Source organism: Cypionkella sp., from assembly GCF_028290025.1.
Lineage (GTDB): Bacteria > Pseudomonadota > Alphaproteobacteria > Rhodobacterales > Rhodobacteraceae > Cypionkella.
Map to the genome: position 1 here is coordinate 1 of NZ_JAQGKQ010000080.1, position 57671 is coordinate 57671.

Genomic DNA, 57671 nt, shown 5'->3' on the forward strand with positions numbered 1-57671 from the left:
TTCAGGTATTGCTCGAAGCGTATCGTCGGAGTGCCGATGTAGCCCAGCGCGGCGATGCAGTGCCGCCTGCCGCCGAATGGTTGCTCGACAACTTTCACCTTGTTGAGCTGCAACTGCACGAAATAACCGAAGATTTGCCACCGGGTTTTTATCGGCAACTGCCGAAGCTCGCAGAAGGCCACCTGGCTGGCTATCCAAGGGTGATCTCGCTGGCTTGGGCTTATATTGCCCATACCGACAGTTTGATTTCTGAACAGGTATTGCGCCGCTTTGTCCGAGCGTACCAGAAGGTTACGCCGCTTAAAATCGGCGAACTGTGGGCCGTTGCGATCAGCTTGCGCATTGTGCTGGTCGAGAACATGCGGCGGCTTGCGGTGCAAATTCTCGAAGCCCAGAACTTACGGTCTGAGGCAGATGCACTGGTCGACAGTGTCATTGACAACGACGCAGGCGCGGTGCCGCTCCATTTGGCGGTGGCCAAGTATGATGCGGCCCAGCTGCAAGAAATATTCGCGGCTCAGGTGGCGCGGCGGTTGCGTGGTTACGATCCGGTGGAGACGGCGCTGCATGGTTGGCTTGAAGATCGTTTGCGCAGACAGCATTCATCGGTTGGGGAAGTGGTGGCGCGGGCGCTTAGTCGGCAAGGCGCATCGAATGTCACCATGCGCAATATCGTCACCTCGATGCGGGTTATATCAGAGCTGGACTGGGCCGACTTCTTTGAGGATGTCAGTCTGGTAGATGCTCGTTTGCGGGCATCGTCGGATTTTGGCGCGATGGATTTTGCCACGCGCAATGCTTACCGCAATGCAATTGAGGATCTTTCGCGGCATAGCCCGCATGACGAGCTTTCCGTGACGGATGCTGTGCTGCTGTTTGCGTCATCTGGCGAAACAGACCGGGAACGCGACCCTGGTTACGGTTTGGTTGGGCCGGGTCAGGCGGCGCTTAAGGCGGCGGTTGGCTATCGGCCGGGTTTAAAGCTTCGGATGTTTGAAATGGTCGCGCGCTGGGGATTGCGCAGCTATCTGACCGCTATCACTGTGGTGATGCTTTTGGTGGTTTGGCTTGCGCTTGCCGGAACCGGGGTTGCGGGTTGGCTGGTACTGCCGCTTGGTTTGCTGGCATTGTTGCCCGCCAGCGATACGGCGACCGCTTTGGTCAATCATATCATCTCGCGCATTGTTCCGCCGAGGGTTTTACCGGGGATGCGGCTCGCCGATGGAGTGCCGGACGATTTGCGCACTCTGGTCGCGGTGCCAGTGCTGCTGGCGAATGAATGTGCTATGCTAGAGCAGATTGAACAGTTGGAGGTTCACCATCTGGCGAGTGTTGGCGGCGCGGTACATTACGCGCTGCTGTCGGATGCCCAAGACGCCGACACCGAAACCCTGCCGTTGGATGCCGGCCTGATCGCCTTGGCCGAAGACGCCATCGCCCGGCTTAACCGGCGATACCCAATGCAGGACGGTCAGCGGTTTCTGTTGCTGCACCGGAGGCGGATGTGGAATGCGTCCGAAGGCAAGTGGATGGGTTGGGAGCGTAAACGCGGCAAGCTGCACGAGTTGAACCAATTGCTACGTGGTGCAACCGACACCAGTTTCGTCACCGGGCTTGATGCGGTGCCGCAGGGCGTGCGCTATGTCATCACATTGGACGGCGACACGCGCCTACCGCGCGACACGTTGCGGGCGCTGCTTGGTAAGATGGCGCATCCGATGAACCGGCCTCGGTTCGATGCTAAAGTGGGCCGGGTGGTCGAAGGTCACGGCATTTTGCAGCCGCGTGTGACGCCTGCCTTGCCGATTGGCAGCGAGGGTTCGATTTATCAGCGGATATACTCGAGCGCGGGTGGGATTGAGCCTTATGCGGCGGCGATTTCCGAGGTGTATCAAGACCTGTTCGATGAGGGATCGTTTACCGGCAAGGGCATTTACGACGTTGATGCCTTTATGGCAGCGATGGAAGGCCGTGTGCCGGAAAATACCATGCTGAGCCACGATCTGTTTGAGGGGATTTTCGCGCGGGCGGCATTGGCCTCGGATATCGAAGTGATCGAGGATTTTCCGGCGCGGATGGATGTCGCGTCGAAGCGTCAGCATCGTTGGGTGCGCGGTGATTGGCAGTTGCTGCCGTGGCTGCGCGGCTCAAGCGTTCCCGCAGTCGGACGCTGGAAGATGTTGGATAATTTGCGCCGGTCTTTGGTGGCTCCGTTCGCTTTGGCGGCGTTGCTGGTTGGCTGGATGATGCCATTGCCGATGGCTTTCGGGTGGACGTTGTTCGTGGTGGCGATGATGGCGCTGCCGCGGTTGTTGGGGCTGCCTCATGCGATTTTGCCGAAACGGGCGGGGCTAAGCCCGGCGGCGCATTACGCGGCTTTGGGTCGTGACGCGGTGGTGGCGTTGCAGCAGATCGGGCTGAACGTGTTGTTTCTGGCGGATCAGGCTTGGTTGATGGGCGATGCGATCGTGCGCACCGGCTATCGGTTGGGGGTGAGCCGCAAACATTTGCTAGAGTGGGTGACGGCGGCGCAATCGGCGGCCGGTGGCAGGCCAGGCGTGTTGGGGCAATACCGGGAGATGTGGGGCGGCGTGGCGATTGGGCTGGGCGCGGTGGTGCTGGCGTGGTGGGCGAACCCGAGCGCTTGGCCGTTGCTGGTGGCGTTTGGGCTAATCTGGGCATGCGCGCCGCTGGTCGCTTGGCAGATCAGCCGTCCCTATATCGCCCAGCGCGCAGGCGTCTTGTCTGTCGCTGATGTGCAGTCTTTCCGGCTGATTGCGCGGCGGACGTGGCGGTTCTTTGAAACCTTCGTGACCGAGACGCAAAACTATCTGCCGCCGGATAATTTTCAGGAAATCCCGAAGCCTGTGGTGGCGCATCGCACCTCGCCGACCAATATCGGGCTGTATTTGCTGTCTACGGTCGCTGCCCGCGATATGGGGTGGATCGCCGAGAACGATGCGCTGCTGCGGCTTGAGCAGACCTTGGCGACGATGGGCCGGATGCAGCGGTTTCGCGGCCATTTCTACAACTGGTATGACACGCTCGATCTGCGCGTGCTGGACCCGCCTTATGTATCTTCGGTCGATAGTGGCAACCTCGCCGGGCATCTGCTGTGCGTGGCGCAGTCTTGCCGAGAATGGGCTCAACACGTGCCGTCGGACCCGGGCCTGGTTGATGGCTTGCGCGATGCAGCGGAATTGGCCGTGCTGGCGCAAACAGGAACTCAGAAGTCGCGACCAGCGCTGGAGGCTTTGCTCGCTGCATTGTCTGTTGATCCGCTGGGCAATCTGAGCGCGGTCGCCGCCGCAGCGCATAGCGAAAGCATTGAAGCGGAAGGCCCCGGTTCGGAAGCTGCGTTTTGGACGGCTGCGATTGTGCAGCGTCTGGAGCAGGTGCCCGCTAACCCAGAGGGGCGGACGGACCGGCTGATTGCCATTGCCTTGGCGGCAGATCGGTTCGCAGATGAGATGAATTTCGCCTTCCTGCTGAACCCAGAAAAGAAGCTGCTTTCCATTGGATTCTCTGTGACAACCAATACTTTGGACAGCAATTGCTACGATCTTTTGGCATCTGAGGCGCGTCTGGCCAGCTTGTTTGCTATCGCCAAGAAAGATGTTGAGACGAAACACTGGTTCCGGCTGGGGCGGGCGGCCACTCCGATTGGCAGCGGTGCGGCTTTGATCTCGTGGTCGGGGTCGATGTTTGAGTATCTTATGCCTTCGTTGGTGATGCGGGCGCCGGAAGGGTCGGTCTTGGCGCAAACCAATGCGCTGATCGTCGAGCGGCAACAGGCTTATGGCCGCGCGATGGGGATTCCGTGGGGTATATCGGAGTCCGCCTACAACGCGCGCGATCTTGAGATGACTTATCAATACTCAAACTTCGGTGTGCCGGGGCTGGGCCTCAAGCGCGGCCTGAGTGAGAACAAGGTGATTGCGCCCTATGCCACCGGTTTGGCGTCAATGGTCGATCCTGCCGGAGCCCTGGCGAACTATCGCAAACTGACCGCAATGGGAGCCGAGGGGCGCTACGGGTATTACGAGGCGGTGGATTTCACGCCGCAGCGGGTGCCGGAAGATGAGGAAATGGTGATTGTGCGCAGCTTTATGGCGCATCATCAGGGTATGACCATCACGGCCATTGCCAATGTCGTGCAGAACGGCAGCCTGCGCGCGCGTTTCCACGCGGTGCCAATGGTGCAGGCGGTTGATCTGCTGTTGCAAGAGCGTATCCCGCGCGAAGTTGCTGCGGCCGCACCCCATGCCGAGGAGGTCAAGGTCAGCGCGGCAGTTCCGCTAGACGCGCCGAAAGTTCGCCGATTTGACAATCCGGCGGCCGCCCCTGCAACCGCGCATTTGCTGTCGAATGGTCAATATGGCGTTGTGTTGACGCCAACCGGCGCGGGTTATAGCCGTTGGCGCGACATTGCGGTGACCCGCTGGCGCGGTGATCCGACAGTAGATGGTTTCGGCTCGTTTCTGTATTTGCGCGACGTGCAAAGTAAGGAAAGCTGGTCGTCGGGCGTGCAGCCAAGTGGGACGGCCGCCGATCAATATAGTGCGGTGTTCAGCGAGCATCAGGCAACGTTAAGCTGCCGCGCCCGCACGCTGACCACCACCACCGAAATTGTGGTGTCTGCCGAAGATGATGCCGAAGCTCGGCGCGTGACGTTGACCAACACCGGGCGGCGTGCGCGTGAGATTGACCTGACCTCGTATAACGAACTGGTGCTGGCGCAGCCTTCCGCCGATCTGGCGCACCCGGCGTTCTCGAAAATGTTTGTGGTGACGGACTATCTGCCGGAACTTGGCGTGGTGATTGCGACCCGCCGCCGCCGATCACCCGATGAACCAGAGGTTTGGGCCGCGCATATTGCGGTCGTCGAAGGCGATGAAACCGCGCCGATGCAGTACGAGACTGACCGGGCGCGGTTTATTGGGCGCGGCGGATCACTTAGCAAACCAGCGATGTCCGATGCGCCGCTGTCGGGCACGACGGGGACAGTGTTGGACCCGATATTCTCGATCCGCCGCAGGGTTACAGTTCCGCCGGGTGGTATGGTGCGGGTAACGTTTTGGACGATGATCGCCGAAAACCCGACCGCTTTGCTGGAGTTGGTGGACCGCCACCGCGATGCCTCGGCCTTTGAACGAGCCAGCACCTTGGCCTGGACCCAAACGCAAGTGCATCTGCGCCATCTGGGTATTTCGAACAATGAGGCCACTGATTTCCAAGAGCTTGCGGGCTTTATCCTGCGCGCTGATCCGCGTTTGCGAATTACCTCTGGCCGAATGATCGCTGGCGCTGGGCCGCAATCAGGTCTGTGGCAATTCGGGATTTCGGGCGATTTGCCGATCGTGTTGATGATTATTGACGATACCGAAGATTTGGAACAGGTGCGCCAAATCCTAGCTGCGCATGAATACTGGCGGGCGCGGCAGTTGGCGGTTGATCTGGTGGTGCTGAACGAACGCTCGGCGTCGTATGTTCAGGATTTGAAGATAGGTATTGAGGCTGCGGTGCGGACTGTGCAAAGCCGTCCCCGCGCGGCGGGCACTGCTCAGGGCAGCATCTACGCGTTGCGCTCGGATCTGGTCAGCGCTGAGGCCCGCGCCTTGCTGCTGTCAGTCGCCCGGGTGGTTCTGATCGCAAGCCGCGGCAATATCGGTCAACAGCTTGACACGTTGCAGACGCCTGTCGTCGTTACAGTGCCGAACTTGCCGACGGTTACAGACACCACGCCTGCCGCAATGACCCCCTCGCTGGAGTTTTTCAATGGCTTCGGCGGGTTTGATGCAGCGGGCCGGGAATACGTCACAGTGCTGCGCGATGGTGCGACCACGCCCGCGCCATGGGTGAACGTGGTGGCTAATCCGTCATTTGGATTTATCACTTCTGCCGAAGGGGCTGGCCCGGTGTGGGCCGAGAACAGCCGCGAGAACCAATTGACGCCGTGGTCGAACGATCCGGTCACCGATCAGGCGGGCGAGGCGATTTATCTGCGCGACCTGGACAGCGGCGCGTTGTGGACCCCAACAGCTTTGCCAATGCGCGGGAATGGCACCTATATTGCGCGGCACGGCTTTGGTTACAGCCGTTTTGAACATGCGGCCTATGGCATTGAAGCGGAGATGGTGCAGACGGTGCCGCTCGACGACCCGGTTCGCATCACCCGTCTGACGTTGCGCAACACCTCTGACCGGGTGCGTCGGATATCCGTCACCTCTTATGCGGAATGGGTGATGGGGCCGTCTCGCACCGCGACGGCGGCGGTTTTGACCACCGAGCTTGACCCTGAAACAGGCGCGTTGATGGCGCGCAATCCGTTTGGCATGGCATTTCCGGGACGGGTCGCGTTTGCGGATATTGGGCCGGATGTGTCCGGATTTACCAGCAACCGCGCCGAGGTTTTGGGGGCTGGCGGTGATTTGGCCGACCCGCGCGGTCTGCGTGGGCAAGTTTTGTCTGGCTGGGTCGGTGCGGGCGTGGACCCCTGCGCCGCACAACAGCGGATCGTGACGCTTGCGGCTGGGCAGAGCGTGGAGCTGCGCTTGCTGTTGGGGCAGGCCAAGCGGATTGAGGACGCCCGCGACTTGATCAAGCGGTATCGCGAGATTGATCTCGATGAGATGCAGTCAGGTATTGGCGCGCATTGGGATTCGATACTGGGTGCGGTGCAGGTCAAGACGCCGGATCGCTCGTTGGATATTCTGCTGAACGGCTGGCTGCTGTATCAGACGCTTGCCTGTCGGATTTGGGCGCGGGCCGGGTTTTATCAAGCCAGCGGCGCGTATGGTTTTCGCGATCAGTTGCAAGACGGCATGGCGCTGACCTTCACCAAGCCCGAGATGACACGTGAGCATCTCCTGCGGGCAGCGGGACGACAGTTTCCCGAAGGCGATGTGCAGCACTGGTGGTTGCCGCATTCGGGTCAGGGCGTGCGGACGCGGATTTCGGATGATCGGGTGTGGCTGGGGTTTGGCGTGGCGCGCTACGTCGCGATCACCGGCGACACCGCTGTGCTGGACGAACAAGTCCCGTTTCTGGAAGGCCCGCCGGTGCCGCATGGCGCGCATGACAATTTCTTCTTGCCGACCATATCGCAGCAAACCGCCAGTCTGTTTGAACATTGCGCGCGCGGCATGGACATGGCGATTGCGATGACCGGTGAGAACGGCTTGCCGCTGATCGGCACCGGCGACTGGAATGACGGGATGAACCGGGTGGGCGAGGATGGTCGTGGCACCAGCGTCTGGCTCGGGTGGTTGCTGATTGCGACGGTTGATATGCTGGCGCCTTTGGCCGACAGCCGCGATCCGGTGAGGGCGGCACATTGGCGCAACCATGCCAAAGCGGTGCGCGCCGCGATTGAGAGCATCGCTTGGGATGGCGCGTGGTATCGGCGCGGTACGTTTGACGATGGGACTTGGCTGGGATCGTCCGAGTCAGACGAGTGCAAGATCGACAGCATTGCGCAATCGTGGTCGGTTTTGTCCGGCGCGGGCGAGGCTGGGCGCGCAGCCAAGGCCATGGAATCGGTCGAGCAACATTTGGTCCGGCACAATCCCGATGTGGCTTTGCTGTTCACGCCGCCGTTTGACCATACCCCACACGATCCGGGTTATATCAAAGGCTATCCGCCGGGTTTGCGTGAAAACGGCGGGCAATACAGCCACGCCGCGATGTGGGCGGTGTTGGCTTATGCGCGACTGGGTCAGGGCGACAAGGCGGCGGCATTGTTCGCCTTGTTGAACCCGATCAACCATGCGCTGACCACTGAGTCTGCAGAGCGATACAAGGGTGAGCCCTATGTGATCGCAGCGGATGTCTATTCCACCGCGCCACATGAAGGCCGGGCGGGGTGGTCATGGTATACTGGCTCTGCAGGCTGGATGTATCGGGCTGGAGTGGAAGGCATATTGGGGTTGTCGCGTGAGAAAGATGAACTGGTTCTGGACCCCAGCATTCCGGCAGACTGGCCCGGCGTCTCAATAACGGTGAAACTTGGCGGGGCTGAGGTGCAGATTGAGGTCGTCAACCTTTGGAGGGCGGGCCGAGGCATCAGCCAAACCGAGATGGACGGGGTTGTTACTTTGCATGAGGGCGGTGCGTTCCGTCTTCGTCTGCGCGATGGTCAGATGAAACTCCGCGTGATCCTTGGCTCCGCGCAATAAGCGGTGGTTTGGCCAAAGGTATGGCGGCGGTGGTGGGGCGCGTCGAGTTCGCTCGCTTTCGCTCGATGGTCGCGTATGCGCGCTTTGAAGCGGCCCGAAGCGGCGAACCTGTGCGATCAGTCGCGTAAAAAAGTTGACGTGGTGGAACCAAAGCGGTCGTGGTGCATTTGCCTTACAGCAGAGCAAGCTACCCTGTCTTTATCTGCTTGATGTGTGCGCATCCCCCCGCACAAACATCACGCCGGGATGGCCCAAAGCCGTCCCGGCTTTTTCATCGCCATCGTGAAAGGTGTATCACATGAACAGCCAGCCCTTTGCCGCGTATGATCCCAACGACCTGCCCGGCAATCCCCCTCTCCCCGATCCGGGCCCAGACAACACTCCCGGTCCCGAAATCCCGCCAGACAATCCTGTGGAAGTTCCAGATTTGGACCCGCCAGAGATTAATGTGCCACCGATGGCTGGCTGAAGGCTGGACCATCCGGAGTTTCGACCGGGCCTGCGATTGCGCAGGCCCGTTGCTTGCAAAACCCACTGTCAATCGTGCTTTGAACTTTCAGAAGAATTTTAGCCGTGCCGGCCGTTGTCAGAACGCCGCCACAACCTGCCGAATCGCGGCATTTTGGCTGCGGGCGTTGACCCTTTGCCAACACAGGGCTAATTCGAGATATCCCCTGTAAGGAATACGCACTTGGCCATTCATCTATACCAACACGACCTGCCCGCTGGATTGAAACTCGGCCGGGTTGTGGCCATTGATACCGAGACGATGGGGCTGAACCCGATGCGGGATCGGTTGTGTCTGGTGCAACTTTCGTCGGGCGATGGCAACGCGCATCTGGTGCAGATCGGCAAGGGGCAAAAATCGGCGCCAAACTTGGAGGCCCTGTTAACCGACCCAGACGTGATCAAGCTGTTTCATTTTGGTCGTTTCGATGTGGCGGCAATGAAGCAGGCGTTTGGCGTGACGACTGCTCCGGTGTGGTGCACGAAGATTGCGGCGAAATTGATCCGCACTTTTACCGACCGTCATGGGCTGAAATATCTGCTGAATGAGCTGGTCGGGGTTGATGTGTCGAAGCAACAGCAAACCTCCGACTGGGGTTCGGTGACGCTGACGGATGCGCAGAAGGAATATGCGGCGTCGGACGTGTTGTATCTGCACAAGCTGAAGGCGGCGTTAGAGGCACTTCTGATCCGTGAAGATCGTTTGGATCTGGCGCAGCGTTGCTTTGATTTCCTGCCCACACGCGCCGAGCTGGACCTTTTGGGATGGGACGAGCCGAATGACCTTTTCCACCATTGAGAAGGTCACCGCTGATCAGCAAGTCGCTCAGTTGGGTGCCAGTGATCTGCTAGCGGCAGGGCGACGGGTGATCCGGCGTGAGGCCGAAGCTTTGTTGATCTTGGCTGATCATCTGGGGCCAAGTTTCGCGCAGGCGGCTGATCTGATTATGGCGGCTCAGGGCCGTGTGATCGTCTCGGGGATGGGGAAATCGGGACATGTCGCGCGCAAGATCGCAGCGACTTTGGCCAGCACCGGGACGCCTGCGCATTTCGTGCATCCCGGTGAGGCCAGCCACGGCGATCTGGGAATGTTGACCAAGGGTGATGTGGCGCTGGCGCTGTCGAACTCGGGTGAGACGGTGGAACTGGCTGATATCATTGCGCATACCCGGCGATTTGGTATCCCGCTGATCGCGGTGGCGTCGCGCGCGGATAGCACGTTGGTGCGGCAAGCCGATGTTGCCATCCTGCTGCCGGATGCGCCGGAGGCTTGCGAGACGGGGATTGTGCCTACGACATCCACCACGATGATGCTGGCGTTGGGCGATGCGTTGGCGATTGCGCTGATGGAGCATCGCGCCTTCACACCCGAACATTTCCGCCTGTTCCATCCCGGTGGCAAGCTGGGTGCAAAGCTGCTGAAAGTGCGCGATCTGATGCACAGCGATCTGCCGCTGATTGATGCGGCCAGCCCGATGACCGAGGCGTTGCTGGTGATCAGCCAGAAGGGTTTCGGCGTGGTTGGGGTGACTGAGGCTGGGGCTTTGGTCGGCATCATCACCGATGGCGATTTGCGACGGCATATGGATGGGCTGCTGTTGCTGGATGCGGGGGCCGTGATGACCAAAGCGCCGCGCACCGTAGCACCGGATGCTTTGGCCGAGGTTGCACTTGCGGCGATGAATGATCGAAAGATCACCTGTCTGTTCGCGGTGGACCCTGCGAAGCCGCTCCAGCCGGTTGGCATCGTGCATATCCATGATTGCCTGCGTGCAGGGGTGATCTGATGGCGATTCCGCGACGCGATCTGTGGCATACTCGGCTGGTTTCGGTGCTGAAGGTGCTCTTGCCGCTGATCGCCTTGGTGCTGCTTTCGACATTGTTTTTGTTCTCACGCAAGATCAACCCCGAGGATGCGATCCCTTATGCGACGGTCGATGTGGCAGATAGGCTGCGTGATCCGAAGATGACAGATGCGGGGTTTGCCGGGATGACGTCGGATGGGGCATCGCTGACAGTGACGGCGAATGAGGCTAAACCGACGGCGGCGGGTGGTACGATGAAGCGCGTTCTGGGCACGCTGCAAACCCCAGATGGCGCGAAAACCGAACTGGTCTCGAACGATCTGGCGCTGGATACGGCCACGAAGGTGATCGAACTGAGCAATGGGGCGGAGTTACAGTCGCCGACGGGCTATCTGATACAGGCGCAGGGCTTTGGTGTGGCTACCGCCAATACTCGTGTGGAAAGCCGTGGTCCAATCAATGCCACGGGGCCGGGTGGGCAGTTGACGGCCGATCATATGCTGCTTTCGAAACAAGGTGGGGCCGGGCCATATCTTCTGGTTTTCAACGGTAAGGTCAGGCTGCTATACCAGCCAAACAGATGACAGGATTTTCCAATGCTGATGCGTAGTATCGCTTGCTCGATTGTGCTGGTGTTTGGCCTTGCGCAAACCGCTTTGGCTCAAGCTTCGGTAGCGTTTGGCGGGCTGAAGGCCGACCCCACCGCGCAGGTTGAGATGAACGCGGATACGCTGACGGTGAACCAAGCCGATGGCACCGCGGTATTTTCTGGCAATGTCGTGGTAAGTCAGGGCGCAATGAAGCTGTCGGCCAATGAAGTGCGCGTGGCTTACGGCGCTGATAAAACCAGCATCGAAACGCTGTATGCTACGGGCAACGTCTTGCTGGTCAACGCCAGTGATGCAGCAAAGGGCGATACCGCGGTTTATACCATTGCCTCGGGAGAAGTGGTGATGACGGGCAATGTGCTGGTGACCCAAGGTCAAGCGGCGATGTCGGCGGAGAAAATGGTGATCGATCTGAAAACCGGCATGGGAAGAATGGAGGGTCGGGTAAAGACCACCTTCGTGCCGGGGAAGAAGTAATGGCTGATCAGCCTCAGCCTTTATTGACCGTTTCTGCGAGTGAGACCGGCCTCTCAATTCAGCACATCCGCAAAAGCTATAAACGCCGCCCGGTGATCCGTGATGTGTCGTTGCATCTGAACCGGGGTGAGGTTGTGGCTTTGCTCGGCCCGAATGGCAGCGGCAAGACCACAACATTCTACGCTATCGCTGGCTTGGTTACGCCCGAAAGCGGGCAGGTGATGATTGATGGACGGGACGTCACCTCGTTGCCAATGTATCGCCGCGCGCAACTTGGCATCGGCTATTTGCCGCAGGAAGTTTCGATCTTCCGGGGTCTGTCGGTTGAGAATAACATTCTCGCCGTGTTGGAAATCCGTGAGCCTGACCGGCACAAGCGGCGTGAACGGTTGGAGGAACTGCTGTCGGAGTTCTCTATCACGCACCTGCGGGCTGCGCCTGCGCTGGCCCTGTCGGGGGGCGAGCGCCGCCGAGTTGAAATCGCGCGTTGCCTAGCGGCTGACCCGAAATATCTGCTGCTCGATGAACCTTTTGCCGGGGTTGATCCGATTGCCGTCAGCGAAATTCGCCATCTGGTGCATGATCTGAAATCGCGTGGTATCGGCGTGCTGATCACTGACCATAATGTGCGCGAAACTTTGGAGATCGTCGACCGTGCTTACATCCTGCACGATGGCGTGGTGCTGAAAACCGGCACGACCGAAGAAATCGTCAAAGACGAAATGGTGCGCAGGGTCTATCTCGGCGAAAACTTCCGCATCATCTAGCGCATGTTTAACAATGGCGTGACAGCGGTGTTGACAAGTGCCCCTACGCATCCCCAAATGTTAAGGATGCGAGCCCATTGCGCCTTGCCGAAGCAGACTGAAGCGGCCTTCGAAAGGCCCCGCCACTGTTGGCGACTGGTCTCGTTAACCACCTGTAAACTAAAGCTAGTCAACCCTTCCGTGTGTTGCGGAAGCCTGTGACTTTATGCGTAAAAGGAGGCATTATGCGCTATCAGATCAGCGGAAAACAAATCGACATCGGTGAGGCTTTGCAGACGCACGTAAAGTCTGAATTGGGCGAGGTTATTGAGAAATATGCTCAGCGTCCGACCGAAGCCGTCATCGTATTTTCCAAATCGGCGCATGAGTTCGTCTGCGAATCGGTTATCCACCTTTCGACCGGCCTGAACGCCCAAGCCAAGGGTCACGCGACCGAGATTTACGCGGCATTCGAGTCGTGCCGTGAGAAAATGGACAAGCAGTTGCGGCGTTATAAGCGGCGTATCCGCAACCATCACCACAGCCGTCCGGTGCCTGTTGAATTCGGCGAAGGCTCGTCTTATATCCTCGCTCCATCTGAAGAGCCGGAAGACGACGACAACGGAGTTGCGCAGCCGATCATTATTGCCGAGATGGAAGCCAAAATTCCGTCGATCACCGTGGGTGAGGCCGTGATGCAGCTAGAGCTAACCAGTCAGAAGTTTTTGGTGTTTCGGAATGAAGGACATGCGGGCGTAAACGTCGTATACCGTCGCGATGATGGCAATATCGGCTGGATCGACCCGCGCAACACCAAATAACGTAGCCTCTCGGGGCGCGGAAGGACGAGACGTCGGATGGACCTTTCTAAACTGCTGATACCGGGAGCGGTCCGGGTTCTTGGCCAACTGACCAGCAAAAAGCGCCTTTTCCAAGAATTGGGAGAGGTGACTTTTCAAGCGTACGGGCTTGCCTCGGCGATTGTCGTTGACGGTTTGCAGGAACGCGAAAGCCTTGGGCCGACTGGTGTGGGCAACGGCATTGCGTTGCCACATGCGCGACTGGAAGAAATTGAGAAGATTTTCGGCGTTTTTATCCGGCTGGAAAAGCCGCTGGATTACGAAAGCGTCGATCGCCAACCAGTCGATCTGGTATTTGGGTTGTTTGCGCCGAAGGACTCTGGGGTTGAGCATTTGAAGGCGCTTGCATTGGTTTCCCGCACAATGCGGGATCCGTCGATTTGCGCAAAGCTGCGCGCCAACACCGACCCTGATAAGCTCTATGCGATCCTAACGGCGGCAAGGACACCGCAGGCAGCGGCCTAGGCCCAATCGCGAAAGCCGAAACCTTCGTAATCACGCCAATATGCCTCACGCGCGGCGGCCTCGATATCGGGGCCGTATAGTTGCGCCAAGGGATGCGGGTGTTTGTCAGCGACAAGCGGCAAAGGCTTGGCTTCTATGCCGAGATCGCCGCAAAGCTGCGCCAAACCTTGCGTCAGGCGATCTTCCCGTAGCAGCAGATCTGGGCTTTGAACCTGCGCGAAGCCTTGGATCACAGCGCCTTGCGAGGCGATTTGCGACATCACGCGCAACTCTGTGCGCCCTGCGAGAACGTGCTTGATGAGTTCAAGGAACACCAAAAAGCCGGCGCGGAAGTGTTCGGCCGACTCGAAAGCCTGGCCCTTCGGCGGCATTTGAAATTTGTGCACGCGCTTGAGATAGGGCCGCAGTTCTGGCATCCACTCCTTCGCGGTATAGTCGCACCACGCGGTATAGGCCCGCGCCAACGGATGCCGCAGCACGGTGAAACTGCGCTGCCCCGGATGCGCCGCTTTCCATTTGCGCAAAGACTGACGATCAAGTCCTAGCAGCAGTGGACCATAGCTTTGCAGCCATTTTTTCAGCTGCGCCTCGGGCCCGGATTTGATCGGCATGAACAGCAGATCGACCCCCTCGGACACCACATACTGCGCCACAGCGGCCAGACGACGCGGTTCGAAATTGGGCACATGGCTTTGGTTGAACCAATCGACCGAGGCAAGACCTTGCTGCATCTCCAGCGGGTTAGAGACTTTTTCCGCAATCGCCTCGGGGTTTTGCTTTTTGAAGCGGAAGTCCAGCGCCTGAAGCCGCGCGGGCGTACCTAGATAAGCCGCCAGCCCATTGAGCACATCAAGATCGCGTATGTCTTCGTAATCGATATAGTAGGCGGTCTGGCCAGTGGTTTGCAGAGCATGAACCAGCTTACGCTGAAACTGCTGAATTTGCTCTGTCCGAGCAGTGAATTCTGCCAGATCAAAACGGGGCCGCACGGTTTTCAGGTGCTTTGTGTTGGCCATCCACCACTGATCGCTTTCAATCGCAATCTTCCAGCTGATAAAGCTTTCCAGCTGGTTGCGCGTCAGGATGATCTTGGCGCAAGCAGGGTCGGCCATCACCAGATCGAATACGCGAGGGTCGTGATCAGAGAAATAGCGAAAGCCCGCGAGCCCTTTTGTCTGCGCCCGCATCGCACGCAGAAAGCCCGCAGGGTCGGCGTCACGCCCGGCCATATTGATGCCGAACATTTCTTGCTTGCCTTCGCCGCCGATCAAATACGGATTGAACGTCTCTCCATGACAGGTGATGCCGTCAATCTGATTCAGATTGGCTTCCAGGAAATTCGAACCGGTGCGCATTTCTGCGAAAATCACAAACGAGCTAAATGGGGTCACTTCATTTCACCAGGTAAGGGCGGCCACGCCGCGACGTCGAGGGACGCGGATCATCGCCGGTCGGAAAATCGCCCATCAGCACGGGCTGCATGCCTTGGTTACGCAAGTTTTGCAGAAACTGGCCAAAGCCTGTCAGATCGGCCAAACGCGGCGCTTCGGTCAAACGGCGCATCGCGCGCGGGCTAATTTCATCGACGCTGGTTTGCAGCGGCTCCATCGGGTTTTCAACAAATTCTGCCAGTGACCAAGTGCGGACGCGGGCTTTCACCCAGGGCTTGCGCAATTGCAGCAGAAACTCTGCTTCGATCTTTTGAAGCCGTGCAGCATCGCGGCGAATCTCACCAAAGTTGCTATTCGCGCGGAATAGTGGAATCGCCCAAGCGCCCGAAATCACCGAGATTTGCGCGTTCGGATCGCCTGCGATGAATTGGATCAATGCTTGATTGTCGGCTGGACCGAACTGGAAGCACTGCCGCTCTCCGCGGGTGTTCCAGATCAGGTTGGTGAGGAACGAAGTCGGGTTGTAATCGCGAATGGCGGCGGAATCGCAAACAGCGCCATTATAGATTTTTTCACCGCCAGCAAACTCAATGCGGTTCTCGGCAAAGATATGGCCATGAACCCTGGTGCCAGTGGCCTTGCCCAGCCATGTTTCAAAATTCTCAAACAGATCGGCGAAGCCTTCAAACACCGAATAAGGCGCTGCGGTACGACCGTTTTCCCAGTTTTCATTCGGGTGCCGTGACTGCATGTAAAGGCCGGGGCGCCCCTTGGTGCGGCGCTCTACGGCTTTGGCGAACAGTCGATCAATCTTCCCCGGATTGGGCTCTGCCGCGGTTTGGCTGCCAGTGTCATCCGCCAAAAAGGTTTTATACAATTTGTCGGCATGTGGCCAAATTTTTCGAGCGACAAAGCAATCTGACCTGCGCAGTAGTTGCAGATGATCGTCGTAGAATATGTGCGGTTTGCCCTGAAAATCGAACTTCGACAACGTCAGCGAACGGCTTTCGACATTGGCTGACACCTGCCGCACCAAAGTTTGAAAATAGCTTTCGTCCGGTATCCAGACCCGGCGGAAATAGCGGTCAATCTCAGTGCGTTCGGGATTTTCCAAGATCGCCGACAACGTTTGCCGGGTCAGGCACCACCATTGGCTGCCCAAATGCGGCACGACCCCTGGCGGGATGCGGCGGCGAAAACCAAGCTTGCGTTGCAGCCGGACATAGCCGTCAAACATCCGGCGTTTCTTGCGCCAGCTGAACGGGAAGCGCAGCGTAAAACGCTCTACGTCGAGGCCGCCGATGGTCCAGCCGACATCTTCCGTTGTCACGGATTCAATGAAATCCGTGCGCGGGCGCTCGGCCAAATAGGCGATCATTTCCTCCACTGGGCGCAGTGGCAGACAGGAGCCCGAGGCGAGATAGACGTGCCGCACCTGCGGAAAATCACGCAGCATAATCGTGGAGGCTTCCTGCGTCGCAGCTACGATGCCCCAAGTGCCCCATTCACATGCGTGTCGGCCCGAAAACCGGATATTTTCAAGGCTAGACATGGCCTTGACCAAACCATCGTAAGCCTTGCGCTTGACGCGCCGATCAACGTGGATCACCACCGGGCAATCGCGCAGGGCCCAGTGCCGTGCCACCTGTGCGGCGCGATCTAAGGCGGTGTGGCACAGCATAACGACGCCAACCGTCATGCCCAGTTACCCTTTGACATCAGACCTAGGATCTCAAGTTGACGCCAATTGATATATTTCTCGCTCCACTTGCACCACAGATCAGGCTGAGTGCTAAGGCCCGCCCGATACGCCCGGTATTCGTGACTGTTGGCGTAATGCTGACGCCGCTGCATCTCTTCCTCGGCTTTATGGGCAAAGGTATCGAGAAACTTAGCGTGTAGCAGGCAGCCAGAGGCTTTTTCACCGCCCCATTCGTCATAAACCTGGTTAAGCCCGCGCGGCAGCAGCGAGTGAGTCGACGACACATACGCGTAATCGCGATCCCATTTTACCAATGGGATCTTGTTTAAGGCAGGCGCACGCTCGGGAAGATCTTGGAAGAACATGCGCAGCCGAGGCCCGCCCTGTATCCACAAATTGCCGAATTTCTTGTTGCGGTGGATGATGTAATTGCCGGAATCAAAGTACGGGGCGACTTCAAACGGGTCTTGCCCCTCGATGTAAGGTGCGAGATCGAACGGGCCTTTCGGGTACATATCCAGCAGCATCGCCGAGAACGATTTGATCGAAGACGCGTCCAGCCAATCGGTCAGCGCACGCAACGGCCGGGTATCACAGAACGGATAAACAAAAAACTCGTCTGGATCGACAATAAGCGCCCAGTGGCCGTGCGCATACTTATTTTGCAACCAGTTCAGCCAATCCACCCCGAACCGGGCGCGCTTGTAGCTGTGGCTGGTGGTCCAAAGGGAAACATCGGGCTGGGCCTGAAGATACTCGCGGCTACCATCATCGCTGCTATTGTCCACGATTATGAAATGATTGACGCCTAAATCGCGGTAGTAACGCAAGAAATACGGCAACCGAACCCGCTCGTTCCGCAAGGTCGAGAACAGCAGGATATGATCGGAAGCGATGAGGTTTGTACGATCGACAATGCCGCGCAGTTCTCGACGCTTACGAAAAGCGCGAAAACGCCAGCGCTTACGCGCCAGACGCAGCATATATTGTGAGAATGCGCTCAATATTACACTTTCACTGGCCACACCACTGACGCGGTCCGGGGTATCACATCGTACTTAACACAATCTTGAAATGCTCCGCCCAATTTGGCGGAACAATAGCCTGTCTATTTGTTTGATCAGCATTGCGCAGCCGATCTATTGTTTCGATCCAAGAATAACTGTCTGCGACGTCAAGGTAAACTGCGAACTCTCCCAGAAGCTCTTGAAACACCGGCAAAGTTGAGGTGATCACGGGCGTGCCAAGGGCTGCGGCTTCAAGCGCGGGTATGCCAAAGCCTTCCGCGTAGCTGGGAAACAGCAATCCTTGTGCGCCTTGTAACAGAAAGGCGATTTGGCCGTCGTTCAGACCGGGACATTCCTGAACGCGCGCGCCGGGTTTCAATGAGTCCAGCCGCGCTATTACGGATTCATTCGACCATCCACGCCCACCCAAGATTAACAAATTCGGCGGGTCGGGCATTTGCGCCCACAAATCGAGCAGAAAACCATGATTTTTGCGCGGCTCTATCGTTCCCAGCGTCACAAAGTACCGGCCTGCGGGCTTTTCGATTGCGATCATTTGCGCCACCGGCACGCCCAGATTGGCGGTGACGCCGGGCGGAATACGCCCCATCAGGTCCAACTGAGCCTCTGTCTGCAAGCGCGTCGTGTGGGCGGTGTGAATGATAAGATCCGCAAACTTCGCAACAATCTGCATTTTGCGGCGGAAAGGTTCGACACTGTCAGGGCGCGCGAACTCTGGGTAATCCAGCGGAATTGTATCGTGCACAACGACCGCGATTTTCAAACCGGCGCTTCGAATTTCGCTCAGGCTACGGTGATCCAGATTGGCGTGGCCCGTATTGAAATAACTGGCACCGGGCGGCAAATGACGCCCTAGCAAGCGCGCCAATCCCCGCTTGGTGCAGCGGGCCATTGCCAAACGGCGCAGCGCTGCCTCGGCTCGACCGCGCGCGAGGTCACGTCGCCAAGCGATACGGCCAATCAGGTCATTGCGCGTCAGATCAATGTTGCCATCGCGCAAAGCCGTCATCGCCGCGCGGTCCAGCAACAAAAACCCCGCAGCTGTGCGCACCAGCCCGAAAAATGGCATGTCGAGCCGCAAAAAATGATCGAGATAGGCGTATTCGACTCGGTCCACGCCAGTCATCGGCCCCTTTCCCAAACGCGACATAAGCCGCGTCAGGTCAAGGAGCCGTGCTGGAACCACTGGTTACTGAGCCGCCTTTTGCAGCGCAATCATGTCGTTCAGATATGCGCCAAACTCATCGCGCAGATCGGGGCGCGCCAAGCCGAAAGCTACCGTCGCTTGCAAGAAACCCGCCTTCGAGCCGCAGTCATAGCGCTGACCTCGGAAGCGATAACCATAGACGTCGCCAGTTTTTGTTTCTTCGGCAATGGCATCGGTCAACTGAATCTCGCCGCCCGCGCCCTGTTTCATATTGTTAAGATTGCTCAGCACCTTAGGAGTCAGAATGTAGCGGCCAATTACCGCCAAATTCGATGGAGCATCTTCGGCTTTGGGCTTTTCAACCATGCCCTTGGCCTTGACGATAGCGCCCATATCCTCGGCAATATCCAGAACACCGTAGGACGATGCCTTGTGGGGCGGCACTTCCATTGCGGCAACCATGTTGCCGCCCGTTTGCTCATAGGCTTCGATCATTTGCTGCAAGCAGGGCTTTTCAGCGGCGATGACGTCGTCGGGCAGAAGCACGGCAAACGGCTCGTCCCCAATCAGACGGCGCGCGCACCATACCGCATGGCCCAGACCCAGCGGACGGGTTTGGCGCAGATAGGCGATGGCACCCGAGTCCATGTTGGTTTCTTTAAGAACTTCCAACAGATCCTCTTTGCCAGCCTTGCGCAGGGCGCTTTCAAGCTCGGGCGAGTGATCAAAATAATCCTCAAGTGCCGACTTGCCGCGCGAGGTTACGAAGATGAACTCTTTGATCCCCGCCGCACGTGCCTCATCAATCGCGTATTGGATCAACGGCCGGTCTACCAGCGTCATGATCTCTTTCGGGATAGACTTGGTTGCCGGCAAGAAACGTGTGCCCATACCTGCGACTGGGAATACCGCTTTGGTGACTTTCTTGATTTTCATATTGCCATTCTTTCGCACTACGCCAGATTTTCTAGCAAATTACACACTACCACAGGGAAGCTAGCCAAGAATCTGTTAGCCTAATGCGATAGCTTATCTTGCAGGAAGATAGCACATAATCCAGTCCGTCAATGGGGGGAAATTTGCACTCAGCCTGCCAATTTCGGCCTAAAACTGCCTAATAGGACGGAACCGTTTCAATCGAGCAGTTTCATCGGTGACGCGCTTTCGAAATGAAATCCAACGAAAACGTGGACTTTCGCGGTCAGAGCGACCAAAAATACCGCCTGTTTGCAGCCAGTAGCCTTCAGGTTGAAAGCTCATCTTATGCGGGCGGGCAGTGGGGCTGAAAACGAAAACTGTGGTAATCGTGTCGCTGCTGGCCGCTGCCTGAGCAAGCAGACGCCGCTTTTGCCAAAACCGTCCCGCAAGAACTTTACCAAGGCGCGGACCTGTTTTCAGCAGGCGCAACGCCGTGTTGGTGCTGGTCAGCGGCGGAAGATCCGTCAAAGGGCGCGTAAGCCCTTCGGCCCAGCCTTGGGTCATGCTGCCCAACAAAGCAAGTTCCGCCTGCGCGTTGATGCGACCGGCGCGGCGATGCTGGGCGATACGCGCGGATTCCCGCAAAGACAGAGATGTTAATGCGACGGTTACATCCGCCAGCGGCGCGTGACGGCGCAGGAATAATGCAGTGCTCGCGGCGATATCTTGCAGATTTAGCGGTACTCGATTTGCGGCGCGGCGGGGGCTGGCAAAATAACCATGATGCACCTGCGCGTCGGGGACAATCGCTGTGAGGCCCATCCCCGCCATGCGCAGGTTGACATCTGCCTCGTCCAAAAAGAACCGATAAGCCGGATCGAAACCACCTATTCGCAGCAGTACATCGCGCCGAAACGCGCAGTTGGTGCCTTGGGTTTTCACCGCACGCTGCCGGGTGCTTGCAAGCAGCGTGGTTTGGCTAATTTCCAACGGGTGATCTTGGCCAAACTGATCAACCTCGCAGGCCCGCCATTGGTAAGAGATCCCATTGCGTGCGCGGATAAAACCAGTGCTGGCAATAACGCGCGGATCGGTGAACGGAGCCACCAGTCGCTTGGCCCAAGTGGGTTCGGCGACCGCGTCGTCATCTATAAACGCCACAATCGTCGCTGCGGCCAGTGCAATGCCTGCGTTTCGGGCGGCGCTGATATTGGCTTCATCAAACATGACACATTTCAGCGATAGGCCAAGCGCCTGCACCTGCACGATAGCCTCTGGGTCAGCCACGACGATCAGTTCAAGCTGGGAATGGTCCTGATGGGTGAGCGCCAAAATACAGCGCAGCAGCGCTGCCGGACGATGGCGACTGACGACGATAACGCTGACCGGGATGACGCTGACCGGGATACCGGCGTCGGGCAAATCCGTCATGCCATGGCAGCCAGCGCGGCCTCAATCACGGGTACGTCTGAGGGGTTGTTGAGCTCCCAAAACGCTAGCCCGCGTCCATCGACTTGCACGCACAGAACTTGGCGGCCGTTTTCAAGGAAGCGGAGTTGTTCCAGTCCCTCAAGCATCTCCAGCGGTCCAACGTGCCAACTTGGATAGGCCGCAAGCGCTGCGGGACGATAGGCGTAGACGCCGACGTGATGGAAAACCGGAGTGGACTCGCTGTCGGCATAAACCCGGTTGGTAAAGGGAATCACCTCTTTTGAAAAGTACAGCCCGCGCATGCCAGTCCCAAAAACCGCTGTGGTGCCGCCTACCCTACCTGCACGACGATCCGCCAGGAAACCATTCAGCGCCCGACCGTCACAGCGCAACACAGGCGTGGCAATGTCAGCCTCGGGTGCGGCGTACAGACCCGCTATCAATTCTTCCACGAACCATGCAGGCGTCAGTGGTGCGTCGCCTTGCAAGTTCACAATAACATCATAGCCGGGCAGCAGGGCCGCCACCTCTGCACAACGCTCGGTGCCATTTAACGCGGTAGAGGAGGTCATAATCACCTCTGCACCAAAGCTCGAAGCGTGGTCGCGAATACGCACGTCATCGGTCGCAATGACCACCCGAGCGATACCGCGCACCGCCATAGCGGCCTGCCAGGACCGCCTTATCAAGGTCTTCTCGCCATCCGGGCCTTTCAGCGAAACCAAGGGCTTGCCCGGATATCGCGCGCTGGCATAGCGGGCCGGGATGACGAGAAGTACGCTCATTTTTGCAAGGTCACGCCGGGGGCGTAAGCGATGAAAAACGGGTTATCCCAGCCGTTTTTTCCATAGGCCAAAGGCGTGTGATCATCGAAGCGCACGACATGGCCGCCCGCCCCGCGCAGCACGGCATCGCCCGCCGCGGTATCCCATTCCATCGTGCGGCCCAGACGTGGATAAAGATCAGCCTCGCCTGACGCTACCAGACAAAACTTCAAGCTGGAGCCCGCGGATTTCATGTCTTTGTAAGCGTATTTGGCGATGTAAGCATCGGTTGCTGCATCGCGGTGAGACTTAGAGGCCACCACCATTAAGGCCGCATTGTCAGGCTTGGAGACGGACAAGGGTGTTACCGGCCCAACCGTATCCTTGGCGAATGCTCCGGTTTCTTCAACCGTCACCCCATCCGCCTGCGTATAGAACAGTCGGCCCTGTGCCGGCGCATAGACCACCCCCCGCAATGGCACACCGTTCTCAACATAAGCAATATTCACCGTAAAATCGCCACGCCGCTGCACGAATTCTTTCGTGCCGTCCAGCGGGTCAACGATGAGAAAAGTAGACGCCGTCAATGCATGACTGTCGGCCTGCTCTTCGGTGATGAGTACCACATCGGGAAACTCTGCGCGCAGCCCAGCCGAGATGATCGCATCGGCGGCTTCATCAGCTTCCGTGACCGGGCTGGCATCGGATTTCGACTTCACCTCAAAATCCGGGCCGTTGTAGACCTGCATGATGCGGTCGCCCGCTTCCAGTGCCAGACGGCGGATGACGGGGATCAGATGGTCAAAGTTCATAGGCTCTCCTAACAATCACGTAATGCACCTGCCGTGATGTTGATTAATACACACCGCGCCTTTATCATCGGTTGCAAAGGGAACAGCAAGATTTCCTGTGCTATAAGGGGCGGTGCCCAGAATGAGGTTGTGGTAAATGTTTCGCCCAGAATTCAAACGAACGCCGTTGACCAGCGGCTTCGGCATGTTGGAACTGATTTTTCATGCAGCGGTGCGTCATGTGCGCAAACAGCATCATAATGCGGTTGTCGGGTTGTTGATGAGCATCGTCCAGTCCGTGCTGATGGTGGTGATCATGGTGTTCATGTTCGACCTTCTGGGTCTGCGCGGCGCGGCGCTGCGCGGTGATTTCGTGCTGTATATCATGTCTGGGGTGTTCAATTTTGCCACACACTCCAAGACCCTCACCGCCGTGTCGAAGTCCGACGGGCCGACCTCGGCGATGATGAAGCATTCACCAATGAATACCATTGTGGCCATCGCATCGGCAGCTTTAGGTGCGCTATATTTGCAAACCTTGTCAGCGGCGGTAATCCTGTTCTTCTACCATGCGCTGTGGACGCCAATCGTCATTTACGACCCGGTGCCGGTCATTGGCATTTATCTGCTGTCCTGGGCGTCGGGCATTGGCGTCGGTATGATTTTCAAAGCCGCAACGCCTTGGCAGCCCGAATTTTTTAGCATCGCAACCTCAATTTATGCCCGCGCTAACATGATTTTTTCCGGCAAAATGTTTCTAGCCAACACAATACCTGCTGGCCGCTTGCACTTTTACACTTGGAACCCACTGTTTCACTCTATTGACCAGACGCGGGGCTATATGTTTCAGAACTATCACCCGCATAACAGCTCGATCGAATACACCATTTGGGTGACTTTCATCCTGATCATCATCGGATTGATGGGTGAAAATTTCACTCGTAAGTATGCTTCGCTCAGTTGGAATGCGGGTCGATAGGCGAGGGACCATAATGAATTCCCACGGCCTGAAAGCCGCGGCAATCGGGGAGTCCCGCCGCTGTTTTTCAGCGCGTGACGTAATCATCTGCGGTCAAGGGCTGGGCCGCGCTGCCGTCATTTAGCCATTTGTGGCGCCCAAAATCGCACCCTCAAATCGAATGCCGCGATTTTTCCACTCATTCATCTGGTTTTCTGCCTCATGCAACGCTTGCAGGGTCAAATCAGCCTGCCTATATACGCCCAGAAGCCGGGAACGGGCAGCAGCTCTTCCGGTCTCATGGGATCGGGACGGAATGCCTGCTTGGGTTCCGCACCACAACATCGCCGAAGGAAAGGGACCTACTTATGGCCAAAGTCATTGGGATTGACCTCGGGACGACCAACTCTTGCGTCGCCATCATGGACGGCTCGCAGCCCCGGATCATCGAAAACTCGGAAGGCGCGCGCACTACGCCGTCTATCGTTGCCTACACCGAAACCGAACGTCTGGTCGGGCAGGCTGCAAAACGGCAGGCTGTCACGAACGCCAGCAACACAATCTTCGCCGTCAAGCGCCTGATCGGTCGTCGGCATGATGATCCTGTGATCATCAAAGATCAAAAGAACATGCCGTATAAAATCGTCAACGGCGGCAATGGCGATGCGTGGGTCGAAGTGCGCGGTGAGAAATATTCTCCGGCGCAGGTTTCGGCCGTCATCTTGCAAAAGATGAAAGAAACCGCTGAGAGCTATCTGGGTGAAAGCGTCACCCAAGCGGTGATCACGGTGCCTGCCTACTTCAACGACGCTCAGCGCCAAGCCACAAAAGACGCGGGCCGCATCGCTGGCCTCGAAGTGTTGCGCATTATCAACGAGCCGACCGCAGCCGCTTTGGCCTACGGTCTGGACAAAAAAGAAGCGCGCACCATCGCGGTCTACGACCTTGGCGGCGGTACGTTCGACATCACCATTCTGGAAATTGACGACGGTTTGTTCGAGGTGAAATCCACCAACGGCGACACTTTCCTTGGTGGCGAAGACTTCGATATGCGCATCGTCAATTACTTGGCGGATGAGTTCAAGAAAGAGCACGGCGTTGACTTGTCGCTCGACAAGATGGCGCTGCAACGTCTGAAAGAAGCTGCCGAGAAAGCAAAGATCGAGCTTTCTTCCTCGACTCAGACTGAAATCAACCAGCCGTTCATCTCGATGGACAAAAACACCGGCCAACCGTTGCACTTGGTGGTCAAGCTGACCCGTGCCAAGCTGGAATCTCTGGTCGATGATCTGGTTAAAAAGTCGATGAAGCCTTGCGCTGCTGCGTTGAAAGACGCTGGCATCTCTATCGGCGACATTGATGAGGTTGTTCTGGTCGGCGGTATGACCCGGATGCCACGCGTTCTGGAAGAAGTAACCAAGTTCTTCGGCAAAGAGCCGCATAAGGGTGTGAACCCTGATGAGGTTGTGGCTGCTGGTGCTGCGATCCAAGCAGGTGTTTTGCAGGGCGACGTCAAAGACGTGGTTCTGCTGGACGTGACCCCACTGTCCTTGGGCATCGAAACCCTTGGTGGCGTGTTCACTCGCCTGATTGACCGTAACACCACGATCCCGACCAAAAAGTCGCAGGTGTTCTCGACCGCTGAAGACAACCAAAACGCTGTGACGATTCGCGTCTTCCAAGGTGAACGCGAAATGGCTGCCGACAACAAGATGCTCGGTCAGTTCAACTTGGAAAGCATTCCGCCGGCACCGCGCGGTCTGCCGCAGATCGAGGTTACCTTCGATATCGACGCCAACGGCATCGTGTCGGTGAAAGCCAAAGACAAGGGCACCAACAAAGAGCAAGCGATCACCATTCAAGCCTCGGGCGGTCTGTCCGACGAGGATATTGAGAAAATGGTGAAAGATGCAGAAGCCAACGCCGAAGCCGATAAAGAACGTAAGGAGTTGGTGGAGTCGAAAAATCAGGCCGAAAGCCTGATGCATTCGACCAAACGCTCGCTTGCCGAACACTCAGACAAGGTTGATCCTTCGACTGTCGAAGTGATCGAACTGGCAATGTCGGCGCTTGAAGATGCGTTGACGACTGAAAACGCTGGCAAGATCAAAGGCGGCATCCAAAACCTGACCGAAGCGGCGATGAAGCTGGGCGAGGCTATCTACAAGTCCTCGGCAGACCAAGCCGAAGGCAAGGATGAGGATGAGCAGCGCGGCGTGGATGAGGATATCATTGACGCTGACTTCGAAGATCTCGGGAACAACAAGCGGAAGTAAGCCGCCAGGAACGAAAACAGGGCGGCCCATGTAGGGGCCGCCCTGCCGCGTTCCCGTGAAGGGGTTTTGCATGGCAAAGCGCGATTATTACGACATCCTCGGCGCCCCAAAGGGGGCTTCCGCAGAGGATTTGAAGAAGGCATATCGGGTGAAAGCGAAAGAGCTTCACCCCGATCGCAATTCTGACAATCCCAACGCCGAAGCGCAGTTCAAAGAGTTGAACGAAGCCTACGAGGTGATGAAAGACGCTGACAAAAAGGCGGCTTATGACCGCTATGGTCACGCCGCTTTTGAAGGTGGCATGGGCGCAAGTGCTGGCCAACGTGGCGGTTATGCGGGCGGCAACGGCGATTTTGCGTCAGCGTTCTCGGACGTGTTCGAAGACCTGTTCGGCAACTTTACAGGTGGTCGTGGCGGTGGTGGGCGTAGCCGTGCGCAGCGAGGGTCCGACCTGCGCTACAATCTGCGCGTCAGCATGGAAGAAGCCTTTGCAGGCGTTCAGAAAACCATCAACGTACCGACCTCTGTGACCTGCGACATCTGCCACGGCACTGGGGCCGAGGGCGGGGCTGAACCCGTGACCTGCCCGACCTGTTCGGGCATGGGCAAGGTCCGCGCACAACAGGGTTTCTTTACCGTTGAGCGCACCTGTCCGACCTGTAACGGTGCTGGGCAAATGGTGAAAAACCCCTGCAAAAACTGTGCAGGGCATGGCCGGGTTGAGAAAGATCGTTCGCTGTCGGTTAACATTCCGGCAGGCGTTGAAACTGGCACGCGAATTCGCCTTGCCGGTGAGGGTGAGGCTGGGATGCGCGGCGGTCCGTCGGGTGATCTTTACATCTTCATCGAGATGAAAGAACACGCGATTTTCCAACGCGACGGCGTGCATTTGTTCTGCCGCGTGCCGGTCAGTCTGGCGACGGCTGCGCTTGGTGGTGAGATCGAAGTGCCGACAATTGACGGCGGTAAATCCCGCGTCAAAGTGCCGGCGGGCGCGCAAACCGGCAAGCAGATGCGCCTGCGCTCCAAGGGGATGCCTGCTTTGCGTGGCGGTGGTTCCGGCGATATGGTCATCGAGTTGGCGGTGGAAACTCCGGTCAATTTGACCTCGCGGCAGAAAGAAATCCTGCGGGAGTTTGATACTTTGTCGACGGACAATAACCCAGAAGGGTCGTCGTTCTTCTCAAAAGTCAAAGGCTTTTGGGACGGGATGAAAAGCTAAGCTAAGGCGGGCAGCGATGCCCGCCTAATTCATTGGTGCGCCGCCCTCTGCTTTGCGACGAGCGACGAATGCGCTTAAAGCCTCATCAATTCCTTGGTCAAGCGGCGGCTGCTCATACTCCGCAAGCACTTGTTTCCAAACCAGATTCGCCCGCTCGCGTGTCTGCACGGCGCCCTTGCCCAGCCATGTCGTATGGTTATCCCAATTCGACAACAGCGGCGTGTAGAACGCTTGCTCATACCGGCTCATGGTGTGATCCGAGCCGAAGAAATGACCGCCTGAGCCAACCTCACGGATCGCGTCAAACGCCAAAGTCGCCTCATCCACCACCAGCGGCGTGAAATATTCCTGCATCATTTGCAGCATTTCTGCATCGACAATCAGCTTCTCAAAACTCGCCGTCAGCCCGCCATGCAGCCAGCCCGCCGCGTGTTCGATCAGATGCGCCCCGCCCATCATCGCGCCCCACAGAGACATCTGCGACTCGTAGGCCGCCTGCGCATCAACCTCATTGGCTGCGTTGACGTTGGACGAGCGAAACGGCACCCCGATCAACCGCGCGAGTTGCCCCGAAGCCTGCGCCGCCTTGGTATATTCCGGCGTGCCAAACGCAGGCGCGCCCGATCGCATATCGACGTTTGAGGTAAACCCGCCATACATCACCGGCACGCCCGGCCGCACGATCTGGGTCAAAGCAATCCCCACCATCGCCTCGGCATGTTGCATCACCAGCGCCCCGGCCAACGTCACCGGGCTCATCGCGCCTGCCAAGGTAAACGGCGTGATAACCACGACCTGACCGTAGGCCGCCATCGTCATCAGCCCCTCGGCCATCGGAATATCCAGTTGCAGCGGCGAGTTCGTGTTGATGATGCCCAGCAAGCACGGGCGGTCGCGCAGCCCTTCCGGCGTGGTGCCAAGGCTGATCGCCGCCATTTCGATGCCATCCATCGTGCGCTGCTGGCCCAAAGTCTCGGTCTGCCAATTCTTGTCCAACAAACGGATTTGCGCATGAAAGCAATCGAGATAACGGGTATCGGCGGGTAAATCCATCGGCTCAAACGGATTGCCTCCGCTTTGGTGGATAACGTTAAGGCTTTGAATTACTTTCAGATAATCCTGCATCTCAGCAAAACTGCCTGTCCTGCGCCCGCCATCATTGTCCATCACATAGGCAGGCCCACCGACCGAGGCGAACACGCAATCGGTCCCGCCAAAGCGCAGGTTTCGTGCCGGATTGCGCGCCTCGAGCCCGAAAGTGCGCGGCACTGTGGAAAGCAAACTGCTGACCAAATCTGGGTCGAGCCGCACTGTCTCACCCAAGATTTGCGCCCCTGCGCGCGCAAACAACTCCCGCGCGCGCGGCTCCAACACCGCCATGCCAATCTCGGCCAACACACGCAGGGCAGAGGTGTGGATCGCCATTACATGATCCGCCGAGAGCACCTCTGTAGGAGCGTAAGGGCGCGGTACTTGGCCGAACGGCATCTGGTGCAAGCTGCCCATCGAGCGCGGGCCACGGCTGGCACTGCGTTTGCGGGGGGCTGGTTCGGTCATAATATTCCCTTCAATGGCGGCTTCTCGCGCCGTAATACAGGCTCCACTGCTCCACCAAATCCACGAGCAAAGCGATGCGCGGAATATACCGCATCGGCGATGGACGACGGCTGCAGGCAATCGCCGATGCGGGAAACCGCAACTCCCATCGCCACCAAGGGCGCGTAAAGATCATCCACGGGTATGCGCCCCGTTACCAAAATCAGCGTTCCGCAAGGCCGCTCCACCTCGCGTCCCGTATAAGCGCAGGCCAAGCGAATCGCGTCCGGCGATTGCTCGACCAGCGTATGCAGAGGCACAATTTCCACCCCCGCCTTTAGCAGCCGTGTCTGCACAAATCCCTGCTCATCGGTCAGCGCCGTCCAACTGGAAGCCGTCGCGTGAGGCGTCACGTAGCAAACCGCATGACCCTGCGCACTCAGCCGTTCTGCTAGCGCGCCACCCATGAAATAATGCTCGTCATCATAGATAACCACGCGCCCTTCCACGACGGCACCGGCAAAAATGTCGTCTGGGATCAGCGCCTTAGGAAAATCCAACCCCAGCATCCCCGACGCGCCTATGCCGTCGCGCCGCCACCGCGAGCCAGTCGCCAGCACCACATGATCCGCACCGAATTCGGCAATATCGGCCGCCGTCATCTTGCTGCCCGGATAGACCTGAACATTGTCCAGCTTGCCGATCATATGCGCCCGCCAATCTCGCACCCTGATCCAAGTGCCAAGCCCCGGCAGCGTCGATTCGCGCAAAATCCGCCCGCCCAAAGCCCCGGCTTTTTCCGCCAACGTGACCTCGGCACCACGCCGCCCCAAAGCCAGCACAGCCTCGAGCCCTGCAGGCCCCGCACCGACGACCAGCACCTTTTGCCGCTTCGGCAGCACTGCGATCCGTTCGGGATGCCAGCCCTGCCGCCACTCCTCTGCAATCGTCGGGTTCTGCGTGCAGCGCAGATGCACCGCCTCATTATTCGCAGCACGGCACATATTGCAGCCGATACACTCGCGGATTTCATCTGCCCGACCTTCGCGGATTTTTAACGGCAGGAACGGGTCGGCGATTGAGGGCCTTGCTGCGCCGATGAAATCCTGGACCCCGCGTTTGATCTGCGCCACCATCGTTTCGGGTGAAGTAAACCGCCCAACGGAGACCACCGGCTTGCTGGTCAGGCTTTTCACGAACGCCACATAGGGCTCCTGAAACCCCTCGGGACTGAACCGCGCCGATTTGCTGTCATTGCCCAGAGCGCCCGCGATATTCACGTCCCACAGGTCGGGCAGTTCGGCGAGCATCTCAATCACCTCGCGCCCTTCGCCCTCGCTGGTGATGCCGCGCGGTCCGTGGAGTTCATCCACCGCCAACCGCACCGCCACGGCGCAAGTGTCGCCGACCGCGTCTTTGGTATCCTCGATCATCTCGCGCAGCAGCCGCGCGCGATTCTCCAAGCTGCCGCCATATGCATCGCCGCGCGTATTACTGCGGCCCGACAGGAATTGAAACGGCAGGTAGTCGTGGCCTGCATAGACATAGATAATGTCAAACCCCGCCCGCTTGGCGCGCAAAGCTGCATCGCGCTGCCAGCCCCGGAACACTTTGATATCGCTGCCGTCCATTGCCCGCGCCGTGGTCGGCAGATGAAACATTGCAGGCTGCACGTCGGGCGCAATCCCCGGCACCCGCGTCATCCGGTTTGAGGCATGTGCGCCACCGTGCCACAACTCGATCCCCGCCAAACTGCCATGCGCGTGGATCGCATCGGCGGTCAGCGCCAGGGCCGCAATATCGCTGTCATCCCACAAGGTCAGAAATCCGTGCGGGCTATCGTCGGATGTCGGATGGATCGAGCAATACTCGGTGCAGACGACACCCCAGCCGCCTTCCGCCTTCATCCCGCGCAAAGCTGCGCCTGCCTGCGGGCGCTGCCAGCCCAGTCCGGTGGCGTGCGGAGTTTGATAGAAACGGTTCGGCGCCGTGACTGGACCGATCTTCACAGGTTCAAAAAGGATCGCGTGGGCAGGGTCCATCATAGCCTCGATGTTGAATGACCGTATAGTTGGTACGGATACAGCCAAGCGTCAATGGTCTTAAATTTATGTTGCCAAGTGGCATACGCTTGTTACATGATCGTTCAACAAGAGGATCACATGCCACAAATCCAGACTGAGTTTCCACATCAGGTGCACATTGTCGAAACCCTCTGGGTGCCGCTGCCAGATGGCACGCGGCTGGCGGCGAAGGTGTGGCTGCCGGATACGGCACTGAATGGCGATGCTCCGGTTCCGGTCTTGCTGGAATACCTGCCGTATCGGTTGCGAGATGGCACCCGCACCCGCGATCAAGGGCTGCATATGTATGTGGCGGGCCACGGTTATGCCTGTGTGCGGCTGGATATTCGTGGCACCGGCGACAGCGAAGGCATCATCACCGGAGAATATACCGAGCAGGAACAGCTTGACGGTGTCGCGGCGATTGAATGGCTGGCAGCGCAGCCGTGGTGTGATGGCCAGGTCTCGATGATTGGCATTTCATGGGGCGGTTTCAATGGATTGCAAATTGCTGCGCTCCAGCCTGCGGCGCTGAAATCCATCATCACGGTCGGCTCCACCGATGACCGCTATGCCACTGATATTCATTGGGTCGGCGGTTGTCTGTCGAAGGATAACTTCGACTGGTCCGCGACGATGTTCTCCGGCAATGATTTGCCGCCCGACCCGCAAGTGGTCGGTGAGGCATGGCGCGATATGTGGATGGCTCGCATCAAAGCCAACAAACCGTGGATCAACGAATGGCTGCACCACCAGCGCCGAGATGAGTATTGGAAGCAGGGTTCGATCTGCGAAGATTTCTCGGCGATCAAAATTCCCGTCTATGCTGTTAGCGGTTGGGCCGACAATTACTCCGAAGCGGTGCCGCGTCTCTTGGCAAACCTTAAAGGCCCGCGCCTCGGCCTTATTGGCCCTTGGGCGCATTCCTATCCGCACGAAGTCACTGTCGAACCTGCAATCGGCTGGCTGCAAGAACTGGTGCGCTGGCTGGATCATTGGACCAAGGGCATCGACACCGGCATGATGGATCAGCCGATGTATCGGGTCTGGATGCAGGAATATGTCCCGCCGCAAACTTGCTATCTGGACCGTCCCGGTCGCTGGGTCGCCGAGGAAAGCTGGCCATCCCAGCGCATACGATCCGAGCATTTGACCCTCAGCGCGCACGGCGTTCTGGGCGGTGAAGGCTTCGGCACCCAGCAAATATGCTCCCCCCTCTGGGTCGGCCTGACTGCCGGAGAAGTCGGACGCTACGGCAATGACGCCGACTGGCCCACCGATCAGCGCGAGGATGATGGCGGCTCACTGGTGTTCATCAGCGCCCCCCTGACCGAGACCAAAGAAATCCTGGGCGCCCCGCAACTGCAGCTGACGTTTTCCAGCGACAAACCCCAAGCCCTTGTCGCCGTGCGCCTCAACGATATCGCCCCCGATGGCCGCTCCACCCGCGTCGCCGTCGGTTTGCTGAACCTCACCCACCGCGACAGCCACGAGCATGCAACCGCTCTAATGCCCGGCCAAACCTACAGCGCCAGCGTCGATCTTGACGATATAGCCCACGCCTTTCCACCCGGCCACCGCATCGCTGTGTCAATATCGACCACCTATTACCCAATCGCATGGCCCTCGCCAGAACTCGCCACCCTCACCGTCCACCTCGGCGACAGCCATCTCGAACTCCCCGTTCGCCCAGCGCGCGCCGAAGATGCCGATCTCCTCGATTTCGGCCCCCCGATCATCGCTCCGCAAACGCCACACACCTATCACCCGATCGAAAATCGCCCACAGCGCCGCGTCACCCGCGACCTGCTGTCAGGCAAAATGACCGTCGATTTTCCGCGCTGGAATTACAGCAAAACCATGCCCGACATTGGCCAGACCCAAACCGCCACCGGCACCATCAGCCACGAGATCATCGACGGCGACCCGCTCTCTGCCGTCACCCTTACCGATTACAAAGTCACCATGCAGTTCCCTGACCACACCATCCACCACCACTCCACTGGCCGAATGTCCTGCACCGCCACCCATTTCCGGGTCGAGCAAACGCTGAAAATCCACGAAGCCGACACCCTGATTTTTGAACGTGAATGGGATGAGGAGATTGCGCGTGACATGGTCTGACCGATGCTGACCTATGCGATCAAACGCGTGGCCCTCGCGGCGCTGATCTTGTTTGTGGTTATGCTGGCGATGTATGGCATGGTGTTTCTGGTGCCCGGAGACCCCGCCAGCGTTGCCCTCGGCCCGCGCGCCACGCCTGCGCTAAAAGCCATGCTGACCGAGCGTATGGGCCTAGACCAACCCGTCGCCGTGCAAATCTGGCGCTTCTTTGCCAATGCCGCGCAGGGTGATCTTGGCATCGACGTGTGGTCAAAACGCCCGGTCCTAGACCAAATCCTCGAAGCATTTCCTCAAACCCTGCTGCTCGGCGTGATCGCCCTAACTTGGGCGCTCATCCTCGGCATCACCCTTGGAGTCCTCGCCGTCGTCTATCGCGGCACTTTCATCGACCGCGCTCTCGGCCTCGTCTCGGTTAGCTTCATCTCGGTGCCCTCCTTCGTCGTCGCCATCTACCTGCTGCTGATCTTCGCGGTCTGGCTGCAATGGCTTCCCGCCATCGGCGCGGGCAAGGCGGGCGATATCCCCTCACAAATCAAGGCGTTAATCCTACCCTCCATCGCAGTCGGCATCGGTTGGGTCGGCTATCTCGCCCGCATGGTCCGTGCTTCAATGCTGGAGATCATGGGTGCCAACCACATCCGCACCGCCCGCGCCTTTGGCCTGCCCGAGCGCAAAGTCGTCACGCGCTACGCCCTGCGCCTTGCCATCGTGCCGACGATTTCGGTGATCGCGGTTGGCCTCGGCAGCATCCTGTCCAGCGCGGTTTTTGTCGAAACCGTATTCTCGCGCCCCGGCATCGGCACGCTGATCACCGGAGCCGTCTTCAAACGCAACTACCCCGTGGTAATGGGCACCGTTCTGGTCACAACCGCCTTCTACCTGCTGGTGATCACCTGCGCTGACCTGCTGATCGCCAAGTTAGACCCGAGGGTGCGCGATGCGCTGGCCCGTTAATACACGCGCGCTGCGGGCGCTGATCCGCGATCCGATGGGGCTGATGGGGCTGATACTTGTGGCATTATTCATCACCATGGCCATCGCTGCGCCGATCCTCGCCCCCTACAATCCGCTCGCGCTGGATGTGCGCGCCAAGCTGCAATCACCCAGCCTCGCGCATTGGCTTGGCACCGATCAGTTGGGCCGCGATACGCTGTCACGCATCATTTACGGCGCACGCACCGCGCTGACCATTGCGATCACGGCAATCGGCCTTGCGGGAACCATCGGCATCCTGCTGGGCCTGATCGCAGGCTACGGCCCGCGCTGGCTCGACGCCGCCCTTGTGCTGATCTTCGACGCCCTGAACTCCCTGCCAATGATGATGTTCGCCCTCGCCATCATCACCGTCCTCGGCCCCGGCACAGGCACGCTCATCCTCGTCGTGGTCCTTGTGTCCATCCCCGGCTACGCCCGCCTGATCCGCGCCCAAACCCTAAGCCTGCGTAGCGCCGATTTCATCGTGGCCGAGCAAGCCATCGGTGCCAGCACCCCCCGCATCCTGCTGATGCACCTTCTGCCGAACGTCTTCGGCCCGCTGTGTATCGTGCTGTCGATGGATATACCCGTGGTGATCATGCTGGAGGCCGGCCTCAGCTACCTCAACCTCGGCGTCAAACCCCCGACGCCGTCATGGGGCAACATCCTATATGACGGCTATACTGCCATCCGCACCTCGAGCACTCTAGTCATCGCCGCCGGAGCACCGCTTGTACTGGCCACCCTCGGCTTCACCTTCCTCGGCGAGGGCCTGCGCGACGCCCTAGACCCCCGCTTTGCTACCGCGAGGCCGCGATGAACCCGCCGTTGCTAGAAATCGACGCTCTCAACATCACTTACCATACCGACCACGGCAAACTTTCGGCCCTGCGCGGGGCAAGCCTGATCGCCCGCGCAGGTGAAGTTATCGGCATCGTCGGCGAAAGCGGTTGCGGCAAATCCACCCTTGCGGCGAGCGTCATCAACCTGCTGCCGCAAGCCGCCGAAGTCACCAGCGGCGCGGTACGTTACAAAGGCCAAGACATTCTGGCCCTGCCTCCCGACGCTCAGCGCGCTTTGCGCGGTCAAGACATCGCGATGATCTTCCAAGACCCGATGACCGCCTTCAACCCCGTGCTGACGATGGGGGCGCAACTGGTCGATTTCCAGCACGCCGCGCAAATCTCTCGCGCTGAAAAGCTAAACCGCGCCCGCGCTTTGCTGGTCCGCGTCGGTATGCCCGACCCCGATCTGACACTGCGTCGCTATCCGCACCAACTGTCGGGCGGGATGCGCCAACGCGTTGCCATCGCCGCCGCGTTGCTGATGAACCCCACCATCCTCGTTGCCGATGAACCGACCACCGCGCTGGATGTGACGATGGAGGCGCAGATCATCCATCTGCTGCGCGATCTGCGCCGCGATTATCAAGGCGCAATCCTTGTGATTACCCACCATCTGGGCGTCGTCGCCGAACTCTGCGACCGGGTCTATGTGATGTATGCGGGCGAAGTGGTGGAGGAAGCCCTCGTCGATGACCTGTTCCACGCCCCCCGCCACCCCTACACCAGCGCGCTAATTGCCTGCGATCCCGGCCATTTCGATGAACCCACCCCAATCCTGCCCACCATTCCCGGCCGCCTGCCAGATCTGCGCAACCCACCCATCGGATGCAGCTTTGCCCCGCGCTGTCCTATCGCCAGCGATATATGCGCCACCCGACCGCCCCGCGTACAAATCTCACCCACTCAATCCGCGCTTTGCCATAAGGCACTCCACGTCGGGCAACTCGTCACCGAGTCGCTGCTATGACGCTGCTCTCTGTGCAAAACCTTGCCCTAGACCTGCCCCTCCCCGGTGGCCTTATGTCCGCCCTCAACCCAAAATCCCGACGCAGCCTACAAATCTTCGCCGATGTCTCTTTCACCCTAAATCCCGGCGAAACTCTCGGCCTTGTCGGCGAGTCTGGTTCTGGCAAAACCACCCTTGCCCGCGCCCTGCTGGGCCTGACCCCCACCACCCACGGCACGATCCACTTCGACGACCTCCAACGCAGCACCCCCGCTGATTTCGCCGCCATGCGTGGCCGCACCGCGATGATGTTCCAAGACGCCATCGCCTCACTCTCCCCCCGCATGACCATCGGCGCGCTGCTCACCGAACCCCTCACCATTCACGGCCAGCCGAGAACCCCGACCAAAATCGCCGACATGCTGGCCCTCGTCGGCCTCCCCCCCGATTTCGCCAACCGCTATCCGCACGAACTATCCGGAGGCCAAGCCCGCCGCGTAGGCGTTGCCCGCGCGCTGGTGCTGAACCCCAAACTGGTGATCGCCGATGAACCCACTGCGGGCCTCGATGTCTCGGTCCAAGGCGAAATCCTCAACCTGATGACTGATCTCAAAACCCGGCTGAACCTCAGCTACCTGATCATCAGCCACAACCTTGCCATGGTCCGCCATGTCTCAGACCGCATCGCTGTGATGTATCTGGGACGCCTTGTCGAGATCGGACCAACAAGGCAAACATTCGCCCAACCCCTGCATCCCTATTCCCAAAGGCTGATCGCCTCGGAACCGCTGCCCGATCCGCGCAAACGTCGCGAAGACCTTGCGATCAAAGGTGAAATCCCCAGCCTGCTCAATCGCCCCAAGGCCTGCGTGTTTCAAAGCCGGTGCCCGCTCGTCCAACCGATTTGCCGCAACATCCCACCAGAATTACGCGAAATCACCCCACACAGGTTCGTGCGCTGCCACTTCGCCGAGCCCCCAACAGGAGCATTCCCATGACCCAATGGCGCACCGACCGTCGCGGCTTCCTGCAAACCGCAGGCATTGCCCTCGCCAGCCTGACCCTGCCCGCCAAATTTGCTTGGGCGGCAGAGGGCGACACCCTGCGCATACGCGCGGGCGCCGATTTCCAATGCCTTGACCCGAAAGGCATCATCGGCGAGTTGGATGAGATCATTCCCCGCTGCACCCAAGTCGCCCTTGTCCGTTTGGGAGACATGCGCGACGGCAACAAATGGCAGCCTTGGGGTGCCGAGAAAATCGACTGGATCGACCCTACCAAAATCGGCTTCACCCTACGCGAGGGTCTGCAATGGTCGAACGGCTTCGGCCCGGTCACCCCCGAGGATGTAAAATTTTCCTTTGAGCGTATCGCAGGCAGCGATTCCGCTTGGGCCTACCAGTTCGAGAAACTTGACCATGTTGAAGTCATCGACGCCCGCTCTGGCATCATCCATTTGAAAGAGGCATTCGCCCCCTTCATGGTTATCGCGCTGCCCTATTACGGCGGCAATATCATCTGCAAAGCCGCAACCGAGAAAGTCGGCGGCAGCTATACGACCGAAGCCCCCGCCGAATGTGGCCCCTACCGCTTTTTCGCTTGGGAGCAGAACCAGAAGGTCACGCTTACCGCCAACCCGGATTGGACCGGCCCGAAACCCGCCTTCTCAACCGTTGAAATCTATATCGTCAGCGATGATCAAGCCGCGCAACTCGCCTACGAGGCCGACGCGTTTGATTTCACCAAACTCGCCGTCAGCGCCACCGCCCAAATCAAATCCGCGATGCCAGAAGGCGCTACCTTGATCCAAGCCCAGTCCGCCCGCTATGCGTGGCTGACCATCAACATGAACGCCGAACCGCTGAAAGATATCCGCGTCCGCCAAGCCATCCAATATGCCTATGACGGCGATGCGGTTCTGCTCGGCGCGTATGACGGCCTCGCCACCCGCTCTACCGGAGTGGTCCCGCCGACCAGCCCCTTCGCCCGTGCCACAAACCTGATCCAGACCCGTGATGTTGAAAAAGCCAAGGCACTTCTAGCCGAGGCTGGCGTTTCTGATCTGACGCTGAAACTTGTCGCGCTGACCGACAGCACCACTCAGGCCATTGCGCAGATCTTCCAAGCCAATATGGCCGAGGCTGGCATCACCATTGAAATCCAACCCACCGAGGATGCCGCTTACTGGTCAGAAGGCGATAAAACAGCGGGCGAGGGCTATAAGTCGCTTGAACTGGCGCTGATGAACTTCGCGGGCGGCATTGATCCGACCGAAAATCTGGTCTGGTTCCGCCCCGATCAAATCGGCATCTACAACTGGTCGTTCTTCGATAGTCCCGAGTTTGAGGCGCTGTATCAGCAAGGTCTAACCGAACAAGATGAGGCAAAGCGCAAGGCGATCTTCAACAAGATGGAAGACCTGATGGAAGCCTCAGGCTGCTTCATATTCATCTGTTTCGAGCCTTACATCGCCATCCACGACAGCAATATCAAACCGGTAATCATGGCAGACGGTCACCCCGATCCGGTCATGTTTACAAAGGCTTGATCGCAGTCGTTATATCAGCGACACAGCAGTTGGGCCGGGATATTCTCGGCCCGCAGCCCCACCCTGCAGGCCAGTGATGACAACCACCACCACCCCCAAATACACCCGGCTAACCTCGGCAGAACGATCAGCCAGCCTGATCCAAGCCAGCTTGGCTTGCCTTGCCCGTGGTGGCATCCTCGAATTCACCATCGACAATATCTGCAACGAAGCCGGCGTCTCGCGCGGCTTGATCACCCATCATTTCAAATCGAAAGACGGCCTGTTGGTCGCGGTATACCGCGCGATGTATGAACGTCTTCACTCGGGGTTGGAAGCGCCTAACCCAAGACGCTCGCGCCTTCTGGCAATCCTAGACGCCATGTTCGCGCCAGAGTTTTTCAGCCGCGAAGAGCTGAACATCTGGCTCGCGCTGTGGTCAGAAATCGTCAACAATCCGGCGCTGAAACGCGAACATCGCCGTCAATATTCACGCTATCGCCGCGATTTGGAAACTGCTCTCGCCGAAGTAGCGACCGCCCGCAATTTGACCATCGACATCAAATCTCTCGCCCAAATGCTGATCGCCTTGGTGGACGGCTTGGGGCTGGAGCGCTGCATAGAGCCGAAACTCCTCTCTCCCAAAGCCGCCAAGCAAATCTGCATAACCACCTTAGAACGCGCTCTAGGACCGCTTTAGCGCAACTTCCACCCGATCACTCAATTACGATTTCGGACCGAGACGAATGCGGATATGCAAGGTTTAGTCCGTCCGTGCTTGCAACTATCGTCCAACGCGCTGCATCTCTACGTCAGATTTAGCGCCGAAGTAGGGGGCAGAACGACAAATCTGTGTCTTTGGAAGTCGGGATTATAATCTGGAGTCCTCTGTTAGATTATTGCCGTGACAAGAGGTGGCGCGCAGTGAACAGGTCGAGATGACCGCCGCCGACATTCTTAAACATGGTGATTTCACTGTCGCTGCTGCGGCCAGCATGTGCGCCCTGACAAAGATCGAACAGGTCAGCGACGATCTGCTCGCGGGTGATTAATCCGCGGGCAAGTGGTTCGGCAACCTCACCGCTGCCTTCGCAACCATTGCGGGTATCGACAAAGATGCGGCCCGCACGTCGGACGACATCGTCATCCGCCTCACGCATCTCGGGCATGTAAGCGCCGATCAAATCGACGTGGCAGCCGGGCTTCAGCAGGGCACCCTTTACCAAGGGCTCTGTCGCCATGGTCACGCAGGATACGATATCAGCTTGCGGTAGGGCGTCGTCCAGATCGTGGACGGTCGTGATATCGACCGGCAGATGCTTTAGGCTGGCTGCCAAGTTCGTCGCCTTCTGCGGATTGCGGTTCCAGATCATGACACGTCGGATCGACGGACGCACAGCGGTGTGCGCCTCAATCACATGCGGCGCGAGACCACCGGCGCCAAGCACAAGCAGTACCTCAACGTTCTTACGGGCTAGCAGATCGACCGCCAGCGCAGAATCGGCTGCCGTTTTGCGAAACGTAAGAGCTGCGCCGTCACAGGTCATCAGCGGTGCGCCGGTTTTGCCGTTGATCAGCGTGACCAGACCCTGCACCGAAGGCTCGGGAACGGGCAGGGATGGGTTGTCGGGAAATACGCCAACAAGTTTGACAGCGATCACATCCCCGGAAGACCAAGCGACCAGAGATATGAACTTGTTGGCCTCATTGCCACTGTCGCTTAGCACCTGCACGCGTGCTTGCGGCATCACGCCATCACGGTGGGCCAGACGCAGCGCCTCGACCAAGCTTGGATAGTCTAGCAGGGCATGAACTGTGTCGGCATTCAGATGCTGCATGTAAAGCTTTCAGATTAAGAGATGTTCAGAGTAAGCGAGCCAAGAAAGCCTTGGTGCGGGTGTGCTGGGGATTGGAAAGCACGTCCTTCGGTGGGCCAGCCTCCACAATAACGCCGCCGTCCATGAAGATCAGATGGTCGGCCACATCGCGGGCAAAGCTCATCTCATGGGTAACGACCACCATGGTCATGCCGTCTTCGGCGAGTTGGCGCATCACGGCCAGCACTTCACCCACCAATTCGGGATCGAGCGCTGAGGTCGGCTCGTCGAACAGCATCACAGCCGGTTTCATCGCCAGCGAACGGGCGATTGCCACGCGCTGTTGCTGTCCCCCGGAAAGCTGTCTGGGATAGTAGTGTGCCCGCTCGCGAAGGCCGACTTTGTCGAGCAATGCCATGCCCTCGGCAACGGCTTCGGATTTTTTGCGGCGTTGCACGATGATCGGTGCTTCGACAATGTTTTCAAGCGCCGTCTTGTGCGGGAAAAGGTTGAAGCTTTGGAACACCATGCCCATACGCTGACGCTGTGCGGCGAGTTCATTGAATGACATTTGGCGCAGGGTGTTGCCGTGCCAGCGCATGCCCACCGGATCGCCGTCGAGAAAAACGACGCCAGAATCGGGCACTTCAAGATAATTCAGGCACCGCAGCAGCGTGCTCTTGCCCGAGCCGGATGGCCCGACAATGCAGGTGACGTCGCCGAGTTTGACGCTCATATCAATTTTGTTCAGAACTTGGTGTGTTCCGAAGCTTTTGGAAAGGCGCTCAACATTAAGCAATGGCATCGTGGTACTCATTTCGAGACCTCCGTACGGGGTGCCCCAAATTTGATGCGGAACAGTGACGAGAGGATCAGGCTGAGCTCCAGCGGCCTTCCATCATTCAGGCGATGTTCGATGTAATGCTCGATCAGGGTCAGGATGGTCGACAGAACCAGATACCAGATCGTCGCGACGATCAGCAGCGGAATGGTCTGGTAGGTGCGTGAATAGATCATTTGCGCGGAATAGAGCAGGTCGGGAAGGGCCAGCACGCTGACCAGCGAGGTGAATTTCAGCATGGAAATGGTGTCGTTGCCGATCGGCGGGATGACTATCTTCAGCGCCTGCGGCAGTACGATGCGGCGCAGCGTCTGTGACCGGGTCATACCCAGTGTTGCGGCGGCTTCTGTTTGCCCGACATTGATCGCCTGAATGCCCGCGCGGATCATCTCGGCGGCGTAGGCACTTTCCGTCAACGCTAGGCCGAGCACCGCGGCACTGAAAGGCGTGATCAGCGAATTCATACTGGCTGACCAGAGCTCTGGGCCGAAGGGAACACCAATGGATACGGTGGGTATCAGCAAGGCCAAGTTGTACCAGAAGATCAGCTGGACAAGCGGAGGCACGCCACGAAAAAACCAGATCCAAGCCCAGCTTGCGGTCTGGAACACCGGATTTTTGGACAAGCGCATAATGGCGAGCACCACGCCTATGGCAAGACCGATAATCATGGCGACGAATGTCAGCAAAAGTGTGCGCCCGAGCCCAGCCAAAATTTCAGGGCTGAAGAGATATTGCGCAACTATGTCCCAATGAAGATTTTCATTGGTCACCAGCAGGCGGATGAATAGCACCACAAAGAGGGACAGTGCGGCCCCGCCTATCCACCAAGATGGATGCCGCAGCGGCCGCGGTTTGGTTTCGTGGATATCGGGTCGCGCCGATGTGGGACTTTTTAAATCTTGAGCCATTCATACCTCTGGCAGAAAACGATCGGAGCCGCAGCTTGCGGCTCCTCAGCGTTTAAGCGGGCGGACCAAACCACCTACTTGGTGACGGGGTTTGCCTTGTTGACGAGCAACGCCTTGTCGAGCATACCGGAACCATCGACCCCCCATTTGGCCATCAGCGCCGCGTAGGATCCATCGTCGATCATCGACTGCAGCGCATCCCTTAGTACGGGACCGAGCGGATCGTCGCGAGGGACGCCGATACCATTAAAGACAGCGTTGCTGGTCAACTTCGATACACCGAAACGACCGGTCTGCTTGGCAAGATACTGCAATTTCGCCGAGCCCGCAGCCACCATTTCGACACGAGCGGAAGAAACTGCAAGTTCTGCTGCGTTCTGCGTTGTAAATTGCTGCAGGTCGATCGGAGCTGCTCCGGCCTTTACGCAGGTTTCTTCACTGACTTGGGTCAGGTATTGAAAATCCCAAGCGCCCGTCATCACAGCAATGGAGTGACCGCACAGATCTTTTTCCGTGTTGATTTCGAGCGGCTTTTCCTGAAGGAACGCGTAAGCGGTGCCTTCCTTGCGCTGCGGCACGAAATCCAGAACCTCAAGCCGTTCTTCGGTCACGCCAAACGACGAAAAGCCGGCATCGAAACGCTTGCTGGCCAGCCCGGGGATGATTGCCTCAAAGCTGGTTGGCGTGAACTTGAATTCGACGCCGAGCTTTTCGGACATGGCTTTGGCCATATCGATGCTCCACCCCTTCAGTTCGCCGTTCTCGACAAACTCATCTGGCGGCCAGTCATTGAATGCAGCGATGCTAACGCCGTTCTTCTGGTACTCTGCTGGAACTGCGTCATGCAGTTTTTGATCTACGCCGTCGGCATTGGCAGATGCCGCTGCAGCGATGACGAGAACTGTTCCGGCAAGTAGCCTTGTAGCAAGTGCTTTGATCGTCATGTCATTCACCTTCCTGGTTTTCATTTTCTGCTCCAAGCCGTCCTTGGAAAACAGTTGATTGAATCTATGAGCGGTTTGTGCGAACGTTCTCACAATAGAAGCATTCGTTTTCCACATCCGTCAAGTAGGAAAGTTCGCCAAAGGCAATTCAGCTGCAAAATCTGGAAAAGCCTGTCAAATAAGGGCGTGTCGTTGTATCGGAAAGCGAGGCGACTCCGAAAGTGGTAGGCTCTCTTTTCGGGACAGATCAATTTTTAACACCGAAATATTTATGCATTCGAGGTTCGGGGAACGTTATGGCAGACAAGCGCGCTGACAAAATGACGATTGCCGACGTTGCTCTGCGAGCCGGGGTGAGCACCGCAACGGCCGGCCGTGTGTTGGGCGGATACGGCTATACCAGCAAAGAAAACAAAGAGAAGGTGCGCCTCAGCGCCAAGGCTTTGGGGTACCGCCCCAACGCGCTGGCCCGTAGCTTGATTACCGGGAAGACCAAGACGATTGGCGTCGTTGCGGGCGACATTCAAAGCCCGTTCTATGCCAGCATTCTGCGCGGCATCGCCGATGTCGCCCGGGCGCAAGGCTTTGGCGTCCTGCTCACCAACAGCGACGAGTTGTTGGAGCGCGAACTTGAAGCCGTGCAGCTGCTGCTTGAGAAGCAGATCGACGGCTTGATCATTGCGCCGTGCGACACCTCTGGCTCACGGCATCTGCATGCAGCCGCAGCTTCTGGCTGCCCGATTGTCCAGATTGACCGGCGTGTCAGTGGGTTGCCCGCTGATTCCGTGACGCTCGACAACCGTGGGGCCGCAAGCGAGAGCGTGGCGCAGTTGCTAAAAGCAGGGCATCGCCGGATCGGCATCGTGGCTGAACTGGAGCGCTGGGAATTCGGCGACATAGAAACGTTTATTGATCGCGTCATCGAAGGCTCGATTGATCCCGCCAGCCTGTTTCCCAGCTGGCAGCGCCTTTTCGGCTATCTCGAGGCGCATCGTGCCGCAGCGATCTGCATTGATCGCAGTCTGATCGTTCGGGTCGGGACTTATTCGGTGACGGCAGCTCGGTCAGCCACGATGGAATTGCTGTCACGCGCGAACCGGCCGACAGCGCTGTTCACCGCAGATGGCTTGATGTCAGCCGTGGCTATGGATGCGATCACATCGCTCAACCTACAAATTCCGAGCGATCTTTCGCTGATCTGCTTTGATGACCTCGACTGGATGAGCTTCCTCAAGCCCGGCATTACCGCGATCGCACAGCCACTGACGGAAATGGGGGAGGCTGCCGCTCGCCTTATTCTCGCGCGTATTGGCGGAGAGGACGGCGAAGAGCAGCATCAGGTGTTGAAGCACAGGTTGGCGTTGCGTGGTTCGGTGTCTGTGCCTCAGGACGAAATGGTCTGAAGCTCTGGGACGACGCCCGAAAGTTTAATCGGCGCGCCGTGGCCGACCGCTCCGAAGTAGCGGCACGTTTCGGCGGCTGCGACTGCGGCTGCCGAAAGTAGAGCGTGGGGCGTCTCGCCAGCAATAAGCCCAAATAGCGTTCGTGCGATGAAAGTGTCGCCTGCCCCCAGCGTATCGACCAGTTCTGCGGGTGAGGCCGCAACCTCGAACAGCCCTTCCGCCCCAAGCAAAATCGCGCCCTCACTTCCGCGCGTCACCAGAACCCATCTGGCACCACAGTCACGCAGTTCTGTCGCGATGGCGAGTGCCTCGTCATGCGACAGGTCGCCACCGGATATTGAGGCCAAAAAACATAGCGGGGCGATGGTGCGGCGATGCTCTGGATCGCGGCGAGTCGAAAAATCGTAAGACAGCAATGTCTGAGTCGCTGCCGCCGAAACATGGTCGTCTAAGCCACTAGACTGGCCGATATGAACAGCCGCGAAGTCTTTGAGGAAGGCAATATCGTCGCTGGACGGCGAGAACATCGACACCCCAAGATCGGCCCGCACAAAAACGCGGTCGGCATCGCGGTGGCCGATGATGCAATATGCCGTGGCTCCCTTCAGAATACGCAGTCGCGCTAAATCCACGTTCTCATCATGCAGTGCCTTCTCAATGACGCTGCCAGCTTCGTCTTGTCCAATCGCTCCGATATAGGCAGAAACGCCGCCAAACCGCCGGATGAACACGGAAACATTGAGGCAGTTTCCACCCGGAAACATCGTGCCATTAGAGAGGTAGCAATCAACGACATTATCGCCCATCGCAGCAATTTTGATCATCTGTAGTCTTTCTGATTGACTAATTGTGAGAACGTTCGCACATTGCCGAAAAGCTGTCAACGCAGACGATGACCGGGACAACTGATGAGAGCGGCCGGGGTGAAACACGCCCTCGGCTGGTTGTTCAGCCGTGACCGGATGCGAGAAGTTTGACGGGCAGAATTTCACGCGTAGCGTCGCAGTGGCGCCAAGACCCAAGAGGACATCATGAAAACTGATCTTAATCCAGATATCACTAAAGTGCTTGAGGCGCTCAAAAACAAGCCTGTTCGCCAAGTGTTTCTTGTCGCCTGCGGCGGCTCGCTCTCGATCATGCATCCTGGCAAGTACTTTCTCGACCGCCACTCCAAAACCATCACCTCGGATGTGTACAATGGTGACGAATTCGTCTGCCGCGACCCGATGAAGCTGGATGCCGAATCTATCGTCATCCTATGCTCGCAGACCGGAACCACCCGCGAGACCGTGCGCGCCGCCAATCACGCCAAGCAGAAGGGCGCTACCGTGATTGCGATGACGCTCGATCCAAACTCACCGCTTGGCGAAGCTGCCGATTTCGTGCTGCAGTATCAGGCATCGTACACCACGGGCCTTACCATTGATGCGGCCGACAGCAATTACGGCGTGCTCTATAAGCTACTCGCCGGCTTGGTCAGAATTGCGGATGGTGTCGACGAGATGGCATCGCTGCTGAGTAGCCTCGGCCATCTGCAGCCGGCCATTGATAAGGCGCATATAAAATACGCAGATATGTTCACCACCTTTGCCGAGTGTTTCAAGGATCGTGACGTGATCTACACCACAGCAAGTGGCGCGAATTACGGAGCCGCGTATTCCTTCGCAATTTGTGTGCTGATGGAAATGCAGTGGATCAATTCGCAGGCCATTCATGCCAACGAATTTTTCCATGGACCGTTTGAAGTCGTCGATAAAGATGCCTGCTTCATTTCGATGATCGGCCTGGATGAAACGCGTCGTCTGGAAGAGCGCGCGCGTGACTTCCTTTATCGCTTTGGCGACAAAGATAATATCCTTGTGCTCGACGCCAAGGATCTGGACCTCACCGGTATTGACGCACAATTCCAAGGGTATCTTGTGCCGTTGATTTTCTTCGATGCGCTCTGGAAATTCGCTTACAAACTCGCTGCGCACCGTAACCAGACCATGCTGGAAGCCCGCCGCTACATGAAGAAACTCAGCGACTATTGATTGTTTATCCGGCAGCCCAAAGGCATGTCAGGTAACCCAAGCAGATTCCGGAGCAATGTCGCCGCTTAGGCGGCAACTCACGTCTTAATTTAGAGCCTTGCGGCAATACAGTCGCAAGGCTTCTAGACGCCAGTCCGAACGTGTCGCAATTCCCGCTCCAACGAACCGCAAAAACGGGGGCCGGGGGATAGAAAAACAAGAAACCCCGCAACACATTAATGTTGCGGGGTTTTCTGTAGGACTTTGGTGCCCAGGAGAGGACTCGAACCTCCACGTCTTGCAACACTGGTACCTGAAACCAGCGCGTCTACCAATTCCGCCACCAGGGCAAGTGTCGTGGGGGCGATGTAGCCAAGCCTTCGAGGGGAGTCAACGGGGCGAAACAAAAATCTGTCTGGCCGTTTCAGAAAAACTGGTCAGAAAATCCGGAGAGGGTCTCACCCGACCTCGGTGCGGGACCGAGCCTTACCCTGAGGCGTGAATAGACTTGCCGCTGTGGCTCGGTCAGATTATTCAGACGAGAACGCACAGCACGGCCAAAGGGGTTTCGCATGAGCAAACTTGTCACGATCTACGGCGGATCGGGTTTCGTCGGGCGCTATATCGCACGCCGGATGGCAAAAGAAGGCTGGCGCGTCCGCGTTGCCTGTCGTCGCCCCAACCAAGCGTTGTTCGCCAAAACCTATGGCACCCCCGGCCAAGTTGACCCGGTGTTTTGCAACATCCGAGATGACGCTTCTGTGTTAGCTGTGATGACTGGTTGCGATGCTGTGGTGAATTGCGTTGGTACCTTTGATCGCGGCGGTAAGAACAATTTCTCGGCGGTGCAGTCGCAAGGTGCTGCCCGTATCGCTCGGCTGGCAGCGCAGCAGGGCATCCCGGCGCTTGTGCACATCTCGGCCATCGGTGCCGATGTGAATGGGGCGAGCCTTTATGCTCAATCCAAAGGCGAAGGTGAAGCGGCCATTCTCGCAACCTACCCTAATGCAATGATCTTGCGGCCGTCGGTGATTTTCGGCAATGAAGACGGATTCTTTAACCGCTTCGGGGCGATGGCACGCTTGGGCCCGTTCTTGCCCTTGGTCGGCGCGCAGACCAAGTTCCAACCGGTCTATGTTGATGATGTGGCTCAAGCCGCCGTCAAAGGCATCAAAGGTGAGGCCACGGGCATCTACGAACTCGGCGGTCCTGATGTCGAAACCTTCCGCGCCATCATTGGCAAAATGCTTAGCGTAATCCACCGCCGACGACTGGTGCTGAACCTGCCGTTCGCACTCGCACTGATCCCGGCAACTCTGCTGGATTTCGCAGCTTTCGCCACCGGCGGCATTTTCAGCAACAGCATGATCACCCGCGATCAGATTGCCAGCTTGCGCCGCGACAACATTGTCGCGCCCGGTGCGAAAGGCTTCGCCGATCTCGGGATCACGCCGACCGACTACGCTTCGGTGATCCCCGAATATATGTGGCGCTACCGTCCCTCGGGCCAATACGCGGCCATCAAGGACTCGGCGAAAAACCTGCGCAAGGTCTAAGGCGTGACCTATTTCAGCGACGTCCTGCTTGGGGTGATCGAAGGCATTACCGAGTTTCTGCCGATCTCGAGCACCGGTCATCTGCTGCTGGCCGAGCATTGGCTGGGCGCGCGGTCCGATACCTATAACATCGTCATCCAAGCCGGTGCGATCCTTGCCGTAACGCTGATCTACTGGCGGCGCATCATGGATCTGCTGCTGCATTGGCGCGTCCCTGCCAACCGTGATTACCTAATCAAATTAACCATAGCCTTTCTAATCACCGCCATCCTCGGCCTGATCGTCAAGAAGCTTGGTTTTGCGTTGCCGAGCACAATTCAACCGATCGCTTGGGCGCTGGTGATCGGTGGCATCTGGATGCTCGCCGCCGAGCATTTCGCCGCCAAACTGCCCGACAGCGCCACCATCACCCTGCGCGTAGCCATCGCCGTCGGCCTTGCGCAAGTCATCGCGGGCGTGTTCCCCGGCACCTCGCGCTCTGCCGCAACGATCTTCGTGGCAATGCTGCTTGGCACCTCGAACCGCGCCGCCGCCACCGAGTTTGCGTTCCTGGTCGGCATCCCCACCATGTATGCCGCTAGCGGTTACGAATTGCTCAGCCAATTCCGCCACGGCACAACCGAGGGGGATTGGACGTCACTGTCGATCGCTTTCGTCGTCTCCACCATCACCGCTTTCGTCGCCGTGAAATGGCTGCTCAGCTATATTCGCAGCCACCGTTTTACAGCCTTTGCGATCTACCGTATCATTTTTGGTTGCGTGCTGCTGGCGCTGACTGCCGCTGGCATCATTACCTAGCTCAACCGAATCACGTGGATTTACGATTCCGCTACTTCAAATGCGATGTAGGTACTGATTGCTGACCTATTATTTGCGTGTTCTGTCAGAATTGTTGACCTACCTATCAAAAAACCTAAACATAGGTCAGCTATGCTGACTTTTATTTGAGATCATTCCAAAGTATCAACGCGCGACAGTAAGATTCCACCTAAGGGGCAGATTTATGGCCGGGCAGAAAATGCTGAAGTTCGTCACGCTGAGCAAAGAGACGCCGCCTAAGCGCGACGCTGAACTGCGCAGTCACGATTTCGATGAAATTTATCGCCAATTCGCGGTCGATAAAGCTGCCGAGCAAGCGTCTCGGTGCAGCCAATGCGGTGTACCCTTTTGCCAATCGCATTGCCCTTTGCACAATAATATTCCCGATTGGCTGCGCCTCACCGCGGAAGGCCGCTTGGAAGAAGCCTACGAGCTTTCCCAAGCCACCAACACTTTCCCGGAAATCTGCGGCCGCATTTGCCCACAAGACCGCCTTTGCGAAGGCAACTGCGTTATCGAACAATCCGGCCACGGCACCGTCACCATCGGCTCTATCGAGAGATATCTCACCGACAAAGCGTGGGAAATGGGCTGGGTCAAACCGATCAAAGCCTATACCGAACGCATGGAATCCGTCGGCATCATCGGCGCTGGCCCCGGTGGTTTAGCTGCCGCCGACGTGCTGCGCCGCGCAGGCGTGCAAGTCACGGTATACGACCGCTACGACCGCGCAGGCGGCTTGCTCACCTACGGCATCCCCGGTTTCAAACTCGAAAAACCCGTTGTCATGCAACGCATCGAGCAGCTGGAACTCGGCGGCGTCAGCTTCGTGCTGAACTGCAAAGTCGGCGAAGACCTAACCTTCGACGCCATCCGAGGCCAACACGACGCCATTCTGATCGCCACCGGAGTCTACAAGGCCCGCGACATCGAAGCCCCCGGCGTTGGTGCCAAAGGCGTCGTCCGCGCGCTGGATTACCTGACCGCCTCCAACCGCAAATCGTTTGGCGACGACGTGCCAGAATTTGACTCGGGCGAACTCAACGCCGAGGGCAAACGCGTTGTCGTGATCGGCGGCGGCGATACCGCAATGGACTGCGTCCGCACCGCCATCCGTCAAGGCGCTACGAGCGTTAAATGCCTTTACCGCCGCGACAAAGCCAACATGCCGGGATCGCAGCGCGAAACTCAAAACGCCGAGGAAGAAGGCGTTGAATTCGTCTGGCTCTCCGCCCCGAAAGGCTTCACTGGCGGCACCGCAGTTGAAGGCGTCATGGTGCAGAAAATGCGCCTCGGCTCACCGGATTCCTCTGGCCGCCAAACCCCCGAACTGATCGAAGGTGCCGACTATATCGAGCCCGCCGATCTTGTCGTGCAAGCGCTGGGCTTTGAGCCTGAAGCCATCCAAACCCTCTGGGGCGTCCCCGATCTCGCCGTTACCCGCTGGGGGACCATCAAAGCCGATTTCCGCACACACGCCACCAACCTCCCCGGCGTCTATGCCGCTGGTGACATCGTGCGCGGCGCATCGCTTGTTGTCTGGGCCATCCGCGACGGGCGCGAAGCCGCCGACTCCATCCTCGCCTACCTAGCGCAACCCGCCAGCGTTGCGGCAGAGTGATCGCCAAGATCGCATCCCGAAAGGAACTACTCATGCGGACCGCCCTGCTTTTCCCGTTGTTCTTCGCAGCCACCCCCCTGCTGGCAGGCAGCTTCACCCCGCCCGAGGGCTGCACCACCACCCTGACCGTGCAATCGCGCGGCTGCTACGTCGCGAACTATTACACCTGCGAGAAAGACAAACCCGGCGATAAATGGCGCGCTGATTTCGATCAGGAAGGCATGTTCTACATGTCACTCATCGACAACGAAACGCAGTGGATCGAAAGCTACGACCTGAATCCGATGGTCAAGCAAACCCTTGATCCAAACCCAAAAGACCCGGCCAACTTCTCCAGCCTGCTTGCAACAGGCCGCGATGATTTTGACTTCAGTCTGACCAAAGACAACGGCGAACACACCAACGTCAAAGGCTTCGACAAACTGACCGGCGAAACCACGACAATTGATGGCGTCACCTTGCAGCGCACCCAATTTGAGTATGTCGAAACTGATGATGCGGGCAACGAACTGCGCAAATCGCACGGCCACGAATACATTAGCGCGGAATGGCGCAACTTCTTCTCCGGCCAGTCCGAATGGTGGGATGGCACCCAATGGCTCCCCCTCGAGGGCAGCCCAGTGCAATTCTTCCTCCCCGGCGACAAAGGCTTCGCCGCCACCCAACCGCTGTTCGAATGCGACGCTGTGATGTCGTCCTTCCCTCAAAGCCATAGCCCAAAGGTTCCAAGCCATGACGATCTATAATGAAGAATGGGTCCGTGCCGAGGAAGCCAAACGCGCCTATATGGACGCCAACAGCCTGTATAAATCGGAAGACGAACACTCCTCTTGCGGCGTCGGTCTGGTGGTCGCGATTTCGGGCAAACCCTCTCGCCAAGTCGTCGAAAACGGTATCAACGCGCTGAAAGCGATCTGGCACCGCGGTGCTGTCGATGCTGATGGCAAAACCGGCGATGGCGCGGGCATCCACGTGCAAATTCCAGTGCGTTTTTTCTACGATCAAGTCCGCCGCACCGGCCACGAACCCGATATCCACAAGCTGATCGCCGTCGGCCAAGTTTTCCTGCCCCGCACCGATTTTGGCGCGCAAGAACGCTGCCGCACGATCGTCGAGGCTGAAGTTCTGCGCATGGGCCATTACATCTACGGCTGGCGGCACGTCCCCGTCGATACCTCGGTGCTTGGTGATAAAGCCAACGCCACCCGGCCCGAGATCGAACAGATCCTGATCCGCAACGACAAAGCCATCGACGAAGAACAGTTCGAGCGCGAGCTTTACATCATCCGCCGTCGCATTGAAAAAGCCGCCCTCGCGAGCCAAATCCAAGGCATGTATCTGTGCTCCCTGTCCTGCCGCAGCATCATTTACAAAGGCATGATGCTGGCCGAACAGGTCGCCACCTTCTACCCCGACCTAATGGACGACCGCTTCGAATCCGCCTTCGCGATCTACCATCAGCGCTATTCCACCAACACTTTCCCGCAGTGGTGGCTGGCCCAGCCCTTCCGCATGTTGGCTCACAATGGTGAGATCAACACGCTGAAAGGCAACATCAATTGGATGAAATCGCACGAGATTCGCATGGCATCGAACAACTTTGGCGATGCCGCCGAAGACATCAAGCCGATCATCCCCGCAGGCACTTCCGACTCCGGCGCTTTGGATGCGGTGTTTGAGGCTCTCGTGCGTTCCGGCCGCAATGCCCCCCTCGCCAAGACCATGCTGGTGCCTGAGGCTTGGTCAAAAGCCACCACCGATATGAAGCCCGCTTGGGCCGATATGTATGCCTATTGCAATTCGGTGATTGAGCCTTGGGACGGCCCCGCTGCCTTAGCTATGACCGATGGCCGCTGGGTTTGCGGCGGTCTTGATCGTAACGGCCTGCGTCCGATGCGCTATGTCGTGACCGGGGATGGAATGCTGATCGCCGGCTCCGAAGCCGGTATGGTGCCGATTGACGAATCCACCATCCACGAAAAAGGCGCACTTGGGCCGGGCCAAATGATCGCCGTCGATATGGCCGAGGGTAAGCTTTACCACGACGTTGCCCTCAAAGATAAACTCGCCGCCGCGCAGCCCTATGCCGCTTGGATCGAAAAGATCGTTGACCTCAACGCCTTGCTGCGTGACGTCCCCGAATCCGCGATGTTCGAGGGTGCCGATCTGCGCAAACGCCAGATCGCTGCTGGCTTTACGATTGAAGAACTAGAGCAAGTCCTCGCCCCGATGGCCGAAGATGGCAAAGAAATGATCGCCTCGATGGGCGATGATACCCCTGCCGCCGTGCTGTCCTCGGTCTACCGTCCGCTGTCGCATTTCTTCCGGCAGAACTTCAGCCAAGTCACCAACCCGCCGATTGACAGCTTGCGCGAAGGCCGGGTGATGAGCCTGAAAACTCGTTTCGGCAACCTGCGCAACGTGTTGGACGAAAACAACGCTCAGAACGAGATCCTCGTGCTGGAAAGCCCTTTCCTCGCTAATGCCGAGTTTGACGTGCTGGTGCAGCGTTTCGGCGATCAGGTCGCCTTCATTGACTGCACCTTTCCGGTTAACGGCGGCCCCGATGCCCTGCGCGTCGGCCTTGAACGTATCCGGGCGGAGGCTGAAGACGCCGTGCGTTCCGGCGCGGGCCAGTTGGTGATGACCGATCACCATCAATCGCCCGAAAAAGTCGCGATGCCGATGATCCTTGCCACCTCGGCTGTGCACAGCTGGCTGACCCGCAAAGGTCTGCGCACGTTCTGCTCGGTTAACGTCCGCAGCGCGGAATGTATCGACCCCCACTATTTCGCCGTGCTGATTGGCTCGGGCGCGACCACGGTGAACGCCTACCTCGCGCAAGACAGCATCGCCGACCGTATCCGGCGCAATCTAATCGACGGCAGCCTCGTCGATGCGATGCGCCGATATGGCAACGCCGTCGATGCGGGCCTGCTTAAAATCATGTCCAAAATGGGCATTTCGGTGATTTCCTCTTATCGCGGCGGTCTGAACTTTGAAGCCGTGGGCCTATCCCGTGCGATGGTCGCCGAGTATTTCCCCGGTATGCAAAGCCGCATTTCCGGCATTGGCCTGAACGGTATCCAGATCAAGGCCGAGGAAGTTCACACCAAAGGCTGGCTCGGAGGCGCTGACGTGCTTCCGATTGGCGGCTTCTACAAAGCCCGCCGTTCGGGTGAAAAACACGCTTGGGAAGCGCAGACCATGCACATGCTGCAATCGGCCTGCGATCGCGCCTCGTTTGATCTGTGGAAGCAATACTCCGCCGCGATGCGCTCCAACCCGCCGATCCACATCCGCGACCTGTTGGACATTAAAACCCTCGGCAAGCCGGTTCCGATCGAAGAGGTGGAGAGCATCACCTCCATCCGCAAACGTTTCGTCACACCCGGCATGTCGCTAGGCGCTTTGGGGCCAGAGGCGCATAAGACGCTGAACGTCGCGATGAACCGCATCGGCGCGAAGTCGGACTCTGGTGAGGGCGGCGAAGACCCCGCGCACTTCCTGCCGGAAGCCAATGGCGACAATCCTTCGGCCAAGATCAAACAGGTGGCTTCGGGGCGTTTCGGTGTCACCGCCGAATACCTGAACGCTTGCGAAGAATTGGAAATCAAAGTCGCCCAAGGTGCAAAACCCGGCGAAGGCGGCCAACTGCCCGGCATGAAAGTGACCGAGCTGATCGCCCGGCTGCGCCATTCCACCAAAGGCGTGACCCTGATCAGCCCGCCGCCGCACCACGACATCTATTCCATCGAAGACCTCGCCCAGCTGATCTACGACCTGAAACAGATCAACCCCCGCGCCAAAGTCACGGTGAAACTGGTTTCGGCTTCTGGTGTCGGCACCATCGCCGCAGGCGTCGCCAAGGCAAAAGCCGACATCATCCTGATTTCCGGCCACAACGGCGGCACCGGAGCTTCCCCTGGCACCTCGATCAAATACGCAGGGCTCCCATGGGAAATGGGCCTGACCGAGGCGCATCAGGTTCTCAGCATGAACAACCTGCGCGAACGTGTGACGCTCCGCACCGATGGCGGATTGCGCACGGGCCGCGATGTGGTGATGGCGGCCATGCTCGGGGCCGAGGAATACGGCATCGGCACCGCGGCGCTGATCGCGATGGGCTGCATCATGGTGCGTCAGTGCCAAAGCAACACCTGCCCGGTCGGCGTCTGCACTCAAGACACCGCTCTGCGTGCCAAATTCACCGGCACGGCGGATAAGGTCGTCAACCTGATCACCTTCTATGCGCAGGAAGTCCGCGAAATCCTCGCCCAAATCGGCGCGCGCAGCATGGATGAAATCATCGGTCGCGCCGACTTGCTCAGTCAAGTCAGCCGAGGCTCCGCCCACCTCGACGATCTCGACCTGAATCCCCTACTGATCACCGTAGATGGCGCGCAAAAGATCACCTATGACCGCTCGAAACCCCGCAACCACGTCCCTGATACACTGGACGCCGAAATCGTCAAAGACGGCGCGCGGTTCTTTGAAGACGGCGAGAAAATGCAGCTTTCCTACGCGGTTAGGAATACCCTGCGCACCATTGGCACCCGGGCTTCGTCGCATATCGTCAAGAAATTTGGCATGCGCAACAACCTGCAACCCGATCATCTGACGGTGAAACTGCACGGATCTTGTGGACAGTCCCTCGGCGCTTTCGCAGTCAACGGTCTTAAGCTTGAAGTCCAAGGCGACGCCAACGACTACGTCGGCAAGGGCCTATCCGGCGGCACCATCGTCGTCCGCCCGCAAATGTCCTCGCCACTAAACCCCGAGGATAACACCATCATCGGCAACACAGTGCTATACGGCGCAACCGCAGGCTACCTGTTCGCCTCCGGCCGCGCAGGTGAACGTTTCGCCGTCCGCAACTCCGGCGCGTCGGTGGTTGTCGAAGGCTGCGGCTCCAACGGTTGTGAATACATGACCGGCGGCACAGCCGTTATCCTAGGCCGCATCGGCGCAAACTTCGGCGCTGGCATGACCGGCGGCATGGCTTATGTCTATGATCCCAAAGCCATCGCGGAAGATTTCATTAACGATGAAACCGTGCTTACCTGCGCCGTCGCCCACCCGCACTGGGAGGCTCAACTGCGCCACCTGATCGAGCGCCATGCCAAGGAAACCGGCTCTCGTATTGCCGCCCGTATCCTCGCCGATTGGCGCAACGAGCGGACCAATTTCCTGCAGGTCTGCCCGAAAGAAATGCTACCCCATCTGGCGCATCCGCTATCGGACGAAGTTGCGAAAGTTCCCGCAGAATAACCCGACGCAAAAGGCCCCCAAACTAGGGGGCCTTTCTCAACTTACTTTAGCAGATAATTACTTCAGACGCGTCACAACGCCATCAGCGAACGCATTCACCATCGCGTTGTAATACACTTTGGAATCAGCATCCGCTGCGGTGAAGTCATAGCCCTCTGGCAACAGCGGCTTGGCTGCGTTCACGTCAACCGTCAGGTCATATGCGTCATCGCCAACATGGTTCTTGTCGTCTTGCACCAGTACGTTGCCAGACAAAGTCGTGTCACCCAAACCCAGTTTCTCTTGGAAACCATTGGTAAGCGAAACGTCGTCAATGCGGATCTTGATCACATAGGCCGCTTCATCTTGCGACGGTGCAACTTTGGTCAAAATCGCCGCCTTCAAATCGTCTTGCAGCGTGCCCCAATAGGTAGCTGCTTGAGCGTTACCAATCCCGGCGGTGTCAACAGTGACCTCAACCTCGCGGATCGGTTTCATATCTTGTGCGAGCGCGGGAAATACCAGCGCGGTAGACAGCAAAAAACCTGCGATTGCATTGCGAATCATAATGATCTCCATAGTTTCACCGGGGCGTGGATGTCCAAACCCTATAACGCTACAACCCCTATCGTCGGATTGCGTTCCCTCACCGTGTCAAATTTTTGCTAGGTCCTCAGTCAAGACAGGCAGGGCGCGGGGCAGGTGGATGTTGCGCCCGCGCCGGTGAAGCAGCAAACCGGTAACTCTGACACATTTCAGATGCCAAGCGGGCCGCCTGTGCTGATGCTTAAGGCGCGCCCTGATATCCTGCCCTATGCGCGCTCAAACCTGACGCAATCGCGCGATTTGGCGGTGGCGGCGTCCGAGGGGCGGGGCGCGATGGTGAGCCCAAAAGCACGACTGCCGCTTACTCCGCAAGCGCCAAATTATGAGGTGATTGGTCGTTCTGGCGGACATACCTTGCATTCGCTCCATAGAGTGGAGGTTTGGCAAGGTTAAGGACGTTCGAAGCTTGTGGTGGGCGATTGGGCAGGTCTACCCACCCGCGTCGCTCAACGCTGTTCGCATTTACCGCCTGACAAATTCGCAAGCTAGATTGTGGCATTGAAGTGTCAGAATTTATATACACCAGACTTGCCACAATCTTTAAATTTAATATAGTTAAGTCCTCAACGGCATACGGAGACGGTTGTTCTCTCGGCGGGCCATTGACAATGATGGCTTTGGAGGGGGTCAACATGTCACGCTCTGCTACGTTCGACAGGCACATGCTTGAAACGGCATTCTTAGAGATTGACGTGGTGCAACGGTCTTTGCCGCAAGCCACGCTGAATACGCTCGCGGTTGAGGTTGTTAGCCGCGTTGCAAACAATTTGCGTTTTGAAGTCCAGCCCGATCTGGCACCATGCCCTGACGAAATAGACATGCTTTGCAATGCGTTACTGTCAGATGATCCTCGTGCCGCCGCGACATTCATTGAACAGGCGCAGCTGAAGGGTTCCAGCTATGAAACTTTATGTTTGCTATATCTCAGCGTGGCGGCGCGGCGTCTGGGTGAGTGGTGGGATAACGATGAAGTCACTTTTTACCGGGTGACCGTCGCTGCGGGCCGGATCTATGCAATCTTGCGAATCCTGCGCCGCGAGCGTCCGATTGGCGTGCCTAATCTGTTGCGTGCGGCAACTTTCGCTTCGGTGCCCGGTGAGAATCATACGCTCGGCATCACCATCGCCAGCGATCTTGCGCGCGAACGCGGCTGGGATATTGAGCTGTTTGTCGGGCTAACCCATGATGCTTTGGTCGAAAAGCTAGAGCACCGCCAGCCCGCGTTGATCGGGCTTTCCGCCAGTGGCAAGCGGTCTTTACCGGCGCTGACTCGGCTGATCGTGGCGCTGCGGATCAGCAATCCGGGCGCGCGGATTCTGGTCTGCGGCCAGATTGCAGCTTCAAACCTGACTTTGGTGGGGGTGACGGGCGCAGACGCAGCGGCGCATGATTTCGACAGCGCAATCGCTCAGATGGATCGTCTGCTGCACGTTCCGACCAACCGGCTGATTTAGCCGCGCGACCGCTAAGGCGCCTTAAAAAACCGCATGCGCGCCGCGATCATCCGCAACCTCGCCACACGCAAGCCGCGCGTAATGCTTAAACAGCGTGTCCGAGCCGATGCTTGGCGTTGCATCCGCATCATATCGCCCGGTCGCCGCA

General features: G+C 58.2%; 46 protein-coding genes and 1 tRNA gene (1 of these 47 running past the window's edge). 28 read left to right on the plus strand and 19 right to left on the minus strand.

Annotation, left to right across the window (positions count from 1 at the left end):
- On the minus strand, positions 1 to 380 hold a 380-nt coding region (locus JWS10_RS12795; RefSeq protein ID WP_299507991.1), incomplete at its 3' end, for a hypothetical protein.
- Here JWS10_RS12795 and JWS10_RS12800 point away from each other — a divergent pair.
- The 9 genes from JWS10_RS12800 (at position 375) to JWS10_RS12840 (ending at position 13645) form a co-directional block, all read left to right on the plus strand.
- Positions 375 to 8177 (plus strand): glucoamylase family protein, encoded by a 7803-nt coding sequence (locus JWS10_RS12800; RefSeq protein ID WP_299507993.1) that lies wholly within the window; start codon positions 375 to 377, stop codon positions 8175 to 8177. The genes JWS10_RS12795 and JWS10_RS12800 overlap by 6 nt on opposite strands.
- Before the next feature lie 298 nt (positions 8178 to 8475).
- Complete coding sequence (locus JWS10_RS12805; RefSeq protein ID WP_299507995.1) at positions 8476 to 8646, plus strand: hypothetical protein; 171 nt, start codon at positions 8476 to 8478, stop codon at positions 8644 to 8646.
- Positions 8647 to 8868: 222 nt separating this feature from the next.
- On the plus strand, positions 8869 to 9483 hold the full coding sequence (locus JWS10_RS12810; protein WP_299477904.1) for a ribonuclease H-like domain-containing protein: 615 nt from the start codon (positions 8869 to 8871) through the stop codon (positions 9481 to 9483).
- Positions 9464 to 10471: a KpsF/GutQ family sugar-phosphate isomerase gene (locus JWS10_RS12815; protein ID WP_299507997.1), complete on the plus strand. Its 1008-nt coding sequence runs from the start codon at positions 9464 to 9466 to the stop codon at positions 10469 to 10471. The genes JWS10_RS12810 and JWS10_RS12815 overlap by 20 nt, the downstream gene beginning before the upstream one ends.
- Positions 10471 to 11073: a hypothetical protein gene (locus tag JWS10_RS12820; protein WP_299507999.1), complete on the plus strand. Its 603-nt coding sequence runs from the start codon at positions 10471 to 10473 to the stop codon at positions 11071 to 11073. The genes JWS10_RS12815 and JWS10_RS12820 overlap by 1 nt, the downstream gene beginning before the upstream one ends.
- Positions 11074 to 11085: 12 nt before the next feature.
- Positions 11086 to 11574, plus strand: coding sequence for a lipopolysaccharide transport periplasmic protein LptA (lptA, locus tag JWS10_RS12825; protein ID WP_366943541.1), 489 nt, complete (start codon positions 11086 to 11088; stop codon positions 11572 to 11574).
- Positions 11574 to 12341, plus strand: coding sequence for an LPS export ABC transporter ATP-binding protein (lptB, locus tag JWS10_RS12830; protein ID WP_299477913.1), 768 nt, complete (start codon positions 11574 to 11576; stop codon positions 12339 to 12341). The genes lptA and lptB overlap by 1 nt, the downstream gene beginning before the upstream one ends.
- 224 nt (positions 12342 to 12565) lie before the next feature.
- Positions 12566 to 13141, plus strand: a complete 576-nt coding sequence (gene raiA / locus JWS10_RS12835; protein ID WP_299477916.1) for a ribosome-associated translation inhibitor RaiA — start codon at positions 12566 to 12568, stop codon at positions 13139 to 13141.
- A 36-nt stretch (positions 13142 to 13177) separates the two neighbouring features.
- A complete protein-coding gene (locus JWS10_RS12840; protein ID WP_299477919.1) occupies positions 13178 to 13645 on the plus strand; it encodes a PTS sugar transporter subunit IIA in 468 nt (155 codons plus the stop codon).
- Here JWS10_RS12840 and JWS10_RS12845 read toward each other — a convergent pair.
- The 8 genes from JWS10_RS12845 to cysQ form a co-directional block, all read right to left on the minus strand.
- Entirely contained in the window at positions 13642 to 15036 is a 1395-nt protein-coding gene (locus JWS10_RS12845) for a nodulation protein NodH (RefSeq protein ID WP_299508001.1), read from the minus strand. The genes JWS10_RS12840 and JWS10_RS12845 overlap by 4 nt on opposite strands.
- A 1-nt stretch (position 15037) precedes the next feature.
- Complete coding sequence (locus JWS10_RS12850; RefSeq protein WP_299508002.1) at positions 15038 to 16735, minus strand: beta-1,6-N-acetylglucosaminyltransferase; 1698 nt, start codon at positions 16733 to 16735, stop codon at positions 15038 to 15040.
- Positions 16732 to 17742 (minus strand): glycosyltransferase family 2 protein, encoded by a 1011-nt coding sequence (locus JWS10_RS12855; RefSeq protein WP_299508004.1) that lies wholly within the window; start codon positions 17740 to 17742, stop codon positions 16732 to 16734. Before JWS10_RS12855 ends, JWS10_RS12850 begins: the two co-directional genes overlap by 4 nt.
- Positions 17743 to 17785: 43 nt before the next feature.
- Positions 17786 to 18892: a glycosyltransferase family 1 protein gene (locus tag JWS10_RS12860; RefSeq protein ID WP_299508006.1), complete on the minus strand. Its 1107-nt coding sequence runs from the start codon at positions 18890 to 18892 to the stop codon at positions 17786 to 17788.
- 63 nt (positions 18893 to 18955) lie between these two features.
- On the minus strand, positions 18956 to 19849 hold the full coding sequence (gene galU / locus JWS10_RS12865) for a UTP--glucose-1-phosphate uridylyltransferase GalU (RefSeq protein WP_299508008.1): 894 nt from the start codon (positions 19847 to 19849) through the stop codon (positions 18956 to 18958).
- Positions 19850 to 20017: 168 nt separating this feature from the next.
- The gene (locus tag JWS10_RS12870) at positions 20018 to 21262 is read right to left on the minus strand and encodes a glycosyltransferase (RefSeq protein ID WP_299508010.1); all 1245 of its coding nucleotides are present in this window, start codon (positions 21260 to 21262) and stop codon (positions 20018 to 20020) included.
- Positions 21259 to 22047, minus strand: a complete 789-nt coding sequence (locus tag JWS10_RS12875) for a manno-octulosonate cytidylyltransferase (protein ID WP_299508012.1) — start codon at positions 22045 to 22047, stop codon at positions 21259 to 21261. The genes JWS10_RS12870 and JWS10_RS12875 overlap by 4 nt, the downstream gene beginning before the upstream one ends.
- Entirely contained in the window at positions 22044 to 22838 is a 795-nt protein-coding gene (cysQ, locus tag JWS10_RS12880) for a 3'(2'),5'-bisphosphate nucleotidase CysQ (RefSeq protein WP_299508014.1), read from the minus strand. The genes JWS10_RS12875 and cysQ overlap by 4 nt, the downstream gene beginning before the upstream one ends.
- Positions 22839 to 22974: 136 nt before the next feature.
- On the opposite strand from cysQ, the gene JWS10_RS12885 reads away from it, so the two are divergent.
- From JWS10_RS12885 to dnaJ, 3 genes are all read left to right on the plus strand, one after another.
- Positions 22975 to 23796 carry an ABC transporter permease gene (locus tag JWS10_RS12885; RefSeq protein WP_299508016.1) on the plus strand — a complete coding sequence of 274 codons (822 nt, stop codon included), beginning with the start codon at positions 22975 to 22977 and terminating at the stop codon, positions 23794 to 23796.
- Between the two features lie 347 nt (positions 23797 to 24143).
- A complete protein-coding gene (gene dnaK / locus JWS10_RS12890; RefSeq protein WP_299477950.1) occupies positions 24144 to 26051 on the plus strand; it encodes a molecular chaperone DnaK in 1908 nt (635 codons plus the stop codon).
- Between the two features lie 70 nt (positions 26052 to 26121).
- Positions 26122 to 27273, plus strand: coding sequence for a molecular chaperone DnaJ (gene dnaJ, locus JWS10_RS12895; protein WP_299477953.1), 1152 nt, complete (start codon positions 26122 to 26124; stop codon positions 27271 to 27273).
- Positions 27274 to 27297: 24 nt separating this feature from the next.
- Here the strand turns inward: dnaJ and JWS10_RS12900 are convergent, their stop codons facing one another.
- Both JWS10_RS12900 and JWS10_RS12905 read right to left on the minus strand, forming a co-directional pair.
- On the minus strand, positions 27298 to 28830 hold the full coding sequence (locus JWS10_RS12900) for a trimethylamine methyltransferase family protein (protein ID WP_299508018.1): 1533 nt from the start codon (positions 28828 to 28830) through the stop codon (positions 27298 to 27300).
- Positions 28827 to 30851, minus strand: a complete 2025-nt coding sequence (locus JWS10_RS12905) for an FAD-dependent oxidoreductase (protein ID WP_299508020.1) — start codon at positions 30849 to 30851, stop codon at positions 28827 to 28829. Before JWS10_RS12905 ends, JWS10_RS12900 begins: the two co-directional genes overlap by 4 nt.
- A 120-nt stretch (positions 30852 to 30971) precedes the next feature.
- Between JWS10_RS12905 and JWS10_RS12910 the strand changes: the two genes are divergently transcribed.
- The 7 genes from JWS10_RS12910 (at position 30972) to JWS10_RS12940 (ending at position 38989) form a co-directional block, all read left to right on the plus strand.
- Positions 30972 to 32996 (plus strand): CocE/NonD family hydrolase, encoded by a 2025-nt coding sequence (locus JWS10_RS12910; RefSeq protein ID WP_299508022.1) that lies wholly within the window; start codon positions 30972 to 30974, stop codon positions 32994 to 32996.
- Positions 32997 to 32999: 3 nt separating this feature from the next.
- Positions 33000 to 33950, plus strand: a complete 951-nt coding sequence (locus JWS10_RS12915) for an ABC transporter permease (protein ID WP_299508024.1) — start codon at positions 33000 to 33002, stop codon at positions 33948 to 33950.
- Positions 33934 to 34791, plus strand: a complete 858-nt coding sequence (locus JWS10_RS12920) for an ABC transporter permease (RefSeq protein ID WP_299508026.1) — start codon at positions 33934 to 33936, stop codon at positions 34789 to 34791. The genes JWS10_RS12915 and JWS10_RS12920 overlap by 17 nt, the downstream gene beginning before the upstream one ends.
- A complete protein-coding gene (locus tag JWS10_RS12925; RefSeq protein WP_299508028.1) occupies positions 34788 to 35783 on the plus strand; it encodes an ABC transporter ATP-binding protein in 996 nt (331 codons plus the stop codon). Before JWS10_RS12920 ends, JWS10_RS12925 begins: the two co-directional genes overlap by 4 nt.
- Positions 35780 to 36760, plus strand: coding sequence for an ABC transporter ATP-binding protein (locus JWS10_RS12930; RefSeq protein WP_299508030.1), 981 nt, complete (start codon positions 35780 to 35782; stop codon positions 36758 to 36760). The genes JWS10_RS12925 and JWS10_RS12930 overlap by 4 nt, the downstream gene beginning before the upstream one ends.
- Positions 36757 to 38310: an ABC transporter substrate-binding protein gene (locus JWS10_RS12935; RefSeq protein WP_299508032.1), complete on the plus strand. Its 1554-nt coding sequence runs from the start codon at positions 36757 to 36759 to the stop codon at positions 38308 to 38310. Before JWS10_RS12930 ends, JWS10_RS12935 begins: the two co-directional genes overlap by 4 nt.
- A 76-nt stretch (positions 38311 to 38386) precedes the next feature.
- Positions 38387 to 38989: a TetR family transcriptional regulator C-terminal domain-containing protein gene (locus JWS10_RS12940; RefSeq protein WP_299508034.1), complete on the plus strand. Its 603-nt coding sequence runs from the start codon at positions 38387 to 38389 to the stop codon at positions 38987 to 38989.
- Between the two features lie 196 nt (positions 38990 to 39185).
- Here JWS10_RS12940 and JWS10_RS12945 read toward each other — a convergent pair whose 3' ends face one another.
- The 4 genes from JWS10_RS12945 to JWS10_RS12960 all read right to left on the minus strand — a co-directional run bounded on the left by JWS10_RS12945 (position 39186) and on the right by JWS10_RS12960 (position 42802).
- A complete protein-coding gene (locus JWS10_RS12945; protein WP_299508036.1) occupies positions 39186 to 40127 on the minus strand; it encodes an ornithine cyclodeaminase family protein in 942 nt (313 codons plus the stop codon).
- Positions 40128 to 40152: 25 nt separating this feature from the next.
- Positions 40153 to 40923: an amino acid ABC transporter ATP-binding protein gene (locus JWS10_RS12950; RefSeq protein ID WP_299508038.1), complete on the minus strand. Its 771-nt coding sequence runs from the start codon at positions 40921 to 40923 to the stop codon at positions 40153 to 40155.
- Positions 40920 to 41858 (minus strand): amino acid ABC transporter permease, encoded by a 939-nt coding sequence (locus tag JWS10_RS12955; RefSeq protein ID WP_299508040.1) that lies wholly within the window; start codon positions 41856 to 41858, stop codon positions 40920 to 40922. Before JWS10_RS12955 ends, JWS10_RS12950 begins: the two co-directional genes overlap by 4 nt.
- A gap of 74 nt (positions 41859 to 41932) precedes the next feature.
- The gene (locus tag JWS10_RS12960) at positions 41933 to 42802 is read right to left on the minus strand and encodes an ABC transporter substrate-binding protein (RefSeq protein WP_299508042.1); all 870 of its coding nucleotides are present in this window, start codon (positions 42800 to 42802) and stop codon (positions 41933 to 41935) included.
- Positions 42803 to 43122: 320 nt separating this feature from the next.
- On the opposite strand from JWS10_RS12960, the gene JWS10_RS12965 reads away from it, so the two are divergent.
- A complete protein-coding gene (locus JWS10_RS12965; RefSeq protein ID WP_299508044.1) occupies positions 43123 to 44205 on the plus strand; it encodes a LacI family DNA-binding transcriptional regulator in 1083 nt (360 codons plus the stop codon).
- Here the strand turns inward: JWS10_RS12965 and JWS10_RS12970 are convergent.
- A complete protein-coding gene (locus JWS10_RS12970) occupies positions 44187 to 45029 on the minus strand; it encodes a PfkB family carbohydrate kinase (protein ID WP_299508046.1) in 843 nt (280 codons plus the stop codon). The genes JWS10_RS12965 and JWS10_RS12970 overlap by 19 nt on opposite strands.
- 207 nt (positions 45030 to 45236) lie before the next feature.
- Here JWS10_RS12970 and JWS10_RS12975 point away from each other — a divergent pair, with 207 nt between their 5' ends.
- Complete coding sequence (locus JWS10_RS12975; protein WP_299508048.1) at positions 45237 to 46238, plus strand: SIS domain-containing protein; 1002 nt, start codon at positions 45237 to 45239, stop codon at positions 46236 to 46238.
- Between the two features lie 244 nt (positions 46239 to 46482).
- Here the strand turns inward: JWS10_RS12975 and JWS10_RS12980 are convergent.
- A tRNA-Leu gene (locus JWS10_RS12980) sits at positions 46483 to 46567 on the minus strand.
- 222 nt (positions 46568 to 46789) lie between these two features.
- Between JWS10_RS12980 and JWS10_RS12985 the strand changes: the two genes are divergently transcribed.
- From JWS10_RS12985 to gltB, 5 genes are all read left to right on the plus strand, one after another.
- The gene (locus JWS10_RS12985; RefSeq protein ID WP_299508050.1) at positions 46790 to 47773 is read left to right on the plus strand and encodes a complex I NDUFA9 subunit family protein; all 984 of its coding nucleotides are present in this window, start codon (positions 46790 to 46792) and stop codon (positions 47771 to 47773) included.
- Between the two features lie 3 nt (positions 47774 to 47776).
- Positions 47777 to 48571 carry an undecaprenyl-diphosphate phosphatase gene (locus JWS10_RS12990; protein ID WP_299508053.1) on the plus strand — a complete coding sequence of 265 codons (795 nt, stop codon included), beginning with the start codon at positions 47777 to 47779 and terminating at the stop codon, positions 48569 to 48571.
- Between the two features lie 205 nt (positions 48572 to 48776).
- Positions 48777 to 50213 (plus strand): NAD(P)-dependent oxidoreductase, encoded by a 1437-nt coding sequence (locus JWS10_RS12995; RefSeq protein ID WP_299482625.1) that lies wholly within the window; start codon positions 48777 to 48779, stop codon positions 50211 to 50213.
- A gap of 32 nt (positions 50214 to 50245) precedes the next feature.
- Positions 50246 to 50959 (plus strand): hypothetical protein, encoded by a 714-nt coding sequence (locus JWS10_RS13000; RefSeq protein ID WP_299482622.1) that lies wholly within the window; start codon positions 50246 to 50248, stop codon positions 50957 to 50959.
- Entirely contained in the window at positions 50946 to 55484 is a 4539-nt protein-coding gene (gene gltB, locus JWS10_RS13005) for a glutamate synthase large subunit (protein WP_299508055.1), read from the plus strand. Before JWS10_RS13000 ends, gltB begins: the two co-directional genes overlap by 14 nt.
- Positions 55485 to 55541: 57 nt before the next feature.
- Here gltB and JWS10_RS13010 read toward each other — a convergent pair whose 3' ends face one another.
- The gene (locus JWS10_RS13010; protein ID WP_299479554.1) at positions 55542 to 56030 is read right to left on the minus strand and encodes a hypothetical protein; all 489 of its coding nucleotides are present in this window, start codon (positions 56028 to 56030) and stop codon (positions 55542 to 55544) included.
- Between the two features lie 135 nt (positions 56031 to 56165).
- On the opposite strand from JWS10_RS13010, the gene JWS10_RS13015 reads away from it, so the two are divergent.
- Together JWS10_RS13015 and JWS10_RS13020 are read left to right on the plus strand one after the other, a co-directional pair.
- Positions 56166 to 56462: a hypothetical protein gene (locus tag JWS10_RS13015; protein ID WP_299508057.1), complete on the plus strand. Its 297-nt coding sequence runs from the start codon at positions 56166 to 56168 to the stop codon at positions 56460 to 56462.
- A gap of 239 nt (positions 56463 to 56701) precedes the next feature.
- Positions 56702 to 57523: a cobalamin-dependent protein gene (locus JWS10_RS13020; RefSeq protein ID WP_299508059.1), complete on the plus strand. Its 822-nt coding sequence runs from the start codon at positions 56702 to 56704 to the stop codon at positions 57521 to 57523.
- Positions 57524 to 57544: 21 nt separating this feature from the next.
- On the opposite strand, the gene JWS10_RS13025 is transcribed toward JWS10_RS13020, so the two are convergent.
- On the minus strand, positions 57545 to 57671 hold the 3' portion of the coding sequence (locus JWS10_RS13025; RefSeq protein WP_299508061.1) for an NAD(P)H-binding protein. 845 nt of this gene lie beyond the right edge of the window; only the last 127 of its 972 coding nucleotides appear in the window; the start codon falls outside the window, past its right edge; it ends in the stop codon at positions 57545 to 57547.

Bases quoted from the DNA above. Each gene is read 5' to 3' on its own strand.
- JWS10_RS12905 (WP_299508020.1), bottom strand. From the start codon at position 30,851: ATGGACCCTGCCCACGCGATCCTTTTTGAACCTGTGAAGATCGGTCCA.
- JWS10_RS12970 (WP_299508046.1), bottom strand. From the start codon at position 45,029: ATGATCAAAATTGCTGCGATGGGCGATAATGTCGTTGATTGCTACCTC.
- JWS10_RS12900 (WP_299508018.1), bottom strand. From the start codon at position 28,830: ATGACCGAACCAGCCCCCCGCAAACGCAGTGCCAGCCGTGGCCCGCGC.
- JWS10_RS12820 (WP_299507999.1), top strand. From the start codon at position 10,471: ATGGCGATTCCGCGACGCGATCTGTGGCATACTCGGCTGGTTTCGGTG.
- dnaK (WP_299477950.1), top strand. From the start codon at position 24,144: ATGGCCAAAGTCATTGGGATTGACCTCGGGACGACCAACTCTTGCGTC.
- JWS10_RS12850 (WP_299508002.1), bottom strand. From the start codon at position 16,735: ATGACGGTTGGCGTCGTTATGCTGTGCCACACCGCCTTAGATCGCGCC.
- JWS10_RS12955 (WP_299508040.1), bottom strand. From the start codon at position 41,858: ATGGCTCAAGATTTAAAAAGTCCCACATCGGCGCGACCCGATATCCAC.
- JWS10_RS13000 (WP_299482622.1), top strand. From the start codon at position 50,246: ATGCGGACCGCCCTGCTTTTCCCGTTGTTCTTCGCAGCCACCCCCCTG.
- JWS10_RS12870 (WP_299508010.1), bottom strand. From the start codon at position 21,262: ATGACGGATTTGCCCGACGCCGGTATCCCGGTCAGCGTCATCCCGGTC.
- JWS10_RS12815 (WP_299507997.1), top strand. From the start codon at position 9,464: ATGACCTTTTCCACCATTGAGAAGGTCACCGCTGATCAGCAAGTCGCT.
- JWS10_RS12965 (WP_299508044.1), top strand. From the start codon at position 43,123: ATGACGATTGCCGACGTTGCTCTGCGAGCCGGGGTGAGCACCGCAACG.
- JWS10_RS12940 (WP_299508034.1), top strand. From the start codon at position 38,387: ATGACAACCACCACCACCCCCAAATACACCCGGCTAACCTCGGCAGAA.
- JWS10_RS12935 (WP_299508032.1), top strand. From the start codon at position 36,757: ATGACCCAATGGCGCACCGACCGTCGCGGCTTCCTGCAAACCGCAGGC.
- JWS10_RS12960 (WP_299508042.1), bottom strand. From the start codon at position 42,802: ATGACGATCAAAGCACTTGCTACAAGGCTACTTGCCGGAACAGTTCTC.
- JWS10_RS12840 (WP_299477919.1), top strand. From the start codon at position 13,178: ATGGACCTTTCTAAACTGCTGATACCGGGAGCGGTCCGGGTTCTTGGC.
- JWS10_RS12995 (WP_299482625.1), top strand. From the start codon at position 48,777: ATGGCCGGGCAGAAAATGCTGAAGTTCGTCACGCTGAGCAAAGAGACG.
- JWS10_RS12950 (WP_299508038.1), bottom strand. From the start codon at position 40,923: ATGAGTACCACGATGCCATTGCTTAATGTTGAGCGCCTTTCCAAAAGC.
- JWS10_RS12985 (WP_299508050.1), top strand. From the start codon at position 46,790: ATGAGCAAACTTGTCACGATCTACGGCGGATCGGGTTTCGTCGGGCGC.
- JWS10_RS12925 (WP_299508028.1), top strand. From the start codon at position 34,788: ATGAACCCGCCGTTGCTAGAAATCGACGCTCTCAACATCACTTACCAT.
- JWS10_RS12910 (WP_299508022.1), top strand. From the start codon at position 30,972: ATGCCACAAATCCAGACTGAGTTTCCACATCAGGTGCACATTGTCGAA.
- gltB (WP_299508055.1), top strand. From the start codon at position 50,946: ATGACGATCTATAATGAAGAATGGGTCCGTGCCGAGGAAGCCAAACGC.
- JWS10_RS12975 (WP_299508048.1), top strand. From the start codon at position 45,237: ATGAAAACTGATCTTAATCCAGATATCACTAAAGTGCTTGAGGCGCTC.
- JWS10_RS12920 (WP_299508026.1), top strand. From the start codon at position 33,934: ATGCGCTGGCCCGTTAATACACGCGCGCTGCGGGCGCTGATCCGCGAT.
- lptB (WP_299477913.1), top strand. From the start codon at position 11,574: ATGGCTGATCAGCCTCAGCCTTTATTGACCGTTTCTGCGAGTGAGACC.
- JWS10_RS13020 (WP_299508059.1), top strand. From the start codon at position 56,702: ATGTCACGCTCTGCTACGTTCGACAGGCACATGCTTGAAACGGCATTC.
- galU (WP_299508008.1), bottom strand. From the start codon at position 19,849: ATGAAAATCAAGAAAGTCACCAAAGCGGTATTCCCAGTCGCAGGTATG.
- JWS10_RS12915 (WP_299508024.1), top strand. From the start codon at position 33,000: ATGCTGACCTATGCGATCAAACGCGTGGCCCTCGCGGCGCTGATCTTG.
- dnaJ (WP_299477953.1), top strand. From the start codon at position 26,122: ATGGCAAAGCGCGATTATTACGACATCCTCGGCGCCCCAAAGGGGGCT.
- cysQ (WP_299508014.1), bottom strand. From the start codon at position 22,838: ATGAACTTTGACCATCTGATCCCCGTCATCCGCCGTCTGGCACTGGAA.
- JWS10_RS12805 (WP_299507995.1), top strand. From the start codon at position 8,476: ATGAACAGCCAGCCCTTTGCCGCGTATGATCCCAACGACCTGCCCGGC.
- JWS10_RS12930 (WP_299508030.1), top strand. From the start codon at position 35,780: ATGACGCTGCTCTCTGTGCAAAACCTTGCCCTAGACCTGCCCCTCCCC.
- JWS10_RS12945 (WP_299508036.1), bottom strand. From the start codon at position 40,127: ATGCAGCATCTGAATGCCGACACAGTTCATGCCCTGCTAGACTATCCA.
- JWS10_RS12860 (WP_299508006.1), bottom strand. From the start codon at position 18,892: ATGACTGGCGTGGACCGAGTCGAATACGCCTATCTCGATCATTTTTTG.
- JWS10_RS12875 (WP_299508012.1), bottom strand. From the start codon at position 22,047: ATGAGCGTACTTCTCGTCATCCCGGCCCGCTATGCCAGCGCGCGATAT.
- JWS10_RS13010 (WP_299479554.1), bottom strand. From the start codon at position 56,030: ATGATTCGCAATGCAATCGCAGGTTTTTTGCTGTCTACCGCGCTGGTA.
- lptA (WP_366943541.1), top strand. From the start codon at position 11,086: ATGCTGATGCGTAGTATCGCTTGCTCGATTGTGCTGGTGTTTGGCCTT.
- raiA (WP_299477916.1), top strand. From the start codon at position 12,566: ATGCGCTATCAGATCAGCGGAAAACAAATCGACATCGGTGAGGCTTTG.
- JWS10_RS12885 (WP_299508016.1), top strand. From the start codon at position 22,975: ATGTTTCGCCCAGAATTCAAACGAACGCCGTTGACCAGCGGCTTCGGC.